At 49.1% G+C, this 44,756-nt stretch carries 21 protein-coding genes (1 of these 21 running past the window's edge); 13 read left to right on the plus strand and 8 right to left on the minus strand.

Annotated elements, in window-relative coordinates; genetic code table 11:
• The 6 genes from BMZ56_RS20035 to BMZ56_RS20055 all read right to left on the minus strand — a co-directional run.
• On the minus strand, nt 1-7,437 hold the 5' portion of the coding sequence (locus BMZ56_RS20035; protein ID WP_177195228.1) for an MBG domain-containing protein. Its footprint begins 81 nt before the window's first position; only the first 7,437 of its 7,518 coding nucleotides appear in the window; its start codon is at nt 7,435-7,437; its stop codon lies beyond the left edge, outside the window.
• Between the two features lie 82 nt (nt 7,438-7,519).
• The gene (locus BMZ56_RS20040) at nt 7,520-8,695 is read right to left on the minus strand and encodes a tail fiber domain-containing protein (RefSeq protein WP_090629866.1); all 1,176 of its coding nucleotides are present in this window, start codon (nt 8,693-8,695) and stop codon (nt 7,520-7,522) included.
• Between the two features lie 27 nt (nt 8,696-8,722).
• Entirely contained in the window at nt 8,723-9,916 is a 1,194-nt protein-coding gene (locus BMZ56_RS20045; protein WP_090629869.1) for a tail fiber domain-containing protein, read from the minus strand.
• A gap of 3 nt (nt 9,917-9,919) precedes the next feature.
• Nucleotides 9,920-10,084, minus strand: coding sequence for a hypothetical protein (locus BMZ56_RS25680; RefSeq protein WP_177195229.1), 165 nt, complete (start codon nt 10,082-10,084; stop codon nt 9,920-9,922).
• 439 nt (nt 10,085-10,523) lie between these two features.
• Nucleotides 10,524-10,949, minus strand: coding sequence for a DUF5606 family protein (locus BMZ56_RS20050; protein WP_090629872.1), 426 nt, complete (start codon nt 10,947-10,949; stop codon nt 10,524-10,526).
• Nucleotides 10,946-11,392 carry a peptidylprolyl isomerase gene (locus BMZ56_RS20055; protein WP_090629874.1) on the minus strand — a complete coding sequence of 149 codons (447 nt, stop codon included), beginning with the start codon at nt 11,390-11,392 and terminating at the stop codon, nt 10,946-10,948. The genes BMZ56_RS20050 and BMZ56_RS20055 overlap by 4 nt, the downstream gene beginning before the upstream one ends.
• Nucleotides 11,393-11,582: 190 nt before the next feature.
• Between BMZ56_RS20055 and radC the strand changes: the two genes are divergently transcribed.
• The 6 genes from radC (at nt 11,583) to BMZ56_RS20085 (ending at nt 18,013) form a co-directional block, all read left to right on the plus strand.
• Nucleotides 11,583-12,278 carry a RadC family protein gene (gene radC / locus BMZ56_RS20060; RefSeq protein ID WP_245893306.1) on the plus strand — a complete coding sequence of 232 codons (696 nt, stop codon included), beginning with the start codon at nt 11,583-11,585 and terminating at the stop codon, nt 12,276-12,278.
• A 134-nt stretch (nt 12,279-12,412) separates the two neighbouring features.
• On the plus strand, nt 12,413-14,809 hold the full coding sequence (pheT, locus tag BMZ56_RS20065; protein ID WP_090629881.1) for a phenylalanine--tRNA ligase subunit beta: 2,397 nt from the start codon (nt 12,413-12,415) through the stop codon (nt 14,807-14,809).
• A gap of 86 nt (nt 14,810-14,895) precedes the next feature.
• On the plus strand, nt 14,896-15,204 hold the full coding sequence (locus BMZ56_RS20070) for a hypothetical protein (protein ID WP_090629884.1): 309 nt from the start codon (nt 14,896-14,898) through the stop codon (nt 15,202-15,204).
• Nucleotides 15,205-15,241: 37 nt separating this feature from the next.
• Nucleotides 15,242-15,532 (plus strand): cell division protein ZapA, encoded by a 291-nt coding sequence (locus BMZ56_RS20075; RefSeq protein ID WP_090629886.1) that lies wholly within the window; start codon nt 15,242-15,244, stop codon nt 15,530-15,532.
• 315 nt (nt 15,533-15,847) lie between these two features.
• A complete protein-coding gene (gene rny, locus BMZ56_RS20080; RefSeq protein ID WP_090629889.1) occupies nt 15,848-17,398 on the plus strand; it encodes a ribonuclease Y in 1,551 nt (516 codons plus the stop codon).
• A gap of 78 nt (nt 17,399-17,476) precedes the next feature.
• Entirely contained in the window at nt 17,477-18,013 is a 537-nt protein-coding gene (locus BMZ56_RS20085; protein WP_090629891.1) for a DUF962 domain-containing protein, read from the plus strand.
• A gap of 12 nt (nt 18,014-18,025) precedes the next feature.
• On the opposite strand, the gene BMZ56_RS20090 is transcribed toward BMZ56_RS20085, so the two are convergent.
• The gene (locus BMZ56_RS20090; RefSeq protein WP_090629894.1) at nt 18,026-20,539 is read right to left on the minus strand and encodes a hypothetical protein; all 2,514 of its coding nucleotides are present in this window, start codon (nt 20,537-20,539) and stop codon (nt 18,026-18,028) included.
• Nucleotides 20,540-21,157: 618 nt separating this feature from the next.
• Between BMZ56_RS20090 and BMZ56_RS20095 the strand changes: the two genes are divergently transcribed.
• From BMZ56_RS20095 to BMZ56_RS20105, 3 genes are all read left to right on the plus strand, one after another.
• Nucleotides 21,158-32,923 (plus strand): Ig-like domain-containing protein, encoded by an 11,766-nt coding sequence (locus tag BMZ56_RS20095; protein WP_090629897.1) that lies wholly within the window; start codon nt 21,158-21,160, stop codon nt 32,921-32,923.
• Nucleotides 32,924-33,010: 87 nt separating this feature from the next.
• Complete coding sequence (locus BMZ56_RS20100; protein ID WP_090629899.1) at nt 33,011-33,973, plus strand: PorP/SprF family type IX secretion system membrane protein; 963 nt, start codon at nt 33,011-33,013, stop codon at nt 33,971-33,973.
• Between the two features lie 52 nt (nt 33,974-34,025).
• Nucleotides 34,026-35,969: an OmpA family protein gene (locus BMZ56_RS20105; RefSeq protein ID WP_090629902.1), complete on the plus strand. Its 1,944-nt coding sequence runs from the start codon at nt 34,026-34,028 to the stop codon at nt 35,967-35,969.
• 48 nt (nt 35,970-36,017) lie between these two features.
• On the opposite strand, the gene BMZ56_RS20110 is transcribed toward BMZ56_RS20105, so the two are convergent.
• Nucleotides 36,018-37,508: a hypothetical protein gene (locus BMZ56_RS20110; protein WP_090629904.1), complete on the minus strand. Its 1,491-nt coding sequence runs from the start codon at nt 37,506-37,508 to the stop codon at nt 36,018-36,020.
• Between the two features lie 207 nt (nt 37,509-37,715).
• Between BMZ56_RS20110 and rbsK the strand changes: the two genes are divergently transcribed.
• From rbsK to BMZ56_RS20130, 4 genes are all read left to right on the plus strand, one after another.
• On the plus strand, nt 37,716-38,633 hold the full coding sequence (rbsK, locus tag BMZ56_RS20115) for a ribokinase (RefSeq protein ID WP_090629907.1): 918 nt from the start codon (nt 37,716-37,718) through the stop codon (nt 38,631-38,633).
• Between the two features lie 42 nt (nt 38,634-38,675).
• Nucleotides 38,676-39,680: a GRP family sugar transporter gene (locus tag BMZ56_RS20120; protein WP_090629910.1), complete on the plus strand. Its 1,005-nt coding sequence runs from the start codon at nt 38,676-38,678 to the stop codon at nt 39,678-39,680.
• 113 nt (nt 39,681-39,793) lie between these two features.
• A complete protein-coding gene (locus BMZ56_RS20125; protein WP_090629912.1) occupies nt 39,794-42,904 on the plus strand; it encodes a SusC/RagA family TonB-linked outer membrane protein in 3,111 nt (1,036 codons plus the stop codon).
• A 20-nt stretch (nt 42,905-42,924) separates the two neighbouring features.
• Nucleotides 42,925-44,670, plus strand: coding sequence for a RagB/SusD family nutrient uptake outer membrane protein (locus BMZ56_RS20130; RefSeq protein ID WP_090629915.1), 1,746 nt, complete (start codon nt 42,925-42,927; stop codon nt 44,668-44,670).
• The last annotated feature ends 86 nt before the right edge of the window (nt 44,671-44,756 follow it).

Raw genomic sequence — 44,756 nt, forward strand, 5'->3', positions numbered from 1 at the left:
CGCAGGCAATTGCTGCTGTCCCGTGCTGATGCCACGGAATACCACCCGGTCGTTGTCGTAGCCGCTGGCCTCCCACAGCACCGTCCCGTTACGGTTGACGATGGTCACCCGGTTGTCCGGATGGTCCTTGATCGCCTCGATGACGAGGTATTCGTTGATGCCGTCGCCGTTCGGCGACAACGCCCGGTGCACACGGACGGGGAAATCCGATGATGGGTCCACCACTCGTACCGTGACCGTCACCGGATCGGCAGCCTCGTAGTTGCCGTCGCCCACCTGCGTGGCGGTTATCGTCACCGTTCCAAGCCGGAGGATATCCAGCGTAGTGCCGTCCAATACGGTAACCTGCGGGTCGTCGAGGCTCAATGCCACCAGCAGGCCACTGCTTGCCGACACGTCCAGCTGGATGCTGCCCGCATCGCGGGTTACCTCGGCAGGGGCATTGAACGTGATTGCCTGGGGTGCCTTCGTCACCGTCAGGGTTGCGTCATGGTAGGTGAAGGCGTAGTTGGCAGATACCCCGCCGCTTACCGTGATGGCATAGCTGCCCGGTGCGCTCGTTTCTGTGGCATCCGTTGATGCTGAAGGTGCCCGGTCAAGCGAAGAGGCATCCTCACCGTCCACGAAACCGTTGTACGACACGTCGAATGACGGGTTGGCCCCGCCGTAGGCCCGTGCGGCATCCGCCACGCTGACCGCAAGCGGTGCCTTGGCGATGTGTAGCGTCCTGCTCACCGGCGATGCCGCCGAGTAGTCCCCATTGCCAACCTGAGAGGCCGTGATAAGGATATCGCCCGCGCCGCGAATGGTAAGTTTATTGTTTTCAATAACCGCTATGTTCGTCGGTTTGCCGTCCATATCTGTTGCCGTGTAGGCTACCGCAAGTCCGCTCGTGGACTTCCCGTCCAGTGTTACAGGGTCGTCGCCGTAGGTCTGGCCCGCCGGTGCGCCGAACTCGACCCACTGCGGCTTCCTATCCACCCGTTCCAGCCCCACTGATACCGAGCGCTCGCCGCCACCGCCGGCCACCACACCGTTCGCCTGAAGCGTGTGGTGGCCCAATTCCAGACTGGCAGGTACCGGCAGCGAACCGCCGAAGTTGCCATCGGAATCCACCGGCAGGTGGCCCACCAGTTCGAGGTTGGGGAACAGGTAGACCGTCACCACCGTCCCCGGCTCGAAACCGTGGCCACTCACGTGTACCCGCGCCCCGGCACCACGAAGGAGCCGGATAATGGCGTCGACCGCCGAGATCGGAATCCGTTCACCGTCCATGCCCAGCGAGGCCAGCTTTATCGCGTAATCGTCGCCACTCAACTTTAAATATTCCCCGTCGATCACTTCCAGCGTCACCGCTTCTACCTTGCCGTCCGTAATCACCACCGGTGTGCCCGGCTCCGGTTCGGGGAGGTTGCCTTCTCCGTCGAGTACCGGTTCGGTCGGGATCGCCTGCACCGTGCCGCTGGCCGCTCCCGTGCCTATGGCGCTCACCGCCGAGATACGGAATACATACGGACGGTTGTTCTCCAGCCCGATCACCAGCGACCGCGTCGCCGCCGACGGCTCACGGTCGGGGACTGTCCACGTTGTCCCCTCGTCGCGCGAGTATTCGATCATGTAGTCCGTTACCGTAGGGGGCAAGTCCGCAGGCGGATCCCACTCCAGCATCACCTGCCGGTTGCCCGCTTCCGCACGCAGGCCCGAAGGAGCACCCGGAAAATCCGAAACCGGATACCGGTAGGGCACCCCTGATACGGCTGTTCCATCCAACAGAACGGATAGTTCATCCAAGCCTCCACTTTCCGGAGTATATGTTGCCGAATACGTGCCGTCTCCTTTATGTATTACGTCCACCGAAATGTTGTTAGCACCCGATACGGACACCGAGAATGCCGCCGGGGAAACCGTGGATACCGGATTGCCGTACATATCCCGGACAGTGATGGTGATCGTAACCATCCTGCCCACCTGTGCCGGAGATATCTCGAAACCCGTGTGCCTGGCACTGGCCGGACCAGCCGTGATACGGCCCGTTGTTGTCGCTGAATCCGTATCGAACACGTAATTCCCGGCATGCGTACTGCCGAGCTCAAAACCAGTCACAGTGACCACTTTTTCTTCACCTACATCGGCATCGTCGTATATCGCCGCGCCGCTTACCGTCACATCGTCACCATCTACCATGCCGGTGAGGACATAGTTATCCGCCGCCAGCACAGCCACATTATTACCGTCGTAAACCTTCTCAATGACGGGAATGTTGTTCACTGACACCCTTAGTTCTTTCGGCGTGATCGTTCCTGTCGTGAAAGCATCCGCAGCTTCCACCGTATAATTATCTTTGTCGGCACCGTGGAGCATGAAGCCGGAAACCGTAATTTCCCGCTCCGTGCCCGCATTGCCATCTTCATAGGTAGCCGTCCCTTTTACCGACACATCATCCTCACCGACAATGCCGCCAAGACTGTAATTATCGGCATGCAGCGTAACCGCGGCACTGCCATCGTATACTTTGGTAATCAACGGGTAGTCATCCAGCGCTACCGTCAGCGGCTTGGCTGTGATGACACCCGTTGTAGTGGTCGAGGTTGTTATAATACGATAATTGTCCGCATCCGCACCATCCAGCACGAAATCTAAAACCACAATTTCCTTATCGGTTCCCGCATCTTTATCGCGGTATACCGCTGTACCGGTGATCTCAAGGTCATCGCCGGGCAGTCCGCCGACCGGCATATAATTGGCTGCGACAAGCGTAGCGACATAGGTACCGTCATAAACCTTGACGATCTCGGGCATGTTGCTTAATGTAACCGCCAAGGGCTTAGGCGTGATGGCAAAATCCGCATCCGTGTAGGCAATCGTGTAGTTGTCTCCGGCAACCAGTGTACCGATGCCAATTGAATAGCTATCCACATCCTCGCCTGGGACCCGGGATAACGTGCCCGTGAATACGTGCTCGTCTTCCTCAAAAGCAAAGCCTGTTGCCGTATAGGTGAACACGGGGTCTACCGAGCCATATACCTTACCTTGTCCCGAATCAGTGGTCACCGTCAGCGATTTTGGCGTGATTGTAAAGTCCGCAGCTGTGTAATTGATCGTATAGTTCGACCCAACAGCCAGCGTACCCCGACCAATCGCATAATTATCAACATCCTCGCCCGGCGCACGGGAAAGCGCACCTGTTAATACGCTTTCATCGTCATTCCATCCAAAGCCAACAGCGTCAAACGTAAGAATAGGGTCTGCCGAACCGTACACCTTGCTTTGGTCGGCATCTGCCATTACGGTTAGCGTCTTGGCCGTGATCGCAAAATTCGCACCTGTGTAGGCAATCGTGTAGTTGGCGCCTGCCGACAGCGTACCCTTCGTAATCGCATAAGTATCCACGTCTTCACCTGCTTCGCGGGAAAGCGCACCTGTTAAAACACCTTCATCGTCGTCTCGCTCAAACCCTGTGGCCGCATAAGTAAGCGCTGGGTCAGTCGAACCATACACCTTGCCGTGACCTGCATCGGCCTTCACCACCAACTCTTTCGGCGTGATCTCAAAATTCGCACTCGTGTAGCTGATCGTGTAGTTATCCCCAGCATCAAGCGTACCTTGCCCAATCGCGTAGGTATCCACATCTTCGCCCGATGCCCGTGATAGCACACCTCCAAGTATACCTCCATCGTCGTCCCGTTCAAAGCCTGTTGCCGTATAGGTAAGCTCCGGGTCGGCCGAACCGTATACCTTACCTTGTCCGGCATTGACGGTCACCGTCAGCGATTTTGGCGTGATGGCAAAGTCCGAAGCTGTGTAACTGATCGTATAGTTCGACCCAACAGCCAGCGTACCCTGACCAATCGCATAGCTATCCACATCCTCGCCCGGCGCACGGGAAAGCGCACCTGTTAATATACTTTCATCGTCATCCCATTCAAGGCCAGCAGCATCAAATGTCAGTGCCGGGTCGGCCGAACCGTACACTTTGCTTTGGTCGGCATCTGCCGTTACGGTTAGCGTCTTGGCCGTGATCGCAAAATTCGCACCTGTGTAGGCAATCGTGTAGTTGGCGCCTGCCGACAGGGTGCCCTGCGTAATCGCATAAGTATCCACGTCTTCACCTGCTTCACGGGATAAAGCACCCGTGAATATGCTTGCATCATCGTCCCGCTCGAAACCTATAGCCTTGTAGGTCAATGCCGGATTAGCCGAACCATACACCTTGCCCTGCCCCGCATCAGCGGTCACCGTCAGCGATTTTGGCGTGATGACAAAATTCGCACCCGTGTAGGCAATCGTGTAGTTATCCCCAGCATCAAGCGTACCCTTCGTAATCGCATAAGTATCCACATCTTCGCCCGATCCCCGTGATAGCACACCCCCAAGTATACCCTCATCGTCATCCCGTTCAAAGCCTGTTGCCGTATAGGTAAGCTCCGGGTCGGCCGAGCCGTATACCTTGCCCTGCTCGGCATCGGCTTTTATTGTCAAAACCCGTGGCGTGATGGCAAAATCCGCAGCCGTGTAACTGATTGTATAGTTCGACCCGGCGGCCAGTGTACCTATGCCAATTGAATAACTATCCACGCCTTCACCCGCTTCGCGGGATAATGCGCCCGCAAATATAACCTCATCGTCGTCCCGCTCAAAACCTGTTGCCGTATAGGTAAGCACCGGGTCGGCCGAGCCGTACACCTTGCTTTGCCGTGCATCGGCCTTCACCACCAACTCTTTCGGCGTGATCTCAAAATTCGCACTCGTGTAGCTGATCGTGTAGTTATCCCCAGCATCAAGCGTACCTTGCCCAATCGCATAAGTATCCACATCTTCGCCCGATGCCCGTGATAGTACACCCCCAAGTATACCTTCATCGTCGTCCCACTCAAAGCCTGTCGCTGTATAGGTAAGCACCGGGTCGGCCGAGCCGTACACCTTGCCCTGCCCTGCATCGGCCTTCACCACCAACTCTTTCGGCGTGATGGCAAAATTCGCACCCGTGTAGGCCATCGTGTAGTTATCCCCAGCATCAAGCGTACCTTGCATAATCGCGTAAGTATCCACGTCTTCGCCCGCTTCGCGGGATAAAACACCTGTGAAGATACTTGCATCGTCGTCTCGCTCGAAACCTGCTGCCGTATAGGTAAGCACAGGGTCAGTAGAACCATACACCTTGCCTTGTCCCGCATCGACCGTCACCGTCAGCGACTTTGGCGTGATTGAAAAATCCGCTGCTGTGTAACTGATCATGTAATTATCCCCAGCATAAATCGTACCCTGAACAATCGTATAGGTATCCACATCTTCGCCTGTCTCGCGAGATAGTGCCCCTTCCAATAGGTTTTCATCGTCGTCGCCAACAAAACCCGTAGCCGAATAGGTAAGCGCCGGATCTGCCGAACCGTATACCTTATTTTGTTCCCCATCAGCCGTGATCGTCAGCACTTTTTTCGCGACAACCAGCGATAAAGCTATCGACGTGGGGTCATACTCCGTAGTTCCGGCTACACTGACCGTGAGTTCTACTTCGCCGGCTGCCATGATATGGATCTTGCCATCCACGATACTGGCTACCATATTATCCTCCGTGGGCAGACTGAATATGGCCGGACCTCCCGTGCTGGTTGTGACCACAGGCACAAAGTCGGCATCACCATAAGTTGCCGTGAGTTTACCATCTTCCAAATCGGCCACGTCGATAGTCTGCTGCCGGAAAGGCCTTTCATACGCACCGATGTCGATCTGTCCATCCACGACACGTGTCCGGCCGGCAAGATCCGTGGCTCCTACTTGCACAGGATAGCCCGACTCATTGGTCTGCGGATCACCTGCGTTGATTGCGGGACTTCCCGGTTGCAAGGTAAAGTCCCCTTCCGGCGAAGGTGCTGTAGCTGGGTCTATTCCGTCTATGAATAGTGGATCGCCATCGATGTTGCCTCCTCCGTCCGTACCGATCGCTGCTCTCCACACACCATTGCCATCTCGGCTGTTGGCAATCAAACTATTGGAAAAGTGTAGCGTACCATTTCTATACACAGACGCATCCGTACTATTGGTGTTCCCGCCAGCTCGGTTATTCCAAATGATGCTATTGATCAACGTGACAGTTGATTCTTTTTCTATCGCAATACCTCCGCCGTTTACGTCAGCGTAATTGCCCGTAATGGTCACGTTGGTCAGTATGGCATTCGCCGGATCGCGGAAGGCGATCCCGCCGTAGTTAGGTGCTTTATTACCACTGATGAGCACATTAGTCAGCGTAGGACTCGCCGTTTCGTTACCCATCCCGCCGCCGTTAGCTGAAGCAGTATTCCCACTGATAATCAGATTGGTAAAGGTAGGACTAACGTGCCCGTTATATATTCCACCTCCAATAGCCGCACTTCCCCCGGTTACCGTAAATCCATCCAGTATCGCTGTGGCCGTCACTCCGTTGTCATCGTTGCGGACCACGCTATTGCTGTTCCCTTTCAGGACGGTTTCATATTCCTCCCAATCGCGCTCATCCATGCCTGGCGTGCCCACGGAAGGAAAACCTCCGTAAATCTTCACCCCTTCTTTCATCGAAAACGACTGACCGGCACCCCGTTGGTATTCACCGACGGCCACCCATACTTCATCGCCCGCCGAAGATGCATTGATCATGGCCTGCAAATCCCCTGAAGCGTCCGTCCAGCTGTAACCATTGCCGGTCGCACCCTGCTTTACGTACCGGATACCCTGTTCATGAACGGCTCCCTGCCGGTTGCTTTCTACGGTTGCTCCTGCAACTGTACCGTCGTGCGCGGTTACCTCAAAACTGATGAATTTACCAATATCCGCGGCAACAAGCGTATACGATTTCCCTGTCGCATCAGGGATGGCAGTTTTACCTACATCGCCGCTTGGCGCATCATAGCGATACCATACCACCGTACTGTGGTCCTCATCGTCGGGGTTAGCATCGGTAAAGGTATAGGCAGCCGCGAGCGTGTTACCCACTTGGAGCGGAGCACTCAATGTCAACGCCACATCCGATATTTCGGGGGTTGTGATGCCGAATGCTGTCGCGGTGAGTAACTGCACGGTTATCGGATCGTCAAATTCGGACGCCACATATTGGTCCTTGGTATTGACGTCCGCTTCCATCACCAGCTTCAGCGGACCACCATCGGATTCCTCATAAATCAGCTGCAAATCGCTTGCTGCGGCTCCATCCAATACACTCGGTTTGTAGTGCAAACGCAAAACCCCAGCAAACGTAATCGGCGTACTGAATGTATACACCTGGCTGATGGATGGCAACCCGTAGAACGTTACCGGCGTAGCCGACCGCTGAACTTCCGTTTCTGCCAGGTTTAGCATTGCAGCAGGTTCGAACTCCAACCCATTTACCGAGAATAGTGTTTCTTTTTTTATCCAGAGGCCATCGCTGCCAATGGTAAGCTGTGCGGATGCGGGCTTAACGCCCAAAAAGCTATTGCTTAAGGCAAGTATTATTACAAATAAACGGGATGTGGAGCGAGCAACATTCATAAAGAACGGACTATATAGGTTATGGTTCGGGTGTTTCTTGCTTTCCGGCCATCCACACTTCCAGCAACGCCAAACGTTCCTTTGCGGCCTGTAGCTGATCCTTTAGGCGTTCGTTTTCTGCCTTCAGCTCGGCTGTCCGCTTTTCCAGTGCCTGGATGGCCGCCATGTTCACGCCGTCGATATCCACAGTGTTGATGGTCGTATCGTTATCCGGGCCATCGAGCCGGAATGCGGCATGGAAATCCTGTGCCATCGGGCCAATGTGCTGTTGCGTGGCCGGCTGGCTTTTGTAATTCCATCGGGAGATAGGGATGACTGTCACTTTTTGTAGGATGAACTCGGCGTCGACCGGCTCAACGTTTTCCTTTCGGTTGCGATCGCTCAAGCTGCTCCAAGAGCCGGCACCGGGGTCCAGTTGCACACCAGCGGTAAGCCCCATATTCGTATAGAGCTTATACCCCCCTATAAACCGCATCGTCACCTGGTTGTTTGCCGTTGCATACACATAGTCTTCGCCTGAAAAACTACCGTCTGCCAACACCATAGCGCCTTGCTTATCATTTGTATGCGCACCCCTTCCAATAGCCACCGAAAAATTCCCAGAGGCGACACTTTGTGTGCCAATAGTCACTCCAAAACTTCCCCGTGCTTCAGACTCAGAGCCGATCACGATCGAAGCCAGCCCCGCTGCCCTTGCTGACTTCCCCAGCGCCAGTGCATCATCACTGGTAGCCTGCGCACCTATCCCGATGGCGACCGCACCCACCCCGGACGCCGTTCCATTGACCGCCAATGACCGGTCTGCACTGGCGGTGCTGTTCAGCCCCAACGCCACAGATTCGTCGCCAGTAGCTGTAACGCCAAGTCCCGCAGCGAAAGAGGATGCCCCTTGTGCCCGCGTATTCTTGCCTGCAGCGAATGAATAGTTGCCTATATTGGCCGCATTCCAGTAGGTGGCGCTGGCTGCATCAAGATAACCCACGCGGAAAGCCGCTTTCTCGGCGTACCACATCATCCGGCGCCCCGCTCCCGATACGGGAACGGTGGTCGATGCCGTAGCACCTCCCTCCGCACTAAATACCACACTGCTGTCCACCACATGCAGGCCCGCTTGGGGCGCATTCGTCCCGATACCGACCTGTGCCGCGGCTGATAAAGTAATTACGCAGAAAAACACCAGTAACATCCGTTTCATCGTTGTCTGTTTTGTTGAATAAAGTGATTATTTAGTGGGCTTTCCCGTAGATCCCGCCATCAATCCAGCCACCCATGCTTCCAATACCGCCAAGCGCTGGTCCATGGCCGCTAGTTCGCCCGCCAGGTTGTCTGTTCCCGATCGCAGCGCAGTTGTTCGCCTTTCGAGCGCCTGAATGGCTACCATGTTTACACCGTCGATATCTACAGTGTTGATGGTCGTATCGTTGGCAAGCCCATCAAGCTGGAACGCAGCGTGGAAATCCTGCGCCATTGGCCCGATGTGTAGCTGCGTAGTAGGCTGGCTTTTGTAATTCCATCGAGCAATCGGGATGGTTGCTACTTTTTGCAGGATCGATTCGGCTTCCGTGGCACTGATTGTTTGGAAGTTTTCCTTCGCTCGGCGGTCGCTGATGACATTCCAACCACCCCCGGCTGCAGCGAGTTCCACACCCGAAGAAAGTTCGGAATTGGTAAACAGCCTAATCCCGTTTGCACCTCGTATTGCCAGTTGGTTTGCTGCCGTAGCGACGGTACTATCACTCGAAAACCCGGCAGAACCATCGCTCAATACCATGGATCCAAGTCGCCCTGAATTTGCATTTTTACCAATAGCGATTGAATAAGGCGCCCAGGCGTTGTTTTGTAAGCCAATGGCCATGGAAAAATCACCGTATGTCTTTGAGGGACCAAATGTTACGGATTCACCCCCTCTCGCAATCGATGACGGCCCAAGCGCCATGGCATGGTCGCTTTCCGCCTGTGCACCTGACCCGATCACAACCGACCCCGTGTTACCGGCCGTACCGCTAAAAGCAACGGAATGGTTTCCAATGGCCGCAGCGTTATTTCCCATTGCCACGGCCCCATCGCCGGAAGCGGTGGTTGCCAAGTTCATCGCGATGGAATATTCACCCGAGGCCCGGGTATTCTCGCCTGTACTGAATGAGTAGTTGCCGATATTCGGTGTATCCCAATAGGTAACGCCATACGAGTTAACCAAGCCCGCCCGAAAGGCAGCTTGCTCGGGGTACCACATCAATCGCCTGTTCGCGTCAGTTAGCGGAGCCCGCTCCGACACCGTGACATCGCCCGCCGCACTGAATACAACGTTGCGATCAACCACGTGTAAACCTGCCTTTGGATCATTCGTCCCAAGACCGACCTGCGCTACCGATTGGTAAGCAATTGCGCAGAAAAGCACCAGTAAAATTCTTTTCATAGGCTATTCTATTTGGTCAATTGTATTTGTTGCTTTTTCCACACCCTGCATATCCTGTTCGATACGCTCCAACTCTTGTTGATAGTACACGCACACGATTACAACCGATACCAGCAACAGCATTACGAGAATGAGCAATAGCACTGGGTACATAGATTTATTACGCATAGATAGAAACTGCCGCAAACATACTATCCGACGCCAAATGCGGGCAATCCGTGGCGTTACAACTGGCGTTACAATTGATTAACCGGTGCTGACCGGGATCAGAAGTCCGTAAAATACGCGGTGTACACTATGAACGGTTACGGCTTACTTGGTTCAGTCAACCTTAGATAAATTTATTGATTATTTTTAGGTATCAATGAGATCGCTCCGCTAGGTTCCTTTTTATATGCAATATAATCGCGTTGCATTATAAACAGGAGATTTATCGGTCTCTCCGCTGCCGTTGATAGAAACTTTTATAGAGGGAATGTACAGAAAATTCGCGGATATTCAATCGATGGCCCCGCTTATGGCCACCTAAGAGGTCACGGTAGAAAAGGCGGAGAGCGTGTGGATATTGGGTGAGGTGGTCGCTACCTAGCGACCACCGAAATGCATGTTACTTGGTGTTTTCCGACGGCTCATCGGCATCCGTCGGTTCCGGCTCTTCATCAAAGAGTGGTAGTTTCTTGATAATGCCATACCAGCCGATGATTTTTTTAATGTCAGAGCTATATACACGTTCCTCGTCATGACCCGGAGCTACTTCCCGGAAAAATTCCCGTAGGGTTTTTCCATCGGATTTGGGATCCGGTGCAGTTCCTTTATCTTTTACCCGTTTGAGTATATCAACCAGTTTCAATTCCTCCTCGTAGCCATAGATCGTAATATCCTCCAAGGTAGCCATCTTGTTAGTGGCTAGGTTTACAACGGATTTCTTTTTCTGGTCGTCTAAGGTCTCCAGGATAAAACCACCTTTATTTTGACCGATCAATTTAAAAAGTCCCGGTTTGCCCGTGACGGATACAAGCGCTTTCAGGTTCATGTCGTTTGCTCTTCAAGAATGTCAATACCCAATATCTTGTCGCCTTGGCGAATGTCATCGATTACATCGACGTTTTCAACTACTTTTCCGAAACAGGTATGATTTCTGTCGAGATGAGCCGTATTTGTGCGGCTATGGCAGATAAAAAACTGAGACCCGCCGGTATCGCGCCCCCGGTGTGCCATCGATAGTACCCCCCGATCGTGATATTGGTTATCACCATCCAACTCGCATTTGATCGAGTATCCCGGACCACCTGCTCCAGTGCCTGTCGGGTCGCCCCCCTGGATCACAAAATCCGGTATCACACGGTGGAAGGTTACACCATCGTAATAACCAGACTTAGCTAGCTTCAAAAAGTTAGCTACCGTGTCTGGTGCATCTTTATCATAAAATTGCACCGTTAAGTCACCTTTTTCGGTCTTGATAATTGCTTTGCTCATTTTTTTAAAATTGGACTGCAAAGATAGTATTTAGTTGGGAAGTCCGGAAGCCCGGACGATCGATAAATCGGGTGTTGATTTATTAAACAATCAATGAATGGCTGAATTACCTAATTTCCTCAATTTTTAGTATCGCAGAATTGGAGAAATCCGTATCTTTGCTGGTAATACAACAACCTTAACGATGCCAATGAACCAATTATCACGAGTAGCAATCAAGGCTTGGGCCGAAGCCGATCGTCCGCGCGAAAAACTATTGGAACAGGGGCGGAGGGCACTTACCGATGCTGAACTGTTGGCCATCCTGATCGGGAGTGGCTCACGGGAAGAATCGGCTGTGGAGCTTTGCCGTCGTATCCTTCATGATAAAGGGAATGACCTCAACAAATTGTCGCGTCTATCGGTATCCGAGTTATGTCGATATAAAGGGATCGGGGAAGCTAAAGCGATCAGTATTGTGGCTGCACTGGAGTTGGGCCGAAGGAGGAAAGAACGGAAGAAAGAGGCGCGCGAGATACTAAACAACAGTAGACGGGTATACGAATATATGGAACAAGTTTACAACGATTTGCCCTACGAAGAGTTTTGGGTGCTGTTTTTGGCCGGTGGCTGCAAGCTGATTGCCAAAGTATTGATAGGCAAAGGCGGTAACGATTTTACACCGGTGGATATTAAACAGGTGTTACGTCTCGCATTGGAATACCACGCTTCGAGTATTGTTCTGACACATAACCATCCCTCGGGTACCCTGAAGCCGAGCTCTATGGATATTCAACTAACCAATAAATTGAATGATGCGGCAAAGCTGTTTGATTTTTCCATCAACGACCATATCATTTTCACGAATAGTGGATATTATAGTTTTAGAGATAGCGGATTGTTATGAAGCCGCGACTTCGCAAAAATGTTATCTTTGCACAAATTCCGAAATCAGGATGGACCTGCCATGTCAGCGCCTGCAGATTAAAAAGGCGATGAAAGTGTAGGTTTTATGAGGCGATAGAGAACAAACAATTTCGAATGAATATATCATACAATTGGCTTAAAGATTTTATACAAACAGGTAAAACACCCGAAGAGCTTTCGGAGATTCTTACCGATATCGGGCTGGAGGTGGAATCGTTAAAAGTGGTACAGAGCTTGCCCGGCGGCCTGGAAGGGCTGGTCATTGGAGAAGTGAAAACCTGCGTTCAGCACCCAAATGCAGATCGGTTGCGTGTTACGACTGTCGATATCGGAGAGGAAATACCGCTTTCGATCGTTTGCGGGGCTCCTAATGTGGCAGCGGGTCAGCGTGTTGTCGTAGCTACCGTAGGTACCACGGTTTATCCCACAACCGGAGAGCCTTTTAAAATCAATAAATCCAAAATCCGAGGAGAAGTATCGGAGGGGATGATTTGTGCAGAAGATGAGATAGGTTTAGGTACTTCGCACGAAGGGATTATGATTTTGGCGGCAGACGCACTGGTGGGAACCACTGCCAAGGATTACTTTGAGGTTCACGATGATTTCGTTTTCGAAATAGGACTCACTCCCAACCGTGCAGACGCGGCTTCACACCTGGGAGTTGCCCGGGATGTGGCCGCTTATTTGCGCAGTGGTTATGACTTGCCGGATATGCTGGCATTTACACCGGGTAACCCTAACGCATTACCCGTTTCGGTGGAAGATGCCGATGCGTGTCCTAGATACAGTTCGTTGACTATCAGTGGTGTTCAGGTTGGTGAATCTCCCAGATGGCTAACAGATCGTTTGAAAGCTATCGGCGTGCGTCCTATTAACAATGTTGTGGATGTGACCAACTATGTGTTGCACGAACTGGGGCAACCGTTGCATGCTTTTGATGCCGGTAAGCTATCGGGCGGTAAGGTGGTAGTGCGCCGGGCGCAGCCAGGCGAGCCATTTGTTACCCTAGACGGTATAGAACGCACGCTGCATGAAGAGGATTTGATGATTTGTGATGCAGAAAAGCCTCTATGCATTGCGGGGGTATTTGGCGGTATACATTCGGGTGTAACCGATAAAACCACCGAGGTGTTTCTGGAAAGTGCTTATTTTTATCCGGTTTCGGTACGGAAAACGGCAAAACGGCACGGACTTAAAACAGATGCCTCTTTCCGCTTTGAACGGGGCACGGATCCAGATATGACTGTGTTTGCCCTGAAAAGGGCTGCTCAGCTCATCGCGGAAGTAACCGGAGGTTATGTATCCACTGTTATCTCCGACTTATACCCGGCACCCATCCGCCCATTTACGTTTAATGTGCGATACGCAGCCGTGCAACGATTGATTGGAAAAGCCATTCCAGAAACGGAAATAAGGGGGATTATCGAGGCACTGGGCATTATCATATTGAGCGAAGCCGACGGAGTGCTGAATGTGCAGGTGCCGCCTTATAAGGTGGACGTAACCCGTGAGGTGGACATCATTGAAGAGGTGCTCCGTATGTATGGGTATAACCGTATTGAGATAAAGCGGCAGATCAAGGCTTCCTTGAACACTTCACCTAAGCCAGACAAGGAGGTAGTACAAAATCAGGTGGCCGATTTGCTGATCGGCAATGGTTTTCGGGAGATACTTTCCAATTCGCTGACGAAAATCGACTATTTAGACGATGCTGATTCGGCCGTACGGATACTCAATCCATTAAGTGCCGACCTGGAGGTAATGCGACAGAACCTGTTGTTTTCCGCTTTGGATGCCATTGCGTACAACCAGAAGCGCAAACAGGTTGATTTGAAATTATTTGAATTTGGCTATACCTACTGGCTGGACAACGAAGCGTTTGTTGAAACCCAACATTTGGCTTTGGCGATTACGGGCAAACAGCGATCCCAGCAGTGGAACCAGGCACCCAAACCGGTGTCGTTTTATCACATTAAGGCGATCGTGGATGCGCTTTTGCAGCGGTTAAATATAACGGGGTTGTCCGTGGCGGACAACCCCGAAGGTCATTACCAATATGGATTGGCGTACGAACGGGGAGGCAAAGTATTGGTTTCCTTCGGTGCAGTAAGTCCGTTGCTCTTGCAGAAGGCTGATGTGGATGGAGACGTGTTTTATGCTGATTTTGACTGGGGGTTGATCGGTAAAGCCATTCGTAAGAACAAAATTACGTTCCGAGAAGTACCGAAGTTTCCAGCAGTGCGGAGAGATCTTTCGTTGCTAATTGATGCCGGTGTAACCTTCGGCAAGCTAAAGGAAATTGCTGAAAAAAGTGAACGTAAACTTCTAAAGAGTATCCATGTTTTTGATGTATATAAAGGAGATAAGCTACCCGCAGGAAAAAAATCGTATGCGCTTCAGTTTGTAATACAGGATGAAGAAAAAACACTCAACGATAAACAGATTGATGCAATAGTTAAAAAATTAATTTATAATTTTGAGAAAGAAATAGGTGCGGAAGTGCGGAAATGAGTTGAAAGTTGAAAGTGGAAAATTGAAAGTAGGCAGTAGAAGGGGCAGTAACTTTCAATTTTCAATAAAAAAAGAATTACAAAAGAATGTCATCAATAGCGGCGCAACTGGCAAATGTGGTAAGCAACACGCGAAAGTTGTTGGATTTGTGTGTGTCCCTTCAGGAAGAAAACGATATGCTGAAGCTTGAGGTACAATCGTTGCAAGTTGCGTTTGACACAAGTAATGATAAAAATAAGCAAATTGAGGAGAAATTGAAAGCAGTCGCTGTGGCTCGTTCGTTGGAGGAAGGGAAAGTGGATAAAGCGGTAATAAATGAAAAAATACTTGACACAAAGCAAAAAATTAACGATTTTGTGCGGGAAATAGATAAGTGCATTGAATTGCTCAGGTAAAGGGCAGGAGAGTGACGGATAGTGAATTAGCTCAAACATGGGAGAAATTTCCATAAAAATAAACATTGCGGACCGGATTTATCCCTTGCGGGTAGATATGGAGGAAGAGGAGGTAATCCGGCGCGCATCAAAATTGATAAACGACAGGATTAAAGAGTTTCAGGAAAATTATGCAGTAAGGGATAAACAGGATTTATTATCGATGTGTGTGCTTCACTACGCTACGGGAATGCTAAAAGCAGAACGTAGATCGAGCGTGGACGAAGTTGGTGTCGTGAAGGCTGTAAATGAACTGGATAGCATGTTAACTGAGTTCTTTAGTAAATAACGTTCTTATTAATCAGAGCTTTAAACAACGAATTTACCGCAGTTAAATTCGGGTTTCACTATTTTAAACTTAACGCTTCAATATCACAAAGCGTAAATAAGATGTAGGCCATTTTGCAAATGCCATCTGGTCATGATCAATACGCTAAGCATGTGTAAGGAAGTTTATAATACATGAGACCTGGTTATTTAATTGCGGTTTTTTTTTGCCTCGTTTGTAGGTGTGTGAAACGGCAGACAAAAAATAAGGAAGGCAAAGCGGATAATTTGCAAAATAGTAGAAAACAAATGATTAAATATAAATAAATAAGCAAACATGGAATATATATACATCGGCATAGCTTTCGTCGTAGGTGCGGCCGTGGGTCGCTTCGCTCTGCGATTTTTATTCAAAAAGCAGGAAGTGGCGGCCCAGAGTAAGGCCAAAAAAATTCTGAAGGAAGCTGAACAGGCGGGCGAACACCTGAAGAAACAGCGACTGTTGGAAGCGAAAGAGAAATTTTTACAGTTGAAGGCCGAACACGAGAAAGAAACCAGCCAGAAAAACAACACGCTAAGTCAGCGTGAGGGCGGTATCCGACAGAAAGAACAGTCGCTCAACCAGAAAATGGAAAACCTGAACCGTGAAAAACAGGAGTTGGAAAATACACGGAAAAACCTGGAGCGGCTTACTGAACTGAATGAGAAGAAGCAGGAAGAGGTGGAGCAGCTCAAATCCCAACACATCAAGCAGTTGGAGACCATCGCAGGTCTCTCAGCAGAGGAAGCCAAAAATCAACTGATTGAAAATCTCAAAGAAGAGGCCCGTTCGCAAGCGATAGTCCAAATTAAGGACATTGTTGACGAAGCAAAACTAACGGCGACCAAAGAGGCGAAAAAAGTGGTGATCCAGACTATTCAGCGCACCGCTACAGAGAGTGCCATTGAGAATACGGTATCGATCTTCAATATTGAAAACGACGAAATCAAAGGGCGTATCATCGGTCGCGAGGGGCGGAATATCCGTGCACTTGAAGCTGCTACCGGTGTTGAGATCATTGTTGACGACACACCTGAGGCGATTATCCTTTCAGGCTTTGATCCCGTGCGCCGTGAAATTGCACGCTTAGCCTTGCACCGCTTGGTAACGGATGGGCGTATACACCCAGCCCGCATCGAAGAAGTGGTAGCCAAAACCAAACATCAGATTGAAGATGAGATTGTTGAAATCGGTGAACGGACTGTGATTGATTTGGGCATACATGGGCTTCATCCCGAACTGATCCGCATGGTAGGCCGTATGCGCTATCGCTCATCCTATGGCCAAAATCTGCTTCAGCACTCTCGGGAGGTGGCTAATTTCAGCGCCACGATGGCAGCAGAGTTGGGACTTAATATAAAGCATGCAAAACGTGCAGGATTACTCCACGATATAGGCAAGGTGCCCGATGATAATCCTGAGCTTCCCCACGCCATTCTGGGGATGCAGCTGGCCGAAAAATACAAAGAACATCCCGAGGTGTGTAATGCGATCGGTGCCCACCACGATGAAATCGAGATGACTTCATTAATCTCGCCGATCGTGCAGGCATGTGACGCCATTTCCGGAGCCCGGCCGGGAGCCCGTAGGGAAGTCGTCGAAAATTACATCAAACGGCTCAAGGAACTGGAAGAGTTAGCGCTATCCTATCCGGGAGTGGAAAAGACCTTCGCTATACAGGCCGGTCGCGAATTGCGGGTAGTCGTACAAAGTGAGCGAGTATCGGATGCTCAAGCGGAATTGCTCGCGGCGGATATTTCCACACGGATACAAACTGAAATGACTTACCCGGGACAAATTAAAGTGACGGTCATCCGGGAAACCAGGTCGGTATCTTATGCAAAGTAGCGAGCAAGTGAACGAGGAATAGGAGAATACGTGGAAAAAGGGGATAAGTAATTAAAAAAACAAAGGACGCCGGAGGGAATGGCCAAAACCAAGAAACAGCAGCAAAAACCACAGATCACCCCGAAGCGGGAAGTAGATGTTTACTTTGAAACATTCGATAGGCAATTTCAACATCCCGTTAATCGGGTTATTCAATACTTAGCTATTCCGGTTTTTTCGTTTGCAGTATTAGGCCTTGTATGGATGATACCGTTTCCCGAAATCGGATTTCTGAAGAAAAATGGGTATGATACCTTTCTCAACTGGGGTTCGTTTTTCATCGCTGGCATGATTTACTATTACCTTAGGCTGGCAACGACGTTGTCTTACGCGGTGTTGCTTACCGTGGGAGTGTTTAGCTTTTTTATTGTGCGACTGGAATATGTAGAACAGGCAGGAGGACCTGCGGTTTGGATGGTCTGCACCCTGTTGTTATTGATGTCTTTCCTGGTGTTATATTTGGGCAAACGCATGGAGCGGAATCCGGTGCCATTCGGTAGCTTTTTACGGATGCTGACATTAGGGCCCATATGGCTCTGGCACTTCGTTTTTAAAAAGCTTAACATTCCGTATTAACCAAATCCTGTGTTATCCATATTTTTTCGACAGTGCACCTAATCCCATTGTATAGCCGAAAGCAGCAAATTGGAATTTAAGGCTATTAATGTGGTGTATTTGCTCGTCCTTGGGCACCTCTTCCAAAATAAGAATCCTGTAATAGGCCTCTAGTAACTTGAAGCCGTATGTTTCGCATATGGATATGGCACGTTGCCCAATAATTCGATAGTCTTCTATATGGGTAAGCTTGCCAGATTGGATATGGAACAGCGCGTGTAAAAGACGATAAGATAAGTTATTCAGTGACGCCGTATTTTCTTTGGTGATTAGGGGAGCCGCCACTTCCAATTTGTTACATTCAAGAAGGTATAAGCCGTATACAAGCGATGTGTAATCTGCCTCGAAAGCCTGTGTTGGGTTGATCGCTTCAAGCCGGCGACGGAGAACCTCACTATACCCTTGTGCAATTTGTACATTACCGGATACTTTGACCAACATGTAGATCAGTAGGTCGAATAATTGGCTACCTGACGTGTAATCTGACAGCGACAGTTTGTGTGGTAGGGCATTAAGTTCACGGGTAACGTCGTCGTCGATAATGCCTTCTTTGAAATATTGGTAAAGATAGGAAAGTACACGAAGTGGATTGATCAGAAGGCTGGCAAATGTTTCGGGTTGTTTTGCGGAAAGGGCATCGAGTTGATGGAGCAGGTCCTCCTCTTCCCATTTAAGTAAGGCTATAAATGCGAGTTTGCTGCGGAGAATGATTTCCTGTGTTTCCGATAGATCAAAGGACAATAGTTTTGCAATATTGGACTCATATTCTGTTTGGAAACAGCTGTAATTGAGTATATAATCAACGAACCGGCTGTTATGAAGCTTGAGCCTTATTTCTTGTTTTGTGGCCGTGCAGGTGCTTTTACTGAGTTTGTCAAGGGCATCACATATAAAAGCCAGTACTTCAAATCGATCTTCTTTTAAAAAAGAGATAGACTCGATTTGGTTGATCAATCGCATGTCGCCGGATTCGGTATAAAATAACAATAGCCATCTCAGCTGTTCGATTTTTGTTTGATTGCTTATCTCTGTCTGATCCAATTTCAGAATGAGTTCGTCCGTTTCGTATGCGTTGTTGAATAATCGTAGTGCCATAAAATAGGCGGCAACTGTATTTGACTGAAACCGGATGACCATCTGCTGCCTTACTTCGAGTCCATCGCTGGTCTCAACGAGAACGCCGGAGTAGAGTAGGTCGTTGTAAGCCGTTTTATATTGCTTAATGATCGCATAAGCCTGCTTTTTGGAAACCTGCAATTGGTTGCGGTTTTGTTCGATAAGCAACGATAGTTCTTCCGTCAAAGCTTGCTTAGCTAAGGTATTGACTCCATTGAATACTTTCTTCTTTAAATATTGCGTGATCACTAAGTATTCATCGAATGTGGTTAGTTGACTTGGGTTCAGTTTCTCACCATTTAGCTCATAATAGTATTGAAAAAGTAGCGGAATGCGGATCAGGCGTTTCTGGTTTGGTTTCAGCAAATGAAAGGGTTTTGTTTTTCCGTTGATGTTACGGACAAGCTGGTGTAATTCGGTATCCGAAAACGGCGGGACGTTAGCCGATTCGTGGCCGGATGTTCCGCTTAATACTGAAAACCACTGTGGGTTGACGATGGTGTCTTTAATAATATTTTCGTATTTAAGTAAGGTTGCCGTGCGCAACACCAAGACAATACGGAACCACTTGTATTGCGCGAAATGGCACACCATTTCAATAAATTGATTAATTACGCTATAGAATTGTCGGTCAGCGATTAAATCACTATGTAATTCGTCAATGATAAGGTAAAAGTTGCCGGGAGCCGTGTCGCGATGGTGTTCTATAAAGGTGTCTAACAGATCACTGGAATCAAACCCTAATAGATGTGCCAGCCATCGGTTGCTGTGGTATCCGAAAACCGTTCCCTGCAAAAGAGAAAGACTGTTGGTGAAAAGGTAAACGTCGTTGGCTGAGGCTGCGTGGTTTTGACAAATCTGTTCTTCGACCCAATGGGAAACGGCGATGGTCTTTCCATGTCCGGTGCCCCCGCTGAGTATACCGGTGGTGGCGCCACTGAGATGGAGATGGTTCATAAAAACGTCCACACATTCGCGTTTTACTGTAAGGTGATAGGGAATGCCGCATTTATGTTTGTTGCTTTGGATGTTGAACAAACTGATTTTGGTTGCATTCAATGAAATCTCACCCCACGAACGTTGCTCTGACGTTTGTAGTTTTCCCTGCTCCATTTGGGTGTAAAAATAGTCCCAGCTTTCAAAGCCACAATATTCAGCCAGTGCGTTAAGTGTATATATAGACGGCTGATGTATCGATGATGCAAAGCCAAAAACCCGTTTAAGTGTCGTTTCGCTAACACTTTTATTAGTGGTCGACTTAATTTCAAGGCTGAGCCGATAGCAATCCGCAGGTACAATTTGTGAAATTTGGGATTTGCCCAAAACCAATGACTTTAACTTATCGAAATAAGCTTGTAGGTATGTTTTCATGTAAAGGCAGATATTTGAAACAATAAACCTAGTTAATCTCCGACTTATCGTTTTTTTATGTTTTTCAAGGTGAATTGGCTATCAGCTATCCCATATTGGTTTGCTATTTTTTTTCATCCTGTTTTTGTTTGGTAGTTGTTTCTGTTTATTGTGTGCATGACTCACCCGTTCATATCGCCGTTTTACCTAACAGCAAGGGTTTACTAGGTAAATTTTCATGATTTCATCTTAAGCAGTGTGAAAGCAAACCTACAGATAATTTGTGGAGTATATGCAACAAATTGTGAGCGTGAATGAAATGAACAAATCGACTCGTAAATGAATAGAGTGAACAATATAACCGAGTAGCGACCCAATTATCTTTGCGAGAAATAAAGGTTATGGCAGGATAGCTTTATTAAAAGAGACACTTCCGAAGAACAAGGTGTTCTCCGGAAATGTCTAAAACATCTACCGGCTATCTGTTGGCAATAACCATACCATTTTTGGCAATGGAGAGCTCCTCCGCTTTGGATCATCTTATTGCCTAATGAAAAACAAACAATTTTTTTGTGCGCAATGCACAAAAGCGCTGATTATCTATTGAAAAACATTTTACGCTTATAAACCCATTGTTACATGGAAGCATCATCTACTTATCTAAAAACTTCGTTCTTGCGTTTTATTATTTGTTGTCTAGCTGCCATTGTGGTGCTGTTTTCTCCTTTTGGGGAAGTAATGGGACAGACAAAGGTCTACTCCGATCTCTCCCCTAGTTCCGGTATCAGGGCATGGGGGGCGATAAGCGGTAACGAAAGTACAGACAATTCGGTTTTACATGGTGTTTTTGGAGATGATCACATTGCAATTTCTGAAACATCCGGAACACTTGGGACTAATTTCGAAGCGAGTTTGTTTGCAAAGACAAAAACGCTTTTAGGATTGGGGTATAACGGGGAGGCTTGGGTGCAATACAAGTTCGCAGACGATTTACCGTCTGGAACAAAGGTGCTGATCCCGTTCGATCTGCCCGAATCGTCTGGACTAAACCTGGATTTGCTTAACCTCGTTGGCGGGTTGCTGGGGTTGGTGGAAGATAATATCGTAAATGCGTCTGTTTATTCAGGAGCTTCTGAGGGTAGCAATGGTACTGAAATCACTTCGGGAATTTATAAAGATATTGTACGTGATGCTGAGGGAAACCTTTGTTTTTTGATAACCTCTACCGGGTCGACCTTTAATTCAGTTCGGTTTAGTTTGCGATATCAAACGACCTTGCTAGGCGTTAATTTGGGATCGTCATTGACGTCTAAAACATATGATGCTTATTATCTTGAAGGAGTAGACGCATGTACATCCGTGTTGTTTACCGATTTGGGGCGTTCGCAAAACATCAATGTAAATTTATCGGAGACCGTCATCAACCCTGAATTTGTACTTGATGAAAATACGTCAAACTATTCGGAGATTAGGTTGGGGTTATTATCAGCCGGTGCCACGGCTTCCCAAAGCCTTTATTTTCCGGAATTATCCGAGCCCAATTCGATACTTAACGTCAGACTTCAGGTTAATCCCGCAGCATTGAATGTGAATCTTTTGGGTGCTTACGGAGTCAGGGCATACAATGGAGATACTCAGGTATTCGAACAAGTGATCGATGGTGGTTTGATTGGCGGGGTAGATGTGTTGAGTCTTTTAGGTAGTGGTGGGATTGTTACGATACCGTTTGAAATTGCAAATCAATATGACCGGGTTGAAGTAGTGCTCTATTCGACGGTGAATCTTAATGTCGGTTCCGGGGTACGTTTGTATGGCGCAAGCCGCACCAGTGCCGGTTGCCCTCCGCCGCCGCCAACACCGAGCCCGCTGATTGATCCGGTGTGTGCAAACGCGACGATCGTAGCCATGCAAAATGTGGATGATCCCCAGAACGCTGTAGATGGAGATTTTGATAGTTATGCTACCATTCGTTCCGATGCGGGGGTATTAATTGGTTTGGGAGGAAACGAGGGGCATTTAGAGGTGGCATTCGATAATCCGGTTCCGGTTGGGAAAACAGCTTACGTTCGAATTGACTATGACGACAATATCTTAAAAGCACTATTGGCCGGCAGTTTAGGCAATGTCGTTGCTTATCTACTGGATAATTTGGTTTTAGGTAACCATTATTTTGATGTCGTACTAACCAATAGTGGGGCTCCTGTATTAACAACGTCCGGAAATGATTTCTTTGCCAGTGCAAACGGTCAGGTACGGATTGTGCAAGACCGATTAGGTAGGTATTACATTGCGATCAAAGCAGAAAACGAATTTACAAATATTCGTTTAGTAGACCACACGGTCGGGGCGTTGGGTGTATTGACACCGGACAAATATTTGAATGTTTACAGCATTTGCTATGAAAACAGCGATGCAATTTGTGACCCGGCTTTTGCTACCTATGTAGGTGGCGAAGGGATCGATTTGGCAGTAACGCCGCTTGGTGACGTCGGAGTGACGGATGCGCCTTTTGCCATAGATGGAAATCTGGCGACTGCCTCTACAATCAGTATCGGCAATGTTGGCGTGGGTGCTTCTGTGTACCAATATGTCAACTATCACTCGCTCTCGGCTGAAGCCGATCACTTCCGTGTGAAGCTGAAGATGCCCGGTGGGGCCGTTACCGCAGAGGTACTTGGCAGTATTGTCATTAAGGCATTCGATGGAAATGACGAGGTGTATTCGCAGCAACTTACCAGTGGGTTGCTCTCGGGCGTAGATCTATTGGAGCAGATTGCTAATCAGGAAATGCTTAACATTCCGATCGCTCCTGGTAAACCATTTGATCGTGTGGCAGTAGGTATCGAGTCACTCGTATCAGCCAATGTAATTGACAATCCGCTGGAGATTTATAGTATAGAGCGTTTCAGTGCGGATTGCCCGGATCCGGAATTGACAGTTCCTGATCCGACGGAAACACCTTTTGAGCAATCGTCTTGTGAAGCGGAAGTGGTGGCATGGGATCATGCAAACTTTCCGTTTTGGGCAGCTGATGGAAACAACGAGACCTTTGCGACATTATCGGCCAACAGTGGAGCGCTGGCGGGTATCGGAGCTTACACCGGCTACCTGGAATACGAATTTGCTTCGGAAATCCCAGCCAACAAGACGACCTATATTCGTATCGACATGGAAGAGGACCTCTTGGGTCGCTTGTTGAGTGGAACGTTGGGCACATTGCTGGATGATGTCGGTGGTTTATTACTCGGGGATCATTATTTTTCCGTGGAAGCAAAACCCAGCATCGATGGTGCCCCCGTCTTGACCGGATCGAGTCAAAGCGGATTTGCAGGTGTCACCGGTGGAGATCTCCGTCTGGTGCAGGATAACATCGGCCGATATTACATCGCGGTTACTCCCGATGCACCTTATAAAAATATCCGTATTACAGAACACTTCCCGGCTTTGGTGGGGACCACCCAAGAAGGAAGTACGATGAATATTTATGAAGCCTGTCAGGAAATCGGAACGGATGCCTGTCTACCGGCTCGGTTTACCTCTTTTGACCAAACTGGGTTATCTTTGGGTGCGTTGAATGGGGCGGGTGTAACGAATGCCGATCATGCCATCAACAGCAATTCGTCCGATTATTCGGAAATCAGCACGGGAACCGTTGCGATAGCAGCACAGGTGTCTCAGCGGATTTATTTCAACCAGCTGTCACAGACCGGTGATGACCTGCGCATACGTCTTCAGATGAGTGCTCCGACGTTACTGACCGCTGATGTCCTCGGGAACTATGAAGTGGTAACTTATCATGGGGCGGAAGAACAGGAGCGCTTTACGTTGCAGGATGGAGGTATCATCAATGATCTGAACATACTGAACATATTGTTTAATTCCGGAGGCATTCAGACGCTCACTTTCGAAACAACAAAACCATACGATCGAGTAGACGTGGTGGTCGGATCACTGTTGAATGCGACGACGAATTCCCCCGTAAGGCTATACGAAGTAAAACGAATTGGGGCCGGTTGTCCGCCTGACCCGGCTACAGAATCACCCTTTGAAAATCCAACCTGCATAGCCGAACTTATTGATGCATCAAATGCCGACGATATCCAAAATCTGTTTGACGACGATTTTGATACGTATGCCGTGTTAAATTCCGGTGCGGGAACTTTATTGGGTATCAACGAATACGAAGGCTTTGTGGAATTGGGCTTTGGCCAGGATATAGAAGCCGGAAAAACGGCTTATGTACGCATTGATTTCGACCCCACCTTATTAGAAAACTTATTAGGTGGTAGCATTGGCGGTGCGTTGGCCTCAGTAGTGGATAATTTGACGTTGGGTGACCACTATTTCTCTATACAAGCTAAAAACGCTAATAGCGTTGTCTTAGAAGGAGCAAGCAACGATAATTTTGGTGGCAATACCGACCGCATCCGTATCGTACAGGATAAGTTTGGGCGGTATTATATTGCCATTACTCCAGACGAGGCCTTTGACGCGATCCGGATTACGGATCACACCAATTCGGCACTAGGCGTGTTAGCGCGGCCAAATACCATGAATGTATATGGTGCTTGCGTGGATAACCCGACAGCCGATTGCCAGCCCGTATTTGTCACTTCGTTTGATGCCACGGGGCTTGACTTGGATTTGGCGGATTTGGGTGGGTCCGGTGTAACGGATGCATCAGATGCGATTGACGACAATACGACAAACTATTCTGAGATTAATTTGGGGGCAGTTGCCGTCGGAAAATCTGTGGAACAATATTTCGATTTCAGGAAGCCTGCTCTTCCAACTGAAGTGGTGAATATTACCCTTTCTTACGGAACAGGTGCGGTTGATTTGAATTTGTTGGGCAGCATTGAGATAAAGGCCTATAACGAAACGGTAGAGGTAGCCCAACTGGATTGGAATGGCGGTATTATTAACGGGGTGAACGTACTTAACGCACTGAACAATGGCGGAAAGGCGGTCATACCTTTTGGTCCAGGCGTGGAATACGATCGGATCAGTGTGGGTATTACCGGTGTCGCAGGTCTCAGCGTGTTGCCTGCATTACGCATTTATGCCGTAGAGAAAGATTGTAACGTACCGCAATTCGTGGCTTGGAAGAGCTACGTAGTTGATGGCGATGCGAGCCTGGCCTCAGTAAAAGGTAGCGAAACAGTTGAATATACCATTCATGTTCGCAATACAGGTACGGTGGCATTGGAAGATTTGATCTTGACTGATGTGCTGCCGGCCCACACCGCGTTGGTGGCCGGATCCATTTCGGATGGAGGTACAGAAGCCGCGGGAACCCTTACCTGGGAAAACGTTGATGTTCCCGTGGCTGGTGAAGCCCTGGTCAGCTTCTCCGTGACGGTAGACCAGAACTTAACTGGGGTTTCGGAAATCACGAATGTGGCGTTGGTGAAATTGGATGCCAGCGATCCGGGAGTAGAAACTTTTCCGCCATTGGATAACCAAAACCCAATAGATCCGGATGAGAGCGGTGATACAGGAACAATTATCCCGGTGGAGCAGATTTATTCGCTGGTATCTTGGAAAGCGTATGCCATCACCGGTGGGACTTCTGCGACTTCAGTTAGCGGAGGGGAGACGGTGGAATATACCATTTATGTTCGGAATACGGGCAACCAAGACTTGACCAATGTGGTAGTTTCGGATGTATTGCCAGCCGGTGTAACGTACGTGTCCGGTGGTACCTTAACGGGAAGTACGGTCAGCTTTAACATCGGATCATTGGCGGTAGGAGCCACCTCGACCGGCCGGTCGTTTACCGTTAGAGTAGACGACGACCTAACCGGTGTCGATATGGTCCGTAACGTGGCGGTGGTGAATGGTGACGATCTGACACCAACGGAAAGTTACCCGCCGGTGGATAATGAAACGCCAGGCGAGCCCGATGATACCGGCGATACAGGTACCGAAATACCTGTCGTACCGCTGCATGATATCGATATTTCCCTCAACGGGTTGACCAGTGGTGGTAATACCGGACCTGCTGTGAGTGGGGAAACGATCACTTACACGATTACGGTAGAAAATACAGGTAACAAAGATTTAACAGGGGTTGAGTTGAGTGCCCTTGTGCCAACGAATACGACCTTTGGTAGTAGCGCGGATGGTGGTACCGACAGTGGTACGGGTACCGTTAACTTCCCGACATTCGATTTGGGTGTGGGCGAAACGCTTACATTTACGTATGATGTGGATGTGGATCCAATCGATCCCTCCGTTGTTACATCGATTGACAACACGGGTACCGTTACCTTCCGGAATGAAGGTAATACAGCAGATGAGACACGGACTGCCAATCATACGATGAATACGTCATGTATTACGTTGGACGCCAGCGGTATCTCGTTGCCGGGTAATGATGAGATTTGTGAAGGCGGGTCGATTACGTTGAATGCGAGTTTAACGGGCGGCCCGATCGCTGGCGCACAATTCTTATGGTTCAACAATCCAAGCTTAACGGGTACGCCCTTGGTCGGCGATGCAGTGACGGTAAGTCCGGACGCAACCACAACATATTATGTGATTGTCAATGCAGAAGGGTATTGTTTCGACACCCCGCCGGCCCAAGTAACCATTACAGTGAATCCACAGCCGAGCATTCCCACTATAGGCTATACCGGTGGTTTGGAGATTTGCGCAGGTGAAAGCCTTGTACTGACAGCCACAGCAACTGGCGCAACTCGTTACGTCTGGTATAAGGATGGCGTCTTGCAAACTGAAACATCAGCTACTTTTGCCGCAACCGAATCCGGCGTGTACACCGTAGCAGCCGAGAATGCTGCCGGATGTCCAAGTGCTGTGTCCGCACCGGTGATCGTAGTTGTTACACCGAGGGCCAGCAGTGCAGACCTCAACGTAGACGGCAATGGTGGTCCGGTGTGTGAAGGCAGTTCGGTATCGCTGACCGCTTCGTCAGCCACCATCGCGAACCCGGTGTTCAACTGGTATTCGGATGCTGCTTTAACCGAATTGATATTCACTGGTACTTCGCTGACGATCAACCCCGCGGAAAACATCACGCTTTATGTAACGGTGCAAGGCGATGGTGTTTGCGAAACCGCACCTGTTGATGCGGAAGCTGTTGCCGTTGTCGTGAATTCAACGCCTGACTTCCTTGTTGATGGCCCGTTGAATTTCAGCATCGAGGTGGGTAATTCGGTTACCTTACCTACGATTACCGCACTTACAGCAACGGTGACGTGGTACGACAATGACGGAAACGTGTATGCGGATCCTGTGGCTACCGAGACATTCGATACGCCGGGAACATACACCTACACAGCCGTCATCACCGAGGCCGACCATTGCACTGTGACCGTGTCGGTCGTTATCAATGTGTATGCTGCGGGCGAATGTCCACCGGTTTATAACCGAGTGTATGCAACCGATGGCTCGGAGTATGGTGTTTCCAGCTTGTTGTTTGTTGATTTGGGGACGGTGAATAATCCTACAAATGCGGCGGATGGCGACATCGACACGTATAGCGAATTGACCGAAGGAGCGAATGCGCTTGGTTTGCTTGGACAAACCTACCAAATACTCAAGTGGAACACCACAGTTGATGCCGGTACTCCAGTAAGCATTAAGCTTGGTAAGCAGTTCAGTACGGCGAATGTTTTAGGTTCACTGCGTATTGTAGCAGTAGATGCTAGTGGGAACGCAGTGAGTACCGTACATAACGTAGAATCGAATATATTAGATGCCGCAGGCGGACTGAACGTGTACGATTACACATTTACGCCTGCAGATGGCAATGGCCAACCGGTGCCTTACGTCGGCGTGAAGGTGTATTACCAAGGAGCGATTTCCCTCTTACAAACGGCTCGCATCTATGAGGCATACTACCATGAGGTTGGAGCCGTGGATTGTGGCGACGACGAAGTGCTGGATGTACTACATGGCGTAGAGAATCCAATCGACGGACTGGGTGTTGCAAATGCACTCATTGGCGTGACCGATCCAGAAAACGTAGTAGACGGTGATCCGGGCACTGTCGCCGTTATGAATAACGTTGCGGGCGTTAATGCCCAGACCCGATTGGAAGTGCGTTATAGCACACCGGGTCTGGCTGGTGACGAAGTGCATATCCAATTTACTGACCCAAGCAGTTTATTGCTGGTAGGAGCACTGGAATCCTTTACTATCCAACCTTATTTGGGTGATGCACCCGTCGGTGACCCCATTGTTGAGGACGGCACCACGTTACGGATAGAGCTATTGACGGATGGCTCTGCAGGCGAAGCTATTTATACCGCCGACCGTCCATTTGACCGAATCAAAATGCTGTACGGCGGTGTGGCTAGTGTGTTGGATCAGCTGTATGTCAATGAAATCACACGTGTTGTCCCCCAAATGGAAATTGGCGATAACGGAGACAATACGTTTGAGATTTGTGAGGGCGGAGACATTGTTATCCCTGAACCGGATAATTGTACGTCATACCTGATTTATGATTTGGCTGCCGGTGGTACGGTAGTTGACATCTCTACATTGCCGGCGGGTGTGCATACGTTGTATATTCAGACCGTCCGTTTTGGCACATGCGAAGTCGGTGAGCGCACGGAAATTGAAGTTACAATAAACGCGTTACCTGTAGCGCCGGTCGTGAGTGATCGCGAAGTATGCCAGACGCCACTTGCTGGTGATGAACTATACGAAGTTACTGCGTTGGTGAGCCATACGCTGAATTACTATGAGACTGAAACAGCGACGACTCCATTGTCGGATGTTCCGGTTGTAAACAGCGCGGTACCGGGTGTCTATACGGTGTATGTGAGCCAGGTAAGTACGGTTACGGGTTGTGAAGGGCCACGTGCAACGGTAACGATCGAAGTGATGGAGACGGTGCGGCCGGCACTGACCGAGCTTGAGCAAACGTTCTGCGAGATCGATAGGGCGACCGTTTCCGACCTGAACACGGATGGTGCCACCGGCACGCTAAATTGGTACCTTACGGCTGCCGATGGTACAGCGCTGACGGGTACGGAATTGTTGGTTAGTGGGGCTTATTATGCTGCCCAGGTGGCTGATGGTTGTGAGAGTGTTTCTCGCACGGAAGTGATGGTGAGCATCACCGAAACACTTGCGCCGACCATAGACAATGCAACGCCTGAGTTCTGTGCAACAGACAATAGAACATTGGCAGACCTACAGGTAGTGGGTACAGACATCAAGTGGTATGCTTCGGCCACATCAACAGATGTGTTGCCAGCAACAACGGTACTTGAAGATGGCGTAACCTACTACGCTACTCAAATGGGAGATAACTGCGAGAGCGCTGAAAGGTTAGCGGTCACACCTGTTGTTTCCGATTGTACCGCATTGCTATCGATTACAAAAACAGCAGACGAAGACCGCGTGACCGCAGGTGAAAGCACCAGCTTTACGCTGACCATCACCAATGAAGGTCCGGGGGCTATCTTGAGTGGCGACGTGATCAAATTAGGCGAACGCCCAAGTGAAGGGGTGACGATTACGGGTTACGAGGTGGCTTCCGGCAATGGAACGATCGATGGAAGCGGTAATTCCGCTACGGTAACTGCGAATGCGCTTATCCCAGTAGGCGGTATCATTACGGTGAAAGTAACGGCAACCGTTGATGCGGATGCTCCTGCAACCATTACTAACGGTATCGACGTATGGGGTCCGGATAAGGATCCCGAAACCGATCCGAAAGACGATGAGGATGATACGCCACCGATACCGGTAGACCGTGAGTCCGCCTTGAGCATCACCAAGGTGGCGGATGAGGCACGTGTGAAAGCAGGCGAAAGTACCAGCTTCACGCTGACCATCACCAATAACGGTCCGTCAGTGATCGAAGTAGGTAAGGAAATTAACCTGACGGAACGTCCGGGTGAAGGGGTGACCATCACCGGGTATGAAGTGACCGCTGGTAACGCTATTGTCGCTGGCAATGGAAATACTGCGGTATTGACCACGACGGGTAAGATTGCTGTGGGTGGAACCATTACGGTGAAGGTAACGGCGGATGTAGCTGCCAATGCCGGTGAAACCATTACCAACGGCATTACGGTTTGGGGACCCGACAAAGATCCAGAGACCGATCCGGAAGATGATGAGGACGATACACCGCCGATCCCTGTAGATCATGACGCTGTGCTGAGCATCACGAAAGTGGCTGACCAAGACCGAGTGACCGCAGGAGAAAGCACCAGCTTTACACTGACCATCACCAACGAAGGTCCGGCGGTAGTAGCGAGTGGCAAAGAGATCAGCCTGACCGAGCGCCCGGGCGAAGGAGTAATCATCACGGGATACGAGGTGACTTCTGGCAACGGTACAGCTGCCGGAACGGGCAACTCGGCAACTGTGACGACGAGTGAGGCAATTGCAGTGGGTGGAACCATCATCGTGAAGGTGACGGCAACCATCGACGCGGATGCTCCTGCAACCATTACCAACGGTATCGACGTATGGGGTCCCGACAAAAATCCGGAAACCGATCCGAAAGACGATGAGGACGATACGCCACCGATACCGGTAGATCGTGAGTCTACCTTGGGTATCACCAAGGTAGCGGATGAGGCACGTGTGAAAGCGGGCGAACCCACCAGCTTCACGCTAACGATCACTAATAACGGTCCTTCCTTCATTGAGGTAGGCAAGGAGATTAACCTGACGGAGCGTCCGGGTGAAGGGGTGACCATCACCGGATACGAAGTGACTGCCGGAGCAGCCACCGTTGCGGGCGATGGAAATGCCGCGGTATTGACCACTACGGGTAAGATTGCCGTAGGCGGTGCCATCACGGTGAAGGTAACGGCGGATGTCGCTGCCAATGCCGGTGAAACCATCACCAACGGAATCACGGTTTGGGGACCGGATAAGGATCCCGAAACTGATCCCGAGGACGATGAGGACGATACGCCGCCGATTCCAGTGGATCATGACGCTGTGCTGAGCATCACGAAAGTGGCCGACCAAGCTCGGGTTAAAGCGGGTGAACCCACCAGCTTCACGTTGACGATTACCAACGAAGGCCCGGCTGTCATAGCGAGCGGTAAGGTGATCAGCCTGACCGAGCGTCCGAGCCAAGGAGTAACCATTACCGGATACGAGGTAACTTCGGATAATGGTACTGCCAGTGGAACCGGTAATTCCGCGACTGTAACCACAAGCAAAGCAATTGCGGTGGGCGGAACCATTATCGTGAAAGTAACGGCGGATGTCGCTGCCAATGCCGGTGAAACCATCACCAATGGCATCGGCGTTTGGGGACCGGATAAAGACCCCGGTACCGATGATCCGGATGACGAAGACGATACGCCGCCAATACCTGTGGATCACGAGTCGGTGTTGAGTATCACCAAAACGGCAAACGACCAACGTGTGATATCGGGAGGCACTACTTCATTCGAAGTGACGGTAACCAATAATGGCCCGGCTGTTATGGCCGTAGGTGAAACCATCGCGGTAGAAGAACGCCCAAGTGCCGGATTGGCTATCACGGGATATGAAGTGACCTCAAACAATGCAACCATTGGCGGCAATGGCAACAACCGACAATTGACGACGACTGCTGCAATCGCTGTCGGCGGTACCATTACATTCACGGTTACAGCGGACGTCACGGCATTGGGTGGTTCGAACGTATCCAACGGCATTGCGGTTTGGGGACCGGATAAAAATCCGACGACGGACGAAGAAGATGATGAGGATGAGACCCCAGAAATTCCGGTAGAACGGCCGTATACACTCAGTGTTGAGAAAGTAGCTGACCAGTCTTTGGTGACTGCAGGGAAGCCGACCACCTTTACGGTGACGGTAACCAATAACGGGCCGATGGCGATCGAATCCGGTAAAGAAATCGCATTGCAAGAACGCCCGGGAGCAGGTGTGACCATTACAGGCTATCAGGTGGTTTCAGGTGCCGCTTCCGTAATTGGTACGGGTAATCAGGCCACGATTACAACAAGCGATGCCATTGAGGTAGGGGCAACCATCGTGATCAAGATTACGGCGGACGTAGCTGCAACCGCGACGGGAACCATCACAAACGGTATCACCGTGTGGGCACCAGATCGGGATCCGGATACCGACGATCCAGACGATGAGGATGACACAGATCCGATTCCAGTGGATGCGACGCTGGTAATTCCGAATCTGTTTACACCCAATGGTGACGGACTGAACGACTTGTTTGTCATCAAGAACTTGCTGCAATACCAAGGCAGGGAATTGGTGATCATTAACCGGTGGGGCAACCAGGTCTATAAGAGCAACAGCTATAATAACGAATGGGATGGAGGTTCGCTCGCTGAAGGTACGTACTATTACATCTTGCGTGTTCGTAATGGCAATAATGGCGAATGGCGGACCTATAAAGGTGCTGTCGCGATCATTAGAGTGACAGGCCGTTAAAAGGAAAAGATAACCTGCCAGGCACTTCGTCTGGCAGGTTTATTAAGAGAACGCTGATTTTGACCACATCCAATAACAGATAAAGACATGAAGAAGTATTATTTTCTAGTGCTGATAGCCCTTTCAACCGCTCCCGCGCTTGCGCAACAGGTGGTGCAGTACAGCCAGTATATGTTCAATGGCCTATATATCAATCCCGCATACGCCGGTTACCGCGGGCCTGTAAACTTGCATACGTATTATCGTTCCCAGTGGACAGGTATGCCCGATGGCCCCAGTACACTGGCGCTGGCCGCGGATATGCGGACCGCTGGTGACAACGTAGGACTCGGACTGAATCTGATGAGCGACCGCGTGGGATTGGAAAAGCGTATTTATGCCTATGCCAACTATGCGTACCGCCTACGGGTGGGGTGGGATCCGGAAGACAGGTTGGCATTTGGCTTGGGGCTTGGGTTTATCCATTCGGGGTTTGACAATGCAGCAGCACATACCCAGGATCCCGAGTCTATCAACATCGAAAATTCGTTTTTGCCTGATGCCCGGTTTGGCGTATATTATTCTACCAATACGTTTTATGCCGGCGTTGGTGTGGACAATTTGATTTCGCAGCTCATATTTAACGATAATAATGGGAGTATGCGTATCCCTCCGGTTACCCAATACTACATTACCGGTGGAGGCATTGTTCCGTTAGCTACAGATATTTTGTTGAAACCATCCATTCTGGTTAAAAATGCGAATAGCGCAGTACACCGTGCTTGGACTACGGATCTGAATGCAGCAGTCATCTTTGCCGAGCAGTTTACGTTTGGGCTCTCTTACCGTACTGCACTTTCCAGCGGAAAACAGTTGAGCGAGAGCCTGAAGCGGCCTAACTCAATCATTGCCCTTGCTGAATTTGTTGCAGCGGGTCAATTCCGCATTGGTTATTCGTTTGATTATGCACTCAATCGAATTAATAATCAGGTGGGGGGAACTCATGAGATATCGTTGGGATATTCGCTGAACAAAGGAACACAGCGCGTGCGTACGCCACGGTACTTCTAATGATATTGGACATTTATTAATCCATGCTGAACGCTACAAATAATACCTACCTATGAAATTTTTTAACAATACGGTTACGCTGGTTTTTGGACTTTGTTTAGTAACGATCTTACCTTTACAGGCACAGTATTCCCTGCTGAAATCTGCCGATCGGGAGTTTGACACGTTTAACTTTGTTAAAGCCATTGAGCTCTACCAGCGTGCATACGATGTTAAAGCCGATATCAAGACAGCGGAGCGTCTCGCAGCGTCTTACTACCACATCCGGAATTACCGGGAAGCAGAAACATGGTATGCGCGTTTAGCTAATCACGATGAAGCAAAGATCGATCACATCCTGCAGTATGGGCATGTGCTTCGTAACAACTCCAAATTCCGGGAAGCCAAGGCCCAATACCAGCGCGTTGCGCTGAAAGCAGAAGGTGCCATTTCGCGGGAGGAGCTAGCGATGCTATACGCCTCATGCGACTCTGCCGTCGTATGGCTGGAAAATCCAATCAAGGCTGTTGAGGTGAAAAACCAAAAAAAATGGAACAGTGCGCAGGCTGAATTTGGGGCCACTAAAGGGCCTGATGGTTTATATTTTGCCTCTGACCGATTTGATGGTGCGGCCCAACCCGATGTAATTTATGGATGGACGGGAAATCCATATTTATCCATGTACGTGGCGAAGGAAGAGGCGGTGCATAAGGTAGATGCCAAGTGGGGCGATGGAGCGAATCACTTTGGCCCGGCAACCTTTTCCAAACCAAAAAATGAGGTGTATTTTGCTGTAACCCGTAACCTCACCCGCGAAGAGAAGCGCAAAGCAGGAAAGGATGTCACCGTTAATATTGAGATTTTCTCCAATTCGTTGGATGCAACAGATTGGGGGCGGGATGCTACTCCTTTCCGTTACAATAATATCACTGAGTGGTCGGTAGGTGATCCGTTCCTGACCGCCTCAGGCGACACGCTCTATTTTACGTCAGATATGTCGGGAGGTAAGGGAGGCACGGATATCTATTATGTAGTTCGTCAAGGAGATGGGGCTTGGGGCGATGCAGTTAATCTAGGCGCTGCTGTGAACACACCCGGCGATGAGCGGTTTCCGGCGATTGATGATCAAGGAGATTTTTATTTTTCATCTGACGGCCATTTGGGAATGGGCGGATTGGATGTATATCGGTTGAGCAAAAGCGGAACGCAGGCCAAGGCAATCAATTTAGGTTTTCCGTTCAATTCGCCTTATGACGATTTTTCCATCCGTTTTGATAAAGAGTTAGAAGGATACGTGGCTTCGAACCGGAGCGGTGGCGCGGGAGCGGATGATATTTATTGGTTTAACCTGAATAAGGTGGTGCAGATTGACTTGGAAGGAGGTGTTTACAATGAAAAGACCAAGCTTCCCGTCAGTGGCGCGAAAGTGACCCTGACACCAGAAGGAGATGAGCTGAATGCGGTGGTGATAAATGCGGGAACGGATGGTAAGTTTACCTTCAATCTGGCAGAAAACATGGATTATACGATCACAGCCGAGCAGACTGGATTCCGCGAATTTACACCACTAGCTTTTTCCACGGCAGCCATCGATTCCAGCACTACGTTGCAAAAAGATGTTTATCTTTCGCCGGTAGAGGTTAAGGAGGTGGTTGTGCTCCGTAATATCTATTTCGATTTTGATAAGGCAGATATCCGCCCGGATGCTGCACTGGAATTGGACAAGATTGCGGCGTTCTTAAATAGCGACCCCAGTGTGCGTATTGAGCTGAGTGCGCACGCGGACTCCAGGGGAACAGCAGCGTATAACATGAAGTTAACCCAGCGCCGGGCGGATTCTTCGGTAGCCTACCTGGTGAGCAAGGGAATCGCTGCTGACCGGCTGGTTGCCAAAGGATATGGGTTTACCAAGCTGGCCAATCATTGTGCGAAAGGTGTTGAGTGTACGGAAGAAGAACATCAATGGAACCGGCGTGTGGAATTTTTCGTGATTGAGAATGGCGATGCGAAGGACTAACTCGTGTAGTTAATGATAACCCGTAAATACCCTCTCGAAGGGTATTTTTTATTTATGGGAGAGACTTGCTAGCACCCATTGTCCGAAATCAGCGAATTTCGTCAATTGGAGTTCCCGTTTGTCGGTGATTATTTCCTTCAATTTCGCGGCCACCTTTTTGTGAGCCGTTGCTTTCCACGCATTTCCCCGGAGTTTAGGATCTGCTGCGATGGTATTGAATATCAATTTTTCGGTCTTATAGGCCTTACCCTGTTTGCTGAACGCTCTTTTGTACGATCGGATTTCATATTCAACATATCCCAGGTCATCCATTTCATAGCTAAGAAGAATGTGAAGCAAGCGGCCCGCCCGGTAGGCAAGGTGTTGTGGCGTTTGTTTCGCGGCAGCTATGAGTAGATTTAGTTGTTTCTTTGCCTTGCTCCATTGCTGCAGCATGAAGTAGGTAAGCGCTATAAAAAAATAATACTCCAATTGCTTTTCGTGACCATTAACTGCCTTTTGTGTGTCTCCATTGGATAAGTTTCCTATCAATTGAGCGGCCATCTCGTATTTTTTGCAGCCGAGGAGCATATTTAGTTGATATACCCAAGTTGTCAACGTTGCCACACTTTTAAAATGTTCCGGATAGGCGCGTTCTGACAACGTCGCCAACCGATCAATGAAGGGAGCCATTTCTTGATAGTAGCCAATGCTTCGGAGGCTGTCGAGGATGCCGTCGAGCGCGGATAAGTAATCATAGGGAGGGTAGTCCCACATGGATTCGTTGGCTTCAGTCAGTTTCGTGAGCTCATTAAAAATACGCAATGCAGAGCGGTATTCTCCCGAATGAATAAAAAAGAAGGATTGGAACAGCAAATGTAATTTCTGCGGTTCAAACTGATGCTGGCTGCCCCGGGTAGAGAGGCTTAGCTCACTCAGAATAAGGTCGTTTACCTGCTTATCCTGTTTGCTGCTTTCGGGACGCTTGCCTTTTGTAAGGCGGTGGCTGAGGAGTTCATAAAGGGAATAGTGCTCGTGGATCTGCCGGAGCGACTGCAGGGTATGTTTTGCCTTCATTTGTTTGTCTACCAATTGCTGTTCGCTGAGTCCAGGGAAACCAAGATCGGAAAGCGCAGTCAATTCCATCCGGGCAGCTTGATAAGCCACCGGGTGATGCTGACTTGCTGTCGCTAGTTTTGAGGCTTTGTGGAGCTCTTTGAACGCCCGGGAAGGAATGGAACGTTCAAAACAAAGCCTCGCTTTTAGAAGGCATTGGTATTGCTGATACCACGTGTCTTGCTCGATACGGATCTGCACGAGTAAATCGGTAAGTATCTTATACAGATAAGCAGCGGTGTTTTCCAGTGATTTTGTGGGATAAGCCTCTCTGAATCGCTCTTGCCAAGAGGCGCCGTCGACGGTGTCTATCTGTCCAATAATCTGTTCATATAATATAACATAGTCTTTATCACCTTTCAACTGCGTGCCGTGTAACTGGAAGATTTTTTTTTCGGTTGCGGAAAGAGATTTTATGAGTTTTTCGAGTTCGTAGAACAACATAGGAATGAAAACTAACCGGATTTAGAAAAATAAATGCTATAAATACGTTTTATAACTATTTGTATAATAGCTGTTTTGTTGATTTATTTTTGTGATTGTTATGGTTTTATAATTCATAAAATTATATAAAAAAGGTTGATTTAACAAAAATATACCCACTACTTTTGACATTAGTTATAAACTAAATAAGATTCTTTAACCAATTATATGAGCAATAAAATAATCGTTGTAGGGAGTATGAACATGGATATGGTGGTTAAAACAAGCCATATTCCACAACCGGGAGAAACGGTCTTAGGTGGATCATTTTTAATGAATCCGGGTGGAAAGGGAGCGAACCAAGCGGTGGCAGTTGCCCGGTTAGGCGGGGATGTAACTTTTATAGGCAAAATCGGTGACGATATTTTTGGAAAGCAATCGTCGCAATTATTTGACGAAGAAGGGGTAGATACCAATGGCATTTTGGCCGATGATAATAGCCCATCTGGCATCGCGCTGATTACTGTGGACGAACGCGGCGAAAATAGCATCGTCGTGGCCCCGGGGGCAAATGCCCATTTGGAACCTAATGACGTGGAAGAGGTGTTGGATAATTACCCGGATAGCAAAATTTTATTGGTTCAGTTGGAGATACCGATGCGGACGGTGGAACATGCAGCTCGCATCGCCCGGCGCAGGGGAATGCAAGTAATTCTTAATCCGGCACCTGCCAATAGCTTGGTGCCAAGTATGTTTAATTTGATTGATATTATTACGCCTAACGTTAACGAAGCAGAAATGCTGTCGGGTGTCCGGATTAGCGATGTTCCCAGCGCGCGTCAGGCAGCTGAAAGCATTCATCAACAAGGGGTAAAGCATGTGATTGTCACATTAGGAAAAGACGGAGCTGCATTATTGGAGGAAGGTATTTTTTACCATATCCCCACACCCAGTGTGGAGACGGTAGACACTACGGCTGCGGGCGATGTGTTCAACGGCGCGCTTGCGGTGGCGGTAAGTGAAGGTAAAGCGTTGAAAGACGCGGTATCATTTGCCTGTCGGGCGGCGTCAATCGCGGTGACGCGCATGGGGGCACAGTCGTCAATTCCGTTCCGTAACGAAGTTCTATTGAACAGCATGACATAAAAACAATAACTGTATAACCAATTTCAAAAAAACCAACAAATTATGTTTATCGTAGAAAGTTATGGACTGGCTGTCCTGTTTTGCATCGTCACGATGCTCTGTTGGGGCTCTTGGGCCAATACACAGAAGCTGGTACAGCGCGAATGGCGCTTTGAGCTATTCTATTGGGATTACGTTTTGGGGATTTTCCTGTTGGCCCTTATCGGTGCATTTACCATGGGCAGTACAGGGGAATCGGGGAGGCCATTTTTGGCCGACCTTGCACAGGCGGAGGGCGAGAATATCCGGAGTGCCCTTATCGGCGGTGTGGTATTCAACCTGGCCAACATTCTGCTTACAGCGGCCATTGCAGGGGCGGGTATGGCAGTGGCTTTTCCAGTGGGAATCGGATTGGCGCTGGTAATCGGTGTCCTCATCAACTACCTGATGCATGCGAAGGGAGATCCTGTTTTTTTGTTTCTGGGCGTCGGCTTGGTAACGTTAGCGATCATTCTCAATGCGGTCGCTTATGGAAAACACTCCGGCGGAACGGGCAAGAAAGGCGTAGGAAAATGGATTGGGGTATCAGTTATTGCCGGCGTGTTGATGTCCACGTTTTATCCGTTTATCGCGGCCGGGATGGATCTGGAGAATTTCGTGTCGCCAGCTGCCGGGAAGATGACCCCTTATACAGCTTTTGTTGTGTTTGCAGGGGGGATTGTCCTGAGCAATCTGTTATTCAACACCATACTCATGCGTAAGCCCTTGGAAGGAACCCCCAGCAACTATGGTGAATATTTTAGAGGTCGGTTTGGGGTACACTTGGTAGGTGTTTTTGGTGGCTGTATCTGGGGAGTGGGTAATCTGTTTAATCTCATTGCCGCAGGTAAGGCCGGGCCTGCAATTTCTTATGGTCTTGGTCAAGGAGCTACTTTGGTGGCCGCCCTATGGGGAGTGCTGATCTGGAAAGAATTTAAGGGAGGTAGCCGGTCTGTCAATGCGCTTGTCGCCGCGATGTTCGTGTTGTTTGTTGTTGGGCTGGGATTGGTGATTGCGGCGGGAGAATAACAGGCGTTAGCCAGAATAGGTAGAAAATATACCAATAATACGTATAAAATCGGGGTTGTGGCCACCGAACGGGCCTATTATTTTCACAAAATTTTCACATAAAACATGGGGTTATGAATGTAAGGAATACAAAATTGGTTTGCGCACTGATTTGCTGCCTAATGGTTGTAGTACAACAGGCAGTTGCGCAAGTCGTGGTCTCAGGAAAAATAACGGACCAAGACACGGGCATCCCGTTGGCTGGTGCAACGGTGAAGGAATTAGATGGACAAGGCAATGCCACGACCGACGATGCCGGTATGTTTTCCATATCGGTGTCATCTGTAGAAGCGACGTTGATGGTTAGCTATATTGGATATCAATCGCAGGAAGTGAGCCTGTCGGGCCGAAAAACGGTGGATATCAGTTTGCTGATTGGTGACGCAGCGCTGGAAGAAGTGGTGGTCGTGGGTTATGGTACACAGAAAAAAATCAATCTGACAGGAGCGGTTTCAACCGTCCAATCAAAAGATCTGGTTAAAGTGCCTTCTGCCAACGTATCGGAAGTGCTCATAGGGAAGGCTCCGGGGCTTTTCGCCAAGCAGGGTCAGGGAGTGCCGGGATCTGATTATGCCAACCTCAGTATCCGGGGCTATGACGCTCCATTGATTTTGGTAGACGGGGTAGAGACATCCTGGACACGCATGGATCCGAACGAAATCGAGTCGGTAAGTGTGCTGAAAGATGCCGCAGCTGCGGTTTATGGTGCCCGGGCAGGCAACGGTGTGATATTGATTACTACGAAACGGGGGAAAATAGGCGAACCGGCTATCACGTATACCGGTAATTATACCATCCAGCAACCTACCACCATGCCTGAATTTGTTTCGTCCTGGAAATATGCGGAGCTGTTGCGGGAAGGTGAACTGAATAACGGATTACCGTTTACCTATTCGGAGGAAGAGATTCAGAAATTCAAAAACGGAGGCGACCCAAATTATGTCAATGAGAGCTGGTATGAGGCAGCTTTCGTAAAATGGGCACCGATGCAGTCACATAATTTAACGGTAAGTGGTGGAACGGACCGGGTTAAGTATAATATGACTGCCGGTTACCTGAATCAGGCGAGTATGTACCAATCTGGCGACATGAGCTTCAACAGGTATAACATCCGTTCGAATGTGGATGCTCAAATCAGCAAGCGGCTAAACGCTTTTTTTGATCTATCCTATCGGAACGAAGAGCGACTTGCGCCACAGACCGCATTGGATGATATCTGGATCAATCTCAAGACTGCACTGCCCATGTGGTCGGCCACGTTACCCGACCCATCGAAGGGCGGTGCATATTCCGGTTTTTTGGCGAGGAGTCCGGTGGCGCAAACCATCCGCGATATGTCTGGCTTTAACGATAATTTACAACGATATTTCAATGGTCGCCTGGGCCTGAAATATGAAGTGCCAGGCATCCAGGGATTGCACATTAACGCAACGTTAAACTACTCCATCAATAGTGCCTTTACCAAGGTACAGGACCGGCCGTTTGAAATTTTTAGCTACGACTATGAAAGCGGCGAATATGAGTCATGGGGTATCAACGGCGCCAATTCGCTGAATGAAACGTTTGTACAATACACCCAGCTTTATCCCATGGTATCCCTTACCTATGACCAAACGTTTGGCAGTCATTCGGTACAGGGTTTGTTGTTGGCGGAAGGAATCGACACCGATAATGTGACGACCTCCGCCGGTCGGGTTAACCTGCTATCGCCGGAAATTCCATACTTGTTTGCCGGGTCTACAGAAAACATTACAAACAATGGTGGCGCCGTGGAAACAGGACGTGTAAGTTATGTAGGGCGCGCTAATTATGCATTTAACGGAAAATACCTGTTGGAAGGAACATTTCGTTTTGATGCAAGTCATAAATTTCCGTCGGAATCCCGCTGGGGTTTCTTCCCCAGTGTGTCTGCTGCCTGGCGGCTTTCAGAAGAATCTTTTATTAAAGACAACGTATCCTGGATCGATAACCTCAAGCTGAGGGCTTCCTACAGCAAGTCAGGCAATGACAATGTAGACGCGTTTAAATATTTGACGGGGTACGAAATCCTACGGGCACTTTCAAGCACCTATGTTTTCGGTTCGGACGCCTATCAGCTGATCCGTTCTACCGGGTTGCCGAATCCGAATATTACGTGGTTGGACATGACCGGATACAACGTGGGTTTGGAGGGCATGTTTAAGGAAGGTCTGATTGGCTTTGAATTCGATGTATTCCATCGGATAACGGACAATATTTTTGGGCAGCCGCTGGAAACTTACCCCTCTACATTTGGGGCGACATTGCCGCAGTTAAATATTAATTCGACGGAAGACAGGGGCTTTGAGCTAACGCTGAACCATCGCAACAAGATAGGTAACGAATTCTATTACAATGTTTCAGGATCCGTGAGCTGGGCGCGACAAAAGTACAGAAGGTGGTCGGAAAGTCCGTACGAAGATCCGGATGAAATCCGAATTTACCAGATGACTGGAAAGTACACCAACCGATGGATCGGCTATCTTTCTGACGGCATCTTCTTGAGCCAAAGCGAAATAGATGGCCATCCAGTTGATCAGGATCAGGCCGGAAATAGCACGTTACGTCCCGGAGATATCAAATACAAGGATCTGAACGGTGACAACATCATCGATTGGCGTGATCAGGATGAGATCGGTTATGGCACATTTCCCGATCTGACTTATGGGTTAAACCTGCAGATGGAATACAAAGGTGTCAGTGTCACCGCGTTGTTCCAAGGTGCGTCGCTGTTTAATTCAATGATTTCCGATGTATTGCGCGGTCCACTGCAAAACCTGAGTAATCCGTTTGAATTCCAGTATGCGTACCGGTGGCAACCCGATCCGAACAATCCAGATGTCAACATCAACCCAGAGGCTAAATTGCCAGCGATTTTAGGAGACGGTGTCGGCACCAATACGAACAACAACAAGGCATCGGATTTCTGGTTGCAGGATGCTACCTACCTCCGGTTACGCAACCTTAATGTAAACTATTCGTTGCCAAGTGAATGGATAAAACGGATCGGTGTTCGCCGGGTAAATGTCTATGTGGCTGGAAGCAACCTGCTTACGTTTAGTAAGCTAGGTATGTATAAAAAGTCGCTCGATCCCGAGGCCACGGATTACCAAAAGTTTTATCCTCCGGTTAAGACCATTTCTTTCGGACTGAATTTCACCCTGTAACTGATTTAAATTGTATTGTCATGAAACATGTAAAATATCTTATCGTCATTACATTCCTGGGTTTCCAAAGTTGCGAAAGCTTCCTGGATAAGGAACCGTTGGATATCATCTCCGATGCGGTGGTATGGGAAGATCCAGCATTGGTAAACGCTTACCTTGCCGATCTTTATTTCAGGACCGACTTTATTGAACTGCGAGGCAACACAACCGAGCAAACGTCATTTGCCATGATCGCTTCCATGGGCGGGGAAGGACGGTCGCATGGTGCACACCACCAATCGTATGTGGCATCGACAAACGTGATTACCTCGTCTGGAATTCCCGATGAACTGGACTACTGGAAGTACCAGAATATCCGCGACTGCAATTACTTCATCGAGAAAATCCGCGAATCTGTCCTTGATCCGGAAGTGATCGATCAGCGGATTGCCGAAGTCCGTTTTTTACGGGCTTATATGTATTTCCAAATGGTTATTCGTTTCGGGGGCGTACCCATCATTACCGAGCCGCAGGACATGAACGCCCCGAAAGAGGAAATATATGTGCCACGGAATAGTGAGAAAGAAGTCTATGATTTCATCCTTGCCGAAACAGCCGAACTGGTGGAAGACTTGCCGTCGCAATATGGTTCGCAGGATAAAGGGAGACCGACGAAATGGGCGGCGTATGCACTTAGAAGCCGTGCCGCGTTGTATGCTGCCAGCATTGCAAAATATGGCGAAGTTCAACTAGATGGGCTTCTGGGATTTCCGGCATCGGACGTCGATCCTTATGCGCAGATCAGCTACGACGCGTCTAAGGCTATTATGGGCAATGGCATTCATTCGCTTTACCAACAACATGCAGACCCTGTGGTTAATTTTCAGAACCTGTTTTTGGATGAATCCGATGATAATAAGGAAGTGATTATGGCAGAGGTATACGACTACAGCAAAAATAGAGCGCACGCCTTTACCTTACGTGCGATGCCGCATGATTTCAATGGCACATGGGGGTCGATGTGGTACCTCTATGATTTTGTTGAGCATTTTGAATTTGCCGATGGTCGGCCGGGGACATCCATTTCAAGGCCGGAGCTTACAAGCCAGGAATGGTCATCTGAAGAACTGTTCGGAAGTAGAGATCCGCGTTTCCGTGCGTCTGTATTCTATCCGGAAAGTCCGTGGCAGGGGGGTAAAACATTATTCCATTCGGGTACGCTCAGAAACGGTCAGACGTTGACTTCGGGCACTTCGGAAGATGGATGGCCGTATAAGGCGATTGAGCGAAATACCGTGCGGACGGGCTTTATGGTGCGTAAGCGGTGCAATGAAAACATGAAAACCGAACCTGTCATAAATGATGAGACGGATTACATTATTTTCCGCTTAGGCGAAATTTATCTGAATCTTGCGGAGGCTGCATTTTATCTGGGGTTTGACGACGAAGCGCTTACGGTATTAAATGACCTAAGGGCGCGGGCTGATATGCCCGAAAAAGAATTCATTAGCGAAGAAACGATCCAAAACGAACGGTTGGTAGAGCTCTCATGGGAAAACCAGAGTTATTGGGACATGCGCCGTTGGCGTATTGCGAAACAATTGCTCGATGGCGTCCGCATGAAAGGTCTCCAGTATATATATAATTACGATACCAAGAAGTACCAGATAAAATTGATTAATGCAGAAGGTGTGGCCCGAACATTTTTGGATCGGAACTATTACCTGCCGCTCGGTGTGAACAGGGTGACAGAGAATCCCAACTTTGTGGAAAACCCGGGATATTGAGTGTCACGAACAACTATATGAGAGTTGATGCTGTGCATATGATGAAGGTGGGCCCTTCGGTATCGGAATACAGGTTCCGGTACCAA

The sequence above is a fragment of the Parapedobacter indicus genome, from assembly GCF_900113765.1.
Lineage (GTDB): Bacteria > Bacteroidota > Bacteroidia > Sphingobacteriales > Sphingobacteriaceae > Parapedobacter > Parapedobacter indicus.

Excerpts from the sequence above, each read along its gene's own strand:
- BMZ56_RS20040 (WP_090629866.1), bottom strand. The coding sequence starts at position 8,695 with ATGAAACGGATGTTACTGGTGTTTTTCTGCGTAATTACTTTATCAGCC.
- BMZ56_RS20045 (WP_090629869.1), bottom strand. The coding sequence starts at position 9,916 with ATGAAAAGAATTTTACTGGTGCTTTTCTGCGCAATTGCTTACCAATCG.
- BMZ56_RS25680 (WP_177195229.1), bottom strand. The coding sequence starts at position 10,084 with ATGCGTAATAAATCTATGTACCCAGTGCTATTGCTCATTCTCGTAATG.
- BMZ56_RS20050 (WP_090629872.1), bottom strand. The coding sequence starts at position 10,949 with ATGAACCTGAAAGCGCTTGTATCCGTCACGGGCAAACCGGGACTTTTT.
- BMZ56_RS20055 (WP_090629874.1), bottom strand. The coding sequence starts at position 11,392 with ATGAGCAAAGCAATTATCAAGACCGAAAAAGGTGACTTAACGGTGCAA.
- radC (WP_245893306.1), top strand. The coding sequence starts at position 11,583 with ATGAACCAATTATCACGAGTAGCAATCAAGGCTTGGGCCGAAGCCGAT.
- pheT (WP_090629881.1), top strand. The coding sequence starts at position 12,413 with ATGAATATATCATACAATTGGCTTAAAGATTTTATACAAACAGGTAAA.
- BMZ56_RS20070 (WP_090629884.1), top strand. The coding sequence starts at position 14,896 with ATGTCATCAATAGCGGCGCAACTGGCAAATGTGGTAAGCAACACGCGA.
- BMZ56_RS20075 (WP_090629886.1), top strand. The coding sequence starts at position 15,242 with ATGGGAGAAATTTCCATAAAAATAAACATTGCGGACCGGATTTATCCC.
- rny (WP_090629889.1), top strand. The coding sequence starts at position 15,848 with ATGGAATATATATACATCGGCATAGCTTTCGTCGTAGGTGCGGCCGTG.
- BMZ56_RS20085 (WP_090629891.1), top strand. The coding sequence starts at position 17,477 with ATGGCCAAAACCAAGAAACAGCAGCAAAAACCACAGATCACCCCGAAG.
- BMZ56_RS20090 (WP_090629894.1), bottom strand. The coding sequence starts at position 20,539 with ATGAAAACATACCTACAAGCTTATTTCGATAAGTTAAAGTCATTGGTT.
- BMZ56_RS20095 (WP_090629897.1), top strand. The coding sequence starts at position 21,158 with ATGGAAGCATCATCTACTTATCTAAAAACTTCGTTCTTGCGTTTTATT.
- BMZ56_RS20100 (WP_090629899.1), top strand. The coding sequence starts at position 33,011 with ATGAAGAAGTATTATTTTCTAGTGCTGATAGCCCTTTCAACCGCTCCC.
- BMZ56_RS20105 (WP_090629902.1), top strand. The coding sequence starts at position 34,026 with ATGAAATTTTTTAACAATACGGTTACGCTGGTTTTTGGACTTTGTTTA.
- BMZ56_RS20110 (WP_090629904.1), bottom strand. The coding sequence starts at position 37,508 with ATGTTGTTCTACGAACTCGAAAAACTCATAAAATCTCTTTCCGCAACC.
- rbsK (WP_090629907.1), top strand. The coding sequence starts at position 37,716 with ATGAGCAATAAAATAATCGTTGTAGGGAGTATGAACATGGATATGGTG.
- BMZ56_RS20120 (WP_090629910.1), top strand. The coding sequence starts at position 38,676 with ATGTTTATCGTAGAAAGTTATGGACTGGCTGTCCTGTTTTGCATCGTC.
- BMZ56_RS20125 (WP_090629912.1), top strand. The coding sequence starts at position 39,794 with ATGAATGTAAGGAATACAAAATTGGTTTGCGCACTGATTTGCTGCCTA.
- BMZ56_RS20130 (WP_090629915.1), top strand. The coding sequence starts at position 42,925 with ATGAAACATGTAAAATATCTTATCGTCATTACATTCCTGGGTTTCCAA.